Raw genomic sequence first — 57,671 nt, forward strand, 5'->3', positions numbered from 1 at the left:
CTTGACGGCCTGGCGGTCAGCCTTCTCTATGAAAACGGCGTGCTGGTGCGCGCCGCCACGCGTGGCGACGGTACGACGGGTGAAGACATCACCACCAACGTGCGTACCATCCGCGCGATCCCGCTGAAATTACAGGGTGACAACATTCCTGCGCGTCTGGAAGTGCGTGGGGAAGTATTCCTGCCTCAGGCGGGCTTCGAAAAAATCAATGAAGAAGCGCGTCGCACCGGCGGGAAAGTGTTTGCTAACCCGCGTAACGCGGCGGCAGGCTCTCTGCGCCAGCTTGACCCACGCATCACCGCGAAGCGACCGCTTACTTTCTTCTGCTACGGTGTGGGTATTCTGGAGGGAGGTGAGCTGCCGGATACGCACCTCGGGCGTCTGCTGCAGTTTAAAGCCTGGGGCCTGCCGGTGAGCAACCGCGTTCAGCTCTGCGATTCGCCGGAAGCGGTACTGGCGTTCTACCACAAAGTGGAAGAGGACCGCCCGACGCTCGGTTTTGATATTGATGGCGTTGTCATCAAGGTGAATTCGCTGGCGCTGCAGGAGCAGTTGGGCTTTGTGGCGCGCGCGCCGCGCTGGGCGGTGGCGTTTAAATTCCCTGCCCAGGAGCAGATGACCTTCGTTCGCGACGTAGAGTTCCAGGTGGGCCGTACGGGCGCGATTACTCCAGTCGCACGACTGGAGCCGGTGCAGGTCGCGGGCGTGCTGGTGAGTAATGCTACGCTGCATAACGCCGATGAAATCGAACGCCTGGGCCTGCGCATTGGTGACAAAGTGGTGATTCGCCGCGCGGGGGATGTTATCCCGCAGGTGGTCAACGTCGTAGAGTCAGAACGTCCTGACGATACGCGCGAGGTCGTCTTCCCGACCCACTGCCCGGTATGCGGCTCTGACGTTGAGCGTGTGGAAGGCGAAGCGGTGGCCCGCTGTACGGGCGGCCTGATCTGTGGCGCGCAGCGTAAAGAGTCCCTGAAGCACTTCGTCTCCCGTCGGGCGATGGACGTCGACGGCATGGGCGACAAGATTATCGATCAGCTGGTTGAGAAAGAGTATGTCCATACGCCAGCGGACCTCTTCAGGCTGACGGCGGGTAAACTGACCGGCCTGGATCGCATGGGGCCGAAGTCAGCCCAGAACGTGGTTAACGCGCTGGAAGCGGCGAAAGAGACGACCTTCGCCCGTTTCCTTTACGCGCTGGGCATTCGTGAAGTTGGCGAAGCGACGGCGGCAGGTTTAGCCGCGTACTTTGGTACGCTGGAGGCGCTGGAAAAGGCAAGCATCGACGAGCTGCAGAAAGTGCCGGACGTTGGCATCGTCGTCGCCACGCACGTCTTTAACTTCTTTGCTGAAGAGAGCAACCGCGAGGTCATCGGCCAGTTGCTGGAAGAAGGCATTAAATGGCCCGCGCCAGTGGTGGTCAACGCCGAAGAAATTGATAGTCCATTTGCCGGTAAAACCGTGGTGCTAACCGGTAGCCTGAGTCAGCTTTCTCGCGATGATGCGAAAGCGCGTCTGGTGGCGCTGGGGGCCAAAGTGGCGGGCAGTGTGTCGAAGAAAACCGACCTGGTGATCGCCGGTGAAGCGGCGGGTTCGAAGCTGGCGAAAGCCCAGGAGCTCGGCATTGCGGTGATCGACGAAGCGGAAATGATGCGTCTGTTAGGAGAGTAACGTGGAGAAAGAGCAGCTCGTTGAGATTGCCAATACGGAGATGCCGTTCGGTAAATACAAGGGCCGCAGGCTGATTGATTTGCCGGAGGAGTATCTGCTGTGGTTTGCCCGCAAGGATGAATTTCCTGCAGGGCGACTGGGCGAGCTGATGGCTATCACGCTACTGATTAAAACCGAGGGGCTGACCCAGTTGGTGCAGCCCCTGAAACGTCCTTAAGCCTTCGCGGCGCGGGTCTCTTCCTGCGCCAGTTTTTCCGTCTGGCGCTTGTAGCGACGCGCCAGCACCGCACAGACCATCAGCTGGATCTGGTGGAAAATCATCAGCGGCAGCACCATCATCCCGATCACCGAGGTGGGGAACAGAATGTTCGCCATCGGGATACCGTTTGCCAGGCTCTTTTTGGAGCCGCAGAAGACAATGGTGATCTCATCGGCTTTGCTGAAGCCGCACCTGCGTGCCACAAAAACGTTTACCGCGATGACAATTGCCAGCAGAACGAGGCTGACCACCACGATAAACAGCAGCGAGCCGGCGCCTACCTTATGCCAGATCCCGTTCACGACCGCTTCACTGAAGGCGGAATAGACCACCAGCAGAATCGACGACTGGTCGGTTTTGGAGATCCATTTCTTGTGCTTCGCCACAAACGCGCCGGTCCACGGACGCGAGAGATGCCCGAGGACAAACGGCAGCAGCAGCTGCAGGCAGATTTTGCCGACCTGCTCAAGATTACCTTCCGCGCCGTGCATGTTCATCAGCAGGCCCACCAGCAGCGGGGAGACGAAAATCCCTAACAGGCTGGAGGCGGATGCCGAGCAGACCGCGGCCGCAACGTTCCCTCCGGCAAGAGAGGTAAAGGCAATGGCGGACTGCACGGTAGCCGGGAGAATACAGAGATACAGGAAACCGGTGTAGAGCGCCGGGTCGACGTTAACCGGCGCCCACCATGCAAACAGCACCCCAAGGAGCGGGAACAAAATGAACGTGCTGCACATCACCCAGAGGTGCAGTCGCCAGTGGCTACCGCCGGCGATAATTGCTTCGCGGGAGAGTTTTGCGCCGTGCATAAAGAACAGCAGCGCGATAGCGGCCGTCGTTAGTCCCTCAAAAAACGGCACAAAACCGCCGCGAGCGGGGAAGAACGAGGCCAGTAAAACGGTGGCCACCAGGGTGAGCGTAAACGGATCAAGAATACGAAATAGTTTCATAATGACTCCTGAAAACAGATGTCGCTATTGTGCTTTTTTCCATTTGAGAAATAAAATTGATTTATTGCATCCATTCATGAATTAAAAAGATGAATTATTCCCTGCGTCAGCTTCGCATTTTCGTTACCGTCGCCCACGCCCGTAGCTTCAGTCGGGCAGGGGAGATGATTGGCCTGAGCCAGTCGGCGGTCAGCCACAGCGTGAAAGAGCTGGAAAATCAGACCGGCGTTAGGTTGCTTGACCGCACCACGCGCGAAGTGGTGTTAACCGAAGCAGGGCAGCAGCTGGCCCTGCGCCTTGAACGGCTGCTGGATGAGCTGAACAGCACGCTCAGAGACGTGGGGAGGCTGGGGCAGCAGCTGTCGGGCACCGTGCGGGTTGCGGCCAGCCAGACGATATCCGCGCATCTTATCCCGCAGTGTATTGCCGAGGGAAGCCACCGCTATCCGGACATTGATTTTGTCCTGCATGACCGGCCGCAGCAGTGGGTGCTGGAGAGCATCCGTCAGGGAGATGTGGATTTTGGTATTGTTATCGATCCCGGTCAGGTGAGCGATCTGGCGTGCGAAAGCGTACTTTCTGAGCCCTTTTTGCTGCTCTGCCGTGACGACGACCCGCTGGCAACGTTGCCGGAGGTCAGCTGGCAGTCCCTGACGGGCGCGAACCTGGTTTTACAGGATTATGCCTCGGGCAGCCGCCCGCTGATTGATTCCGCGCTGGTGAATCAGGGCGTTAAGGCAACGATCGTACAGGAGATTGGTCACCCGGCGACGCTGTTTCCGATGGTGGAAGCCGGGATTGGCATCAGCGTGTTGCCCGCCCTGGCGCTTCCCCTGCCGCAGGGAAGCCGCCTGGCCGTCAAGCGATTAACGCCGGTTGTCGAGCGAAAGCTGATGCTGGTGCGGCGAAAAAATCGTTCACTCTCGGGGGCGGCGCAGGCTATCTGGGAAGTGGTGCGTATCCAGGCACAACGATTAACCGAAGCCCGCATACGCGACCCACTGTTTAATGCAACAGACGATTAGATGTAGATATCAATCTGATGATTGTCTGACGGGCTGTTCACCCCTTCCACTTTGCCCAGCTTTTGATCCTGCTTCTTCTGAGCTTCTTCGGCCTGCTGGCGCTGCAGCGCTGCGAGCTGCGCCTGCAGCACTTTGATCTGGGTCTGAATCAGTTCCTGCTGCTTCTTCTTCTCATCCGTACTGCCGGGGCTGTTTGCCAGCTCTTTTAACTGCTGTGTCAGCTTTTTGATCTTGTCGGTAATGCGGCTGATTTGCGCCGCGATATCGTTACTGCCGGAAGCGCCGCTCCCGCCGCTGCTGGTTTGAATGGGTTGGGTTGAAGCCTGAATGGTCGTCATACTTTTTCCTCGCGCTATAAAACAGAGGTATCGGCACCGACGGGATTAGCTTGAGCAAAACTGCCATATCTGGCAGGGGGTTGCATTAATACACAATCAGTATTGATGGTGCGATAAAAGTGTATTGGAGATGACCTGCAGGCTGCGGATATAAGACATAAGTCATGCGATCCCTTCTATCGCGATCTTAATCCTCAAGGAGCCTCTATGACCCTCTCGAATAACCCGTGGTACTGTGCTGACATCATTCGTACCGCTAAGCCAAACTTCACCCCTCGCGTGGCGTTTATTCTCGGCTCCGGCCTGGGCGCGCTCGCCGACCAGATAGACGACGCCGTTTCCCTGAGCTACGAAAAGCTGCCTGGCTTCCCGGTAAGCACCGTGCACGGACATGCCGGCGAGCTGGTGCTTGGGCATCTGGCCGGGGTGCCTGTCGCCTGCATGAAGGGGCGAGGGCACTTCTATGAAGGCCGAGGAATGACCGTCATGACCGATGCGATCCGCACCTTTAAGCTGCTGGGGTGCGAGCTACTGTTTAGCACCAATGCGGCGGGCTCACTACGCCCGGAGGTTCAGCCAGGAAGTCTGGTTGCCCTGAGCGACCATATCAACACCATGCCGGGCACGCCGATGATGGGGCTGAACGATGAGCGCTTTGGCGATCGTTTCTTCTCTCTGGCCAATGCTTACGACGCGGATTACCGTGCCGTTCTGCAAACCGTGGCAGCGAAAGAAGGCTTCCCGCTGCACGAAGGAGTGTTTGTCTCTTATCCCGGCCCGAACTTCGAGACGGCGGCCGAGATCCGCATGATGCAGATTATCGGCGGCGATGTGGTGGGGATGTCCGTGGTGCCTGAAGTGATTTCCGCACGCCATTGCGGCCTGAAGGTGGTGGCCGTTTCTGCTATTACCAATCTCGCCGAAGGTCTGGGAGAGGTAAAACTCTCGCATGAGCAAACCCTTGCTGCCGCCGAGCTCTCCCGCCAGAACTTTATCAATCTTATCTGCGGTTTTCTTCGCCATATTGCCTGAGTAAAACAATAAAGTGGCCCGCCAGGGCCACACTGCGATAAGGAATGGGTTATGAACATCACGACTCGCTTAAAGATGATGTCCTTTATGCAATATTTTATCTGGGGGAGCTGGCTGGTTACCCTCGGCGCTTACATGATTAATACCTTACACTTTACCGGCTCTGACGTGGGCATGGTGTACAGCTCCAAAGGACTTGCCGCGATCGTTATGCCTTCGCTGGTGGGGATTATTGCCGACAAGTGGCTGCGGGCAGACCGCGCATACGTCATTTGCCACCTCGTCTGCGCCGTCGCGCTCTGCTATGCCGCGCAGGTCAATGAGCCAGGGCTGATGTTCTGGGTCATGCTGGTGAATGCGATGGCCTTCATGCCCACGATTGCGCTGTCGAACACCATTTCCTACTCCTGTCTTGAACAGGCAGGGCTGGATACGGTGAGCCATTTTCCGCGAGTGCGGGTGTATGGCACCGTGGGCTTTATAGCGGCGATGTGGGCCATAAGCCTCATGGGCGCGGAGTTAAGCAACGTACAGCTCTATATTGCGGCTGGTGCGTCTCTGCTGCTGGCACTCTATTCTCTGACCCTGCCGGCCATTCCGGTTGTGAAGTCGAAAACGTCTCCGTCTCTGGCAAGCAAGCTGGGCCTCAATGCGTTTATCCTGTTTAAACAGCCCCGCATGGCGGTGTTCTTTTTATTTGCCATGCTGCTCGGCGCCGTGCTGCAGATAACCAACACGTTTGGCAGCCCCTTCCTGCATGATTTTGCGCGTAATCCGGCGTATGCAGATAGCTTTATCGTCAAATATCCGTCCATTCTGCTCTCCGTTTCGCAAATGTCAGAAGTGTTCTTCATCCTGACCATTCCGTACTTCCTCGGACGATTTGGCATTAAAGCCGTCATGCTGATGAGCATGGTGGCCTGGATGCTGCGGTTTGGCCTGTTTGCCTTTGGTGACCCGTCCGCAACGGGCTTTGCGCTGCTCATGCTCTCAATGATTGTCTATGGCTGTGCGTTCGACTTCTTCAACATTTCCGGCTCGGTGTTTGTTGAACAGGAGGTCAGCGCCGATATCCGCGCCAGCGCGCAAGGGTTGTTTATGACGACCGTTAACGGTATCGGGGCGTATTTCGGTTCGGTATTGAGTGGTGCGGCGGTTGATTATTTCTCGGTTGAAGGAGTGAAGGACTGGCAGACGATCTGGCTGGTGTTTGCGGCCTATGCTCTGGTGCTCGCGGTGGTCTTTTACTTCAGCTTTAACTATCGCCACGCCAGTAAAAACAGCGAGATGCGCACAGTTGCGCACTAAATTTTCCCTCCGGACGCTGAAAGGCTTTAAGGTAGGCGCATAAGTGTTATCGCCAGGATATGTTTTGATGGAACGCGTCTATCGAACCGATCTCAAGCTGCTGCGCTATTTTCTGGCCGTGGCGGAGGAACTACATTTTGGACGGGCTGCGGCCCGTCTCAACATGTCCCAGCCGCCGTTAAGCCTGCACATTAAAGAGCTGGAAAGTCAGCTGGGCACGTTACTGTTTATTCGCCACTCGCGGAGCGTCGCGTTGACGCATGCCGGTAAAGTGCTGATGGAAGAGTCACGCCGGCTGCTCGCCAGCGCAAACCAGGCTCTGGCTCGCGTCGAGCAAATTGGCCGGGGGGAAGCAGGGCGCATCGAGCTGGGGATTGTCGGAACCGCCATGTGGAGTGAGGTGCGCACGGTGATGCGCGCTTTCCTGAAAGAGCATCCGAACGTTGATGTCGTTTTTCGCGAAAAATCGCCGGTAATGCAGATGGCGCTGCTTGAGCGCCGGGAGCTGGATGTCGGGATCTGGCGAATGGCAACGGAACCTACCGCGGGTTTTACCAGCCTGCGGTTGCGTGAAGCGGCTTTTCTGGTGGCGATGCCGGAAGATCACCGCCTGGTCAGCGAATCATCCGTTGCGCTTACAGAATTGCAGGATGAGTATTTTGTCACGATGCCTTCAGCACATTCTGACTGGGCATTTTTACATCGCGTTTGCCAGCAAGCCGGGTTTTCGCCGATGATCGTGCGTGAAGCCGTTGAGCCGCAAACGGTACTGGCGATGATCAGCATGGGAATGGGGATTACGCTTGCTGCCGACAGCTACGCGCAAATGCAGTGGCCGGGCGTGGTATTCCGCCCGTTACGGGAGCGTATACCGGCAGATTTGTATGTAGTGTATGACGAGAAGCAGGCGACGCCTGCGGTGAAAACGTTAATTGCGGCGTTGAAGATGTAAAGTGCAGATAGCAAAAAAGCGCCTTTAGGGCGCTTTTTTACATTGGTGGGTCGTGCAGGATGACTCGCTTCGCTCGCCCTTCGGGCCGTCGCCGTAAACGGCTCCGGTGCCTCACTGCGTTCGGCTCGAACCTGCTGCAGGTTCGAATCATCCAGATCGCAGATAGCAAAAAAGCGCCTTTAGGGCGCTTTTTTACATTGGTGGGTCGTGCAGGATTCGAACCTGCGACCAATTGATTAAAAGTCAACTGCTCTACCAACTGAGCTAACGACCCGAAATGGTGGGCGATGACGGGCTCGAACCGCCGACCCCCTCCGTGTAAAGGAGATGCTCTACCAACTGAGCTAATCGCCCATTTCGGAACTGCTGCGATAAGGTGAGAATGGTGGGCGATGACGGGCTCGAACCGCCGACCCCCTCCGTGTAAAGGAGATGCTCTACCAACTGAGCTAATCGCCCAATCTCAATTCTTATCTACACTGCGAGTCTACCGAAGTAGATGGTGGGTGATGACGGGCTCGAACCGCCGACCCCCTCCGTGTAAAGGAGATGCTCTACCAACTGAGCTAATCACCCCCGCTGTGTGGAGTCGCATTATAGGGAGAGTTGAAAATGAGTCAACGCATTTTCTAAAGTTTTTATTCGTTCGTCGTAAAATTAAACAAAACGATCGCAAAACGGGCGGTGGCGCATGATTTCTAAACAAAAACAGTAAACTCCGCCACGATAAAGGGATCGACATTGAGGAATCCCCCCACAGTGATAGAATATTGCCCATCGTTTTTTCCCCGGGATTTGCCGATTGCCGGCATCTTTATAACGTAAGGCCATTTCATGAAAATCAAAACTCGCTTCGCGCCGAGCCCGACAGGCTATCTGCACGTTGGTGGTGCTCGTACTGCTCTCTACTCCTGGCTTTTTGCACGCCACAACAAAGGTGAGTTCGTGCTGCGTATAGAAGACACCGATCTTGAGCGCTCCACGCCGGAAGCAATTGAAGCCATTATGGATGGGATGAACTGGCTGAACCTGGAGTGGGATGAAGGCCCGTATTTCCAGACTAAACGTTTTGACCGCTATAACGCTGTTATTGATGAGATGCTGGTCGCGGGCACGGCGTATAAATGCTACTGCTCCAAAGAGCGTCTGGATGCGCTGCGCGAAGAGCAGATGGCGAACGGTGAAAAACCGCGTTATGACGGCCGCTGCCGCCACGACCATAGCGAGCATGCTGCTGATGAACCGTGCGTGGTGCGTTTTGCTAACCCTCAGGATGGCTCGGTGATTTTCGACGACCAGATCCGTGGCCCGATCGAATTCAGCAACCAGGAGCTGGACGATCTGATCATTCGCCGCACCGACGGTTCTCCAACCTATAACTTCTGCGTAGTGGTTGATGACTGGGATATGGAAATTACCCACGTTGTCCGTGGTGAAGACCATATCAACAATACCCCACGCCAGATCAACATCCTGAAAGCGCTGAATGCGCCTGTGCCTGTCTATGCGCACGTCTCCATGATTAACGGCGACGATGGTAAAAAACTGTCTAAACGTCACGGTGCGGTCAGCGTCATGCAGTATCGCGACGACGGTTATCTGCCCGAAGCGCTGCTGAACTATCTGGTGCGCCTGGGCTGGGCCCACGGTGACCAGGAGATCTTCAGCCGTGAAGAGATGATCGAACTGTTCTCCCTGAGCTCTGTGAGTAAATCAGCGAGCGCATTTAATACCGACAAGCTGCTGTGGCTGAACCACCACTACATCAATACCATGCCGCCGGAATATGTGGCGACGTATCTGCAGTGGCACATTGAGCAGGCAAATATTGATACCCGCACCGGCCCTGAGCTGGCGGACCTGGTGAAACTGCTCGGCGAGCGCTGCAAAACGCTGAAAGAAATTGCCGAAAGCTGCCGCTACTTCTATGAAGAGTTTGACGAGTTCGACGCGGACGCCGCGAAGAAGCATCTCCGTCCGGTAGCTCGTCAGCCGCTGGAAGTGGTGCGTGACAAGCTGGCTGCGCTCACCGAGTGGACCGCTGAGAATGTGCATCATGCCATTCAGGCGACCGCAGACGAGCTGGAAGTTGGCATGGGCAAAGTCGGTATGCCGCTACGCGTTGCGGTGACCGGTGCGGGCCAGTCTCCAGCACTGGACGTGACTGTCCATGCCATCGGGAAATCACGCAGCGTGGCGCGCATCAACAAGGCGCTGGATTTTATTGCAGAACGTGAAAATCAGCAGTAATAAAGTCTTATAAGAAAAAACGGCAGGGTATCCTGCCGTTTTTTTTGCTTTTCATTCAGCAATACCCAGACGAGCAAGAAAACCGCGTATGCCTTCGCGCTTCAGTAAGGTATCCAGACGCTTTTGCTCAAGCTCAGTCATACTCTCCAGCGTTTCGATAATGCCCGGACGCAGATTTGAAGTATGTTCACCGTAAGAGGAGGTCACTTCAGCCAGATGATAAACCGCCTGACGGTTACGGATAGCCGGGAGGCTCATAATATGTTCCTTCACGCGCGCATCAACGTGAATGAGCCGGGCCCGACCGCCTTTTACGCCATTGAGCCCTTCGGTTTTCCACCCCTGCTGGCGTATCCAGCGATTTACCGTTTGTCTGGCAACTCCCAAATTTTCCGCCAGCTCTTCTGTGGTCATTTTGCTACGTAGTCTTTTCATATTAATTCTGGTCGCGAATCCCTAAACGTTGCAACAAACCGGTAATCCCTTCCCGCAACAGCAGCGATGTCATCTGCTTCTGCTCTTCCGGCGTCATTTCATTGGCCAGCGTCAGGAGTAGGGTATGAAGCGAACCGTCAGTGCTGATGCCGTCAGGCATAGCGGATGTTTCCGTTGCCCTGCGTGCGCTGCGGATAAAGTCACGCACTTTTTCGTTCACATGCACCAGTCGCGCTTTACCCCCCTGGACGCCGGGCTTAGGTGACGTTATCCAACCCTCTTTACGTACCCATTTATTGATGGTCTGTCGGCTATAGCCAGTGAGGAGGGCTAACTCTTCCGGCGTCATTCGTTCCTTGATCATGCAATTTCCTGAATATTCGTGGGGTTAATTAATGGCTCATTTTATAGCACCGTTTTACATGAAAACGTGACAGGCTTAACTCATGACTGCGAGCAGGCTCGCAAAGTGATTCATTTGCATGATTTTTCGGCGATTGAATAGCTGGAATTGATTTTGCCGTTGACACTCCGCGGCGGAATTCATATTATGCCGCCCGTCAACATGACAGCTTTACGATGGGGCTATAGCTCAGCTGGGAGAGCGCCTGCATGGCATGCAGGAGGTCAGCGGTTCGATCCCGCTTAGCTCCACCAAACTCTGAACCCAACAGAGTGCGGTTAGTAAAGTCACATGTGGGGCTATAGCTCAGCTGGGAGAGCGCTTGCATGGCATGCAAGAGGTCAGCGGTTCGATCCCGCTTAGCTCCACCAAAATTTTAAACCCTCGTCAAAAGACGAGGGTTTTTTTTATCTGTTTGTAAAACCCCTCACCACTTTTTGTTATCAAAAAGAAGGTATTCCTGTACCTGACCTCAATCGACATCAATAAACCAGTCTATAAATAGACTTCAACTTGATTCGTGCAATTAATAAACCTATTATCCATCCGGTCAATAAAATGAACGGATAATAATGTCATCATCTTAATGAATAGAAAAACGTACAATAATGTAAAGATATTTATAATTGCCCTGACAATATGTCTGATTGCGGTACCTTTTTCCCGTTACCTCTCTCCCCGCGCAATGGTAAATGGTCACGATGTTTATTTAGCGTGGCTCCCCCTGAGCGTAATGCTGGCGGTAATACTGTTATTTGGTCGCCGGGCCGTTCTTCCCATTTTGTTAGGTTTTAGTGTCACTAATTTATTTTACGTTAATTTAGTGCCGCTACAATATTCAGTATTACTGTTTTGTCAGACCTTTTCGCTGTTCGCGGCGTGTGGCCTTCTGCGCCTCATGCTGGGCAGGCGCTGGCGCTTCTGCATCCCGAACAAGCACGTCGGGTTACGTATATTCTGGCTCGGTTTTATCGTTCCCGTCGGCATTAAGCTGTCGATGTATTTAGCTGGCTATTTCTTTGATTTCCCGGTAACTATCTCCACCTTCTTCGGCGAAGGAACGGTAATTTATAACGTCGTGGATATTCAAAGCCTGATTTGCGCGGCGCTGATTTTTACCATGATGTTCTATTACCCGTTAAGAATGATAATTAATCCCCGCTATGCCATAACCTTCTGGCGGCGAAGCGTGAAGCCCGTGTTTTTCCACAAGAATTCATTATATATATTTGTCTGGCTGATCCTTTTAGGCTTCGTCCTCGCCGTTTTATGTGGGCCTTTTGAATCACCTGTTATTGCGGGCTATTTAATGCCGCTGATTTTTATTCTTTTTACCTTAGCGATAAGCCGCCTTACCTACGCGCTTATCTCACTGCTGTGGGCTGCTTCAGCGCTTCTGCTGTTGACCTACAACTATAACTTCCTGAACGGGGTGGAAACCGGCCATTCGCTCTCCTTTATTCTGTCCGTGCTGATCTCTTTTGCCATCTGCTTGCTTTACATGTCGCGGATTTACCAGCGCAGCGAGTGGCTGAAGCGGGGGTGGCAGGGCAGGGCGCTCACCGATCCGCTAACCGGTTTACCCAATATTCGTGCCCTGGAAGAGCATCTTGAGATGCATCCGGAGGCCAAGGTTTGCATGTTGCGCATGGAGAACCTGGAATTTTTGAGCCGCCACTACGGGATCCTCATGCGGGTCCATTGCAAACGAACGATCGCCACGTCGCTGCAGCCGCTTCTGCAAAAGAATGAGATGCTCTTCCAGTTACCCGGAAGCGAGCTGGTGGTGGTATTGCTGGGGCCGGAAATTGCAGAGCGTCTCCAGCATATGGTCGATCGGCTGAACAGCCGTAAGATTTTCTGGAACAACACCGGGCTGGATATTGAGTTTGGTGCGTCCTGGGGAATGGTAGAAAACGGTGAAAATTTGCATCACACGCTGGGGCAACTGAGCTGGCTGGCCGAGCAATCTTGCGCAGGGCACAACGTGCTTGCGCTGACGAATAGCCTGGAGGCAGCATCGGGACAAACAACGGAGCGTGTTCTGATGTTAGCGCGTATTAAGCATGCTCTGGAGACAGATCGGTTCCATTTATACGTGCAGCCGATTCAGAAGGCAGACGGTAGCGGCTACTATGAAATTCTGACGCGCATGGAGAGTGAAGGGGAGATCATCACCCCGGATCGCTTTATTCCGTTGGTTGCCCAGTTCAACCTCAGCCACCGGTTTGATATGTGCGTTATGGAAAAATTACTGCAGTGGCTGCGCGATCACCCTGCGACGCAGGCTGGCGCCCGTTTCTCCGTCAATCTGATGCCGCTCACGCTGATGCAACAGGAGGTGGCGACCGAGATTTGTACGCTGTTTGAGCGCTACGGCGTTGCGCCTCAGACCGTGGTGATTGAGATCACTGAAGAGCAGGCCTTCTCAAATTCCGGCTGCAGCATCAGCAATATTCAACAACTGCGGGATTATGGTTTCCGGATTGCCATTGATGATTTTGGCACCGGTTATGCCAACTACGAGCGTCTCAGACGTCTGCAGGCAGATATCATTAAAATTGACGGCTGCTTTGTTAAAGATATTTGCACTGATGATATGGATGCGATGATCGTCCAGTCGATGTGTAATCTGGCGAAAACGAAATCGCTGTGCATTGTCGCGGAATATGTAGAAACACCGGCGCAGCGGGAGATGCTGCTTCGCTTCGGCGTGGATTATCTGCAGGGCTATCTGATAGGCAAACCCAAACCGCTGAAAGAATTGCGGGCATAAAAAAACCGGGAGCGAAGCTCCCGGTTTTTGTTTTAACAGTAAACGTTACAGTACCAGTGCTGCGATAGAAGCAGACAGAACGCTCACCAGGGTGGAGCCGTAAACCAGTTTCAGGCCAAAGCGAGAAACTACGTTACCTTGTTCTTCGTTCAGGCCTTTAATCGCACCGGCGATAATGCCGATGGACGAGAAGTTGGCGAAGGAGACCAGGAATACGGACAGAATACCCACCGCACGTGGAGAGAGCGTGCCGGCAATTTTCTGCAGATCCATCATCGCAACGAATTCGTTTGAAACCAGCTTGGTCGCCATGATACTGCCCACCTGCAGCGCTTCGTGAGCCGGAACACCCATCACCCAGGCAAATGGATAGAAGATGTAGCCCAGAATGCCCTGGAAGGAGATACCCAGCACCGCAGCGAACAGGGCGTTCAGCGCAGCAATCAGCGCAATGAAGCCGATCAGCATGGCGGCAACGATAATCGCCACTTTGAAACCGGCCAGAATGTACTCACCCAGCATTTCGAAGAAGCTCTGACCTTCGTGCAGGTTAGACATCTGGATGTTCTCTTCGCTGGCGTCAACACGGTACGGGTTGATCAGCGACAGAACGATAAAGGTGCTGAACATGTTCAGAACCAGCGCTGCAACAACATATTTTGGCTCCAGCATGGTCATATACGCGCCCACGATAGACATGGAAACGGTAGACATTGCGGTTGCCGCCATGGTGTACATGCGGTTACGGGACATTTTGCCGAGGATATCTTTATACGCGATGAAGTTCTCAGACTGACCGAGGATCAGTGAGCTTACGGCGTTGAAAGATTCCAGCTTACCCATGCCGTTCACTTTGGATAACAGGAAACCAATTCCTCGAATAACGAACGGCAGAACGCGGATGTGCTGCAGAATACCGATGAGCGCGGAGATGAAGACGATTGGGCACAGTACCTTCAGGAAGAAGAACGCCAGACCTTCGTCGTTCATTTTACCGAAGACAAAGTTTGTCCCTTCGTTGGCGAATCCGAGCAGTTTTTCGAACATTTCGGAGAAGCCTTTCACGAAGCCGAGGCCTACGTTGGAGTTCAGGAAGAACCACGCAAGTAAAACTTCAATGACCAGCAGTTGGACAACATAACGAATACGAATTTTTTTGCGGTCTGTGCTGACCAGCAATGCGAGTGCAGTAACGACAACAAGTGCCAGGACAAAATGAAGGACGCGGTCCATATTTGCTCCAAATATGAGGCAGGTTTAATTTTCGTGCACATTCTATGTAACAAGCGAAAAGAAAACGAGATCAAGGACACACTATAGTTACATCCTGTGACGAGTCTCAAAAATAGTGATCCACAATACATTTTTGTTATGTTAGGTAAATGAGTGAAAAGTTAAGTTTGTGTGCTACGCTTCACAAATGACTGCGCATTTTCACATTCTGTGATGTCGCACCACCTGCCCATCTATCGTTCTTAGCTATCAGAGAAATCATTTCAAACCATTCAAATGATCTTGATAATCATTCTCATTTTGATAGCATTAAACATAGCAAAGGCTATATTTCCAGAGGCAGATAATGACAAACAGTCGCGTAGAAGGTAGCAGTGGCAGAGCAGCGCGCAAGTTGCGGTTCGCATTAATGGGGCCTGCGTTCATTGCTGCCATCGGCTATATCGATCCGGGTAATTTTGCGACCAATATTCAGGCCGGGGCCAGCTTCGGCTATAAGCTGCTGTGGGTGGTCGTCTGGGCTAACCTGATGGCGATGCTGATCCAGATGCTCTCTGCAAAGCTGGGGATTGCCACGGGTAAAAACCTGGCGGAGCAAATCCGCGACCACTATCCGCGTCCAGCGGTCTGGCTCTACTGGGTTCAGGCAGAAATCATCGCCATGGCAACCGACCTCGCTGAGTTTATCGGCGCGGCGATCGGCTTTAAGCTAATTCTGGGTGTGTCACTGTTACAAGGGGCGGTACTGACCGGGATTGCTACGTTCCTGATCCTGATGCTGCAGCGTCGAGGGCAAAAGCCGCTGGAGAAGGTCATTGGTGGTCTGCTGCTGTTTGTCGCTGCGGCGTACATCGTTGAGCTGATTTTCTCACAGCCGAACCTGGCGCAGCTCGCGACAGGCATGGTGATCCCAGGCCTGCCCACCTCGGAAGCGGTGTTCCTGGCCGCCGGGGTGTTGGGGGCGACCATCATGCCGCATGTCATTTATTTACACTCCTCGCTGACCCAACATCTTCATGGTGGGACGCGCAAAGAGCGTTATTCGGCAACCAAATGGGATGTGGCAATCGCCATGACCATCGCGGGTTTTGTGAATCTGGCGATGATGGCCACCGCCGCCGCCGCTTTCCATTTTAACGGCCATACCGGTATTGCCGATCTCGATCAGGCCTATCTCACGCTGGAGCCGTTACTGAGCCATGCTGCTGCAACGATATTTGGGCTGAGCCTGGTCGCTGCCGGCCTCTCTTCCACGGTGGTAGGTACGCTGGCAGGGCAGGTGGTGATGCAGGGTTTTGTGCGCTTCCATATTCCACTGTGGGTGCGTCGTTTTGTCACCATGTTGCCGTCATTTGTTGTGATTCTGATGGGGCTCGATCCAACGCGAATTCTGGTGATGAGCCAGGTGCTGCTGAGCTTTGGTATTGCGCTGGCGCTGGTGCCGCTGCTGATTTTCACCAGCAATAAAACGTTGATGGGCGATTTGGTTAACACGACGCTGGTGAAACGAACCGGTTGGGCGATTGTGGTGGTAGTCGTAGCGCTAAACTTATGGTTGTTGATTGGCACAGCGCTGGGGCTATAAAAGAAAAAGGAGCCGGGAGGCTCCTTTTTGCATTAATGACGACCGTGGCCGTGACCACCGTGTCCTTTTCCGCCGTGACCCCAGCCGCCGCGGCGGTCGTCACGATCGTTCCAGCCTTCGCGGTAGCCGCGTTCATAGGCGTTATTTTTATACCAGCCGCGATGCAGGCCGTTATCATGCCTGCGCCAGCGGTCACCACGCCATTCATAATGACGGTTCCAGTAGTCACGGTCGCGCCAGTAGCCACCGTCCCAGTATCTGCCGTAGTCGTCACGATCGCCAATTTGTAATTTTACTGATGGCAACAGGGTGATTTCGCCCGCAGTGGCGATGAGCGGGGCTGAAGCCAGTAATACCGCTGCAAGAATCAGTGACCTGAACATACTCTTTCTCCTTCACGATCGGGGCCTTCGTGGGGCCTGTTAACGCAATATTACGAGTTGGTAAAGCCTCGTTTCATCGCCTCAACTCCGAATTGCTGGGAGAGAGCACTTTTTGCTAAAAGTGGTTTTATTTTGAGCTGTTCAGGATTTCGTTAATACGCGTCAGCTCTTCTGCGGAAAAATGGCGGTTTTTCAGCATGCCCACGGCGTCATCGATCTGAGCCGCTTTGCTTGCCCCAATCAGCACCGAGGTCACTTCCTCATGGCGTAACACCCAGGCCAGCGCCATCTGGGAGAGTTTCTGGCCGCGGCTTTCCGCCAGGGCGTTTAGCTTGCGTACCTTCTCCAGCTTCTCTTCGGTGATCTGATCCGGGTTAAGGAATTGACTGCCGCTTGCCGCACGGGAATCGGCGGGAATACCGTTAAGATACCGGTTGGTCAACTGTCCGCCTGCCAGCGGCGAGAAGGGAATACAGCCGACCCCTTTTTCCTGCAGAACATCCAGCAAACCCTGTTCCGGCGCACGTTCGAACATCGAGTATTTCGGCTGGTGAATCAGGCAGGGCGTGCCCAGATCGTTCAGGATATCAATCGCTCTACGCGCCAGTTCGGCGGGGTAGTTGGATAACCCGACATACAGAGCTTTGCCCTGGCGCACCAGATGGTCAAGCGCTTTCATGGTTTCCTGCAACGGCGTTTCAGGATCGGGACGGTGATGATAGAAGATATCGACATACTCCAGCCCCATGCGCTTCAGGCTTTGATCCAGGCTTGCCAGCAGATATTTGCGCGATCCCCAGTCGCCGTAAGGGCCGTCCCACATGGTATATCCCGCTTTCGTGGAGACGATTAGCTCGTCGCGCCAGGGCAGGAAATCCTCCTGCAAAATACGGCCGAAATTACGCTCGGCGGACCCCGGCGGGGGACCATAGTTATTGGCAAGGTCGAAATGCGTAATACCCACATCGAACGCGCGCTGTAAAAGTTGACGGCTGTTTTCGAGAAGCGTGGCGTCACCAAAATTGTGCCACAGCCCGAGCGAGACGGCAGGTAACCTGAGCCCGCTACGCCCGCAGCGGCGATACTCCATTGTCTGGTAACGACTTTTGTCCGGCTGATAACCCATTTTATGACCCCTCGCGCTGAAGAGAAAAAGCAGTGTATACGTTTACATTAACGTGAAAAAAAGCAGCATAGCGCAGCCTTTTTTGTAAAGCATTCTTTCCATACCCTTCTTACCGCCAATTCTGGACAGCCATCACGCTTATTTAATACTCAAGGTGAGGTCAACATCAGAAGGATACCTGTTTATGCGTACCCCGTACTGCGTCGCCGATTACCTGCTGGACCGTCTTACAGATTGTGGAGCCGATCATCTGTTTGGCGTGCCGGGCGACTATAACCTGCAGTTTCTCGACCACGTGATAGACAGCCCGGATATCTGCTGGGTGGGCTGTGCCAACGAATTAAACGCCTCTTATGCCGCTGACGGATATGCCCGCTGTAAGGGCTTCGCGGCGCTGCTGACGACGTTTGGCGTAGGAGAGTTAAGTGCCATGAACGGCATTGCGGGCAGCTATGCCGAGCACGTTCCGGTACTGCATATCGTTGGGGCGCCGGGCACGGCTTCTCAGCAAAGAGGGGAGCTGCTGCACCATACTCTGGGCGATGGTGAGTTCCGTCATTTTTACCATATGAGCGAACCGATCACCGTTGCACAGGCGATCCTGACCGAACAAAACGCCTGTTATGAAATTGACCGGGTACTGACGACCATGCTCCGGGAACGTCGCCCCGGCTACCTGATGTTACCTGCCGATGTGGCAAAAAAAGCCGCCACGCCGCCTGTAAACGCTCTCACGCTTCGGCATGCCCATGCCGATAGCGCCTGCCTGAAAGCGTTCCGGGATGCCGCGGAGAATAAACTGGCTGCCAGCAAACGTACCGCGCTGTTAGCGGATTTCCTTGTTCTGCGCCATGGGCTGAAGCATGCGCTACAGAAGTGGGTGAAGGACGTACCGATGGCACACGCCACCATGCTGATGGGCAAAGGCATATTCGACGAACGTCACGCCGGCTTTTACGGCACTTACAGCGGTTCGGCAAGCGCCGGCCCGGTAAAAGAGGCGATAGAGGGGGCGGACACGGTGCTGTGCATCGGCACGCGATTTACCGATACCCTGACGGCTGGCTTCACCCACCAGTTAACCCCGTCGCAAACGATAGAGGTTCAGCCTCATGCTTCACGCGTCGGTGATATCTGGTTTACCGGCATCCCAATGCTTCAGGCAATTGAAACGCTGGTGGAGCTGTGCAAACAGCATGTTCACGAGAAGCCAGCTCCCTTGTCCCATAGCGCGATGAACTTCCCTCAACCGGAGGGATCGCTTACCCAGGAGAATTTCTGGAAAACGCTGCAAACGTTTATTCGCCCGGGAGATATCATCCTTGCCGATCAGGGGACCTCGGCCTTCGGCGCGATTGACCTGCGTTTGCCTGCCGATGTGAATTTTATCGTCCAGCCGCTGTGGGGCTCGATCGGCTACACCCTTGCCGCGGCGTTCGGCGCGCAAACGGCTTGCCCGAACCGGCGCGTGATTGTGCTGACGGGTGATGGCGCGGCGCAGCTGACCATTCAGGAGCTCGGGTCAATGTTGCGTGATAAACAACACCCCATCATCCTGGTGCTCAACAACGAAGGATACACGGTTGAAAGGGCAATTCACGGGCCGGAACAGCGTTACAACGACATTGCGCTATGGAACTGGACGCAAATCCCGCAGGCCTTGAGCCTCGATCCTCAGGCTCAGTGCTGGCGGGTCAGTGAAGCGGAGCAACTGGCGGACGTGCTGGAGAAAGTGGCGCACCACGAGCGGCTCTCGCTGATTGAGGTGATGCTGCCAAAAGCGGACATCCCGCCGCTGCTGGGAGCGATCACCAAAGCGCTGGAAGCGCGCAATAGCGCCTGATTACTTGTCGTTTCGCCAGGCCATCATCATCGGTTTGCCCGCCAGCAGGAGCCAGGCGGGCAACATCACGATGCAGAGCAGCGGGAAAAGCGTTGAATCCGGCACCACGACCGCCGCCATAAACAGGCTTAGCCACGCATCACGCGTCACCACCAGTACCAGCCCCAGAATAGAGCAGGAGACGGTAATCGCCGCTGGAACCGCATCGACATGCTCGTGCAGCATCAGCCCCAGTGCCACACCGACAAACACCGCCGGGAAGATGCGTCCACCGCGGAAACCGCAGGCTGCAGCTACGACCAGCGCCGCCAGCTTGATGACGGCAAACAGCAGGTAATCGGAAACGCTAAATACCTGGCTGAAGGCGAGCTGCTGCATCTCATCCAGACCTTTGAACAGCGTCACCGTCCCGCCAATCGAGCCTAATATTCCGAGGATTAATCCCCCTGTACCCAGAATCAGCACCGGATGTTTGAGCTTATGCACCAGCCGGTGCAGGCGCGGAAGACACCATACCGCCACCATCCCCAGCGCGATGGCTATTGCGACGACGATGGCGCCGCTGAAAATATCCGCTATCTGCATCTCTCCGTAGTGGGGCAGAGAGAGGGAAAAATGGGGATGGAAAAACAGGCTGGTCGTCAGCGCGCCGGCGGCTGCAGCCATCAGCGGAGCAAAAAGTTTATCCCAGAGTGGGGCATCATCATTGCTGGTGAGCGTCTGTGAAAAAATCAGAGCGGCAGCAACAGGCGTGCCGAAAAGCGCTCCGATGGTGCCAGCGGAGGCGAGGATGGTCCAGTCCAGCGCGCCGACGCGCGGTAGAATGCGTGAGCCAAGGTAAACCGCCAGACCTATATTCACCGCCATAATAGGATGCTCGGGGCCCAGACTGACGCCGCCCGCCAGGCCCACGATCAACGCGACGATCAGCCCCGGCAGTGCAGAGGGCTGAATCGGAGCGCCAATCAGCGGTTCCAGCGCCGGGTCCGGTCCGGCATGACCGGGACTGAAACGGATCACCAGGCCCACCGCAATGCCGGTTAACGTCAGCATTACAATGATCCACGCCGAAGAATCAGCGGTGACTCCAAGTTTTGCCGGAAGCGCCGTCCATAACAGGGTTTGCAGCACCGACGCGACTTTCATCACGACAATAAGTACCAGGCTTGAGGCCACGCCGATGATCAGCGCAGGAATGGCCAGCAACAGCATGGTTCTGGCTCGCGGGTGGAGCATGATGATTTCCTTGTACAAAAGGTATTACGTTACTTTGCACATTAAGCCTTCTGGCAATAGTGCAAAAGGTGCTGAAACGGTAAAGTTATTCTGTGACGAAGATCGATAATCCACGGGCATTCACCTTCCGGTCGTTGTTGTTATCACGCCTTGAATTTACAGTGTCCCAAAGATTTATTCTGACTTTAGCGGAGCAGTAGAAGAATGACAAAGTATGCTTTGGTAGGCGATGTGGGCGGCACGAACGCGCGTCTCGCATTATGCGATGTAAGTAGCGGCGAAATTTCCCGGGCGAAAACCTACTCAGGGCTGGATTACCCAAGCCTTGAGGCCGTTGTTCGCGTCTATCTGGAAGAGCATCAGGCGAGCGTCGAAGACGGTTGCATCGCCATTGCCTGCCCGATAACCGGCGACTGGGTCGCAATGACCAACCATACCTGGGCCTTCTCCATCGCAGAGATGAAAAAAAACCTCGGGTTTGCGCATCTGGAAATCATCAACGACTTCACCGCGGTGTCCATGGCGATCCCGATGCTAAAGCCGGAGCACCTGATCCAGTTTGGCGGTGCTGAGCCGGTCGAGGGCAAGCCGATTGCGGTTTACGGTGCCGGTACCGGCCTGGGCGTGTCGCACCTGGTGCATGTTGCTCAGCGCTGGGTGAGCCTGCCGGGTGAAGGCGGCCACGTAGACTTTGCGCCAAACAGCCAAGAAGAGGGCATTATCCTCGAAGAGTTACGCGCGGAGATCGGCCACGTTTCCGCCGAGCGCGTCCTTTCAGGGCCGGGGCTGGTGAACCTGTACCGGGCGATTGTGAAATCGGATGGTCGTCTGCCGGAAAATCTGCAGCCGAAGGACGTCACCGAACGCGCGCTGGCGGACAGCTGCATTGACTGCCGCCGCGCTCTGTCGCTGTTCTGCGTGATCATGGGACGTTTCGGCGGCAACCTGGCGCTGACGCTGGGCACTTTCGGTGGGGTCTATATTGCGGGCGGGATTGTGCCGCGCTTCCTCGACTTCTTTAAAGCCTCCGGCTTCCGCGGCGGGTTTGAAGATAAAGGGCGCTTCAGAAGCTACGTACAGGACATTCCTGTTTATCTCATCGTGCATGATAACCCAGGCCTGCTGGGTTCGGGTGCCCATCTGCGTCAGGTTCTCGGTCAAATCCTCTGACGCATCATAACCCTCTCCCGCGGGAGAGGGCTCTTTCGTTACAGGTGCATCAGCTGGCGGAACTCTTTCACTTTGCTGCGGCTCACCGGCACCTGAAAATCCAGATCTTTGAGACGCAAAATATAGGTGTTGTTAAACCACGGTTCGATCTCGCGGATCTTATTTAAATTGACGCAGAACGAACGGTGGCAGCGGAAAAAGTGGGCCGCTGGCAGCTTGCTGCAAAACTCGGTGATGTTCATCGCCATGACATACGATTCCCGCCGCGTATAGACAAACGTCATCTTTTCGTGCGCTTCGGCGTAGTAGATATCGTTGACCGGGGTCACGATGATGCGCTCATCTTTGACCAGATTAATGGTGTCGTTTTCGCGTACCGCGGGGCTGGCGCTGGCGGGGGCGGTCTGCTGCTGCCATGCGGCCTCCAGCTTTTGCAGCATGCTGACAATCCGCGACTCCTGGTAAGGTTTCAGAATATAGTCAAACGCCTCCAGCTCGAAAGCTTCTACGGCGTGCTCTTTCCAGGCGGTAACGAACACAATAAACGGCTTATGGGCAAACTGATTGATGTTTTGCGCCAGCAGTACGCCATCCAGCGAGGGAATATTGATATCGAGAAAAATCGCGTCGACCCGGTTGTGCTGCAAAAACTTCAGCACGTCCAGACCGTCATCAAACGTACCCACAATCTCCATCTGGCTGTGGGTTTTGATAAGCCAGCTGAGCTCCTGTTGAGCCAGGAATTCATCTTCTACGATGATAACTTTCATATTACTCGCCCTGAGGTAACAGTGATGTCGCCGCATGAACAGGGGAGCGTTCATTCGGGACGTAAAAAGCGATTTCAGTGCCTGGTTCAAGACGGTGAATATGCAGCCCGTCGCCGTAGAGAAGCTTGACCCTGTGGTGTACGTTCAATAGCCCGATTTTATTCCCTGGCATTTCGTTAGACTCCACGCGCTCAATGACTTTTGGGTCAATCCCGTGGCCGGTATCGCGTACGGCAATACGCACCCGGTTTCCGCTTTCAGTGATGCTGATGGTGACCACCCCTTTGCCTTTACAGGGCTGAATACCGTGAACAATCGCGTTTTCGACCAGCGGCTGGATCAGCAGGCTCGGGATCACGCAGTTGACCTCTTCATCAATATCAAAAATCACCGTGAGCTTGTCGCCGAAGCGCGCCTGCTCAATCGCAATGTAGTCTTTGATCTGATACAGCTCTTTTTTGATGTCGATCTGCTCGTCATCTTTTAGTTCGATGTTGTAGCGCAGATAGCGCGACAGGTTAAAAATCAGCTGGCGCGCGGTGTCCGGATTCAAACGAATGGAAGAGGAGATGGCATTCAGCGCGTTAAACAGGAAATGGGGATTAATTTTGCTCTGAAGCGCGCGCAGCTCTGCCTTATTTGCCATCTCGCGCAGCTGTTCTGCCCGGGAGACCTCAAGCTGGGTAGAAATAATCTGCGACAGGCCAATGGCCATCTCCTGCAGCGTGGAGGTGATCTGATGCGCGTGGCAGTAATAAATTTTCAGCGTGCCCGTCACAACGCCTTTCTCCCACAGCGGGATCACCAGCATCGAGTGAATCTCCGGCGTTCGGTGAGCTTCATCATTGTTTTTAATAATGATTTTGCCGTAGTTAATCGCCTGTCTGGTGGTCGGACTAATGGTGTCATCACTGTCGCGATAGTTGTGTTCCCCAACGCCAACGTAGGCCAGCACGTGGTCGATATTGGTGATGGCGACGGCGTCAGCGTGAATGTCGTGGCGGATAATCTCGCAAACCTGGCGCAGCGACTCCGCGTTAACGTGACGAAAGAGCGGCAGCGTTTTGTTGGCGATGTCCAGCGCCAGCTTGGCCTGACGGGCGGCGCTGGCCTCTTTCTCCCCTTCAACGCTCTGCACCAGCAGCACGATAAAACCGATGCAGACGCTGCCCAGGATCATGGGAATACCTATTTTTGAAACGATATCCAGCCCCAGCGCGGTGGTGGGGGCCCAGACGACGACCAGAATCATGGTCAGCGTTTCGCACACCATGCCCGCGACAATCCCGGCGCGCCAGCGCTGTTTTTTCGGGATCTTGCGGCTTATCCAGCCGGATAGCACCCCGGCGATAATGCTGGTGATAAAGCACGGCACTGCCGTTACGCCACCGATATCAATCAGGTAGCGATGGGTCCCGGCTATCACGCCGGTGATGATACCCACCCACGGGCCAAACAAAATTCCGCCGGACATGACGGCGATAATGCGCACGTTAACCAGCGAACCCTCTACCGGCACCCCGGACCAGGTGCTGAACAGGGCGAACAGCGAAAAGATGGCGGTTACGGCCAACAGCTCTTTCGGCGAGTGTGCGGATTTATGCAACAGCTCGCGAAACAGGCGAATGCGAATAAGGAAGAACAGGCAAATCAGCATTAATGCCGCACGGTCAAAAACCGCCAGCAGCATAGTGAATATCTCGTGCACGGAGCAGACCTGGGAAAACGGGAAAAAACCATGATAAAAAACCTGGGGCGTATTGACCAGCTATCCGTCGGGTTTATCAAATGAGGAAAAACCATAATTTACAAAGGGGATTGCATGGTAAGGATTGATGCGACCCGATTTGTTCTCAGCACCATATCGGCAGGTAACTGTTTTGATATCATTGTGTTAAATAACGGCTAACAGAAAGCCGATATCAGAACCATGCTTTCAATTTCAGGCGTTGCCGTATTCCGGTTTTCACGCGCGCGCTTTTTTTTCATTTCCCCCTCGACAGCATGATTTTTTTCAGGTTATTTTCTAAGCACGCCACATCGGTGGCAGCGTCGCTCGGACGGTCCGGGCGCTAACGTTAATCTGAGGAATCTATGGCTGAATTCAGTCCTGAACGCCGTTTTACGCGTATCGATCGTCTCCCCCCTTATGTTTTCAATATCACCGCTGAACTGAAGATGGCTGCGCGTCGGCGCGGCGAAGATATTATCGATTTCAGCATGGGTAACCCTGACGGCCCTACGCCGCCGCATATCGTTGAAAAGCTTTGCACGGTTGCCCAGCGCCCGGATACGCACGGCTACTCAACCTCTCGCGGTATTCCCAGGTTACGTCGCGCGATCTCGCGCTGGTATCAGGATCGCTATCAGGTCGATATTGATCCTGAAAGTGAAGCGATTGTCACCATCGGCTCGAAAGAGGGGCTGGCACACCTGATGCTGGCCACGCTGGATCATGGCGATACGGTGTTGGTGCCTAATCCAAGCTATCCGATCCATATCTACGGCGCGGTGATTGCCGGGGCGCAGGTCCGCTCCGTGCCGCTGGTGGAAGGTGTCGATTTCTTTAACGAGCTGGAACGTGCCATTCGCGAAAGCTATCCGAAACCTAAAATGATGATCCTGGGTTTCCCGTCGAACCCAACGGCCCAGTGCGTAGAGCTTGATTTCTTCGAGAAAGTTGTCGCGCTGGCCAAGCGTTATGACGTGCTGGTGGTTCACGATTTAGCTTACGCTGACATCGTCTATGACGGCTGGGAAGCCCCGTCGATTATGCAGGTTCCCGGGGCGCGTGATGTGGCGGTGGAGTTCTTTACCCTGTCGAAAAGCTACAACATGGCGGGCTGGCGTATTGGCTTTATGGTGGGTAACAAAACGCTGGTAAGTGCACTGGCGCGAATCAAGAGTTACCACGACTACGGTACCTTCACGCCGCTGCAGGTCGCCGCTATCGCTGCCCTGGAAGGCGACCAGCAGTGCGTTCACGAGATTGCCGCCCAGTATAAGCGCCGCCGCGACGTGCTGGTAAAAGGGCTGCATGAGGCCGGCTGGATGGTGGAAATGCCGAAAGCGTCCATGTACGTCTGGGCGAAAATTCCTGAACCGTACGCGGCGATGGGATCGCTGGAGTTTGCTAAAAAACTACTGCAGGATGCGAAGGTGTGTGTGTCACCGGGCATTGGCTTTGGTGATTACGGCGACACCCATGTGCGATTTGCCCTGATTGAAAACAGCGACCGTATTCGTCAGGCGGTGAGGGGCATCAAAAGTATGTTCCGGGCCGACGGTCTTCTCACCTCAAAGAGCGTCGCAGAACACCCCGCATCGTCATGACATAAAAAAACAGGAGCCAAATGGCTCCTGTTTTTTTGACTGCATGTTCTTCACTAGATCATCAGGGCAAAGGTTCCGGCCCAGACTAAAACGATCACCGAAATGCCCATAAAGAAATATTTCACGTTTCATCGCTCCGCGTATCTTGTGGTACGCACTTAAAAACAGAGTCCAACTGATTATAGAGAGCTGAAATCCGGCCAAATCAGAAATGAGAATTATCCCGTTATGCCGCCGACTCCAGCTCAGAATTCTGTGCTTTCCTGTAGCCAGACGGCGCTAATGTACGCCTAAAAATGAGGGGTGGCAAGAGGGATTTTTTTAAATAATTTCCGTTACTTACGAGTGTCGTGGAACGGCGACAGTTTGATTTCACGACGCAATAAATTCACTTTGAGCGACGCTATGAAAGGCGGTTTAGTCGTGGGATGACAGGTGATTGAAAAGGTTAGTTTCTTAGCGAAACTAACCTTACTGGAAGGCTTAAATATAGAGCGAGGCTTCGCCGAGAGGGCGCGTTTTGAAACGGCGATGCATCCAGAGGTACTGCTCAGGCGCGCGCATAATTTCTGTTTCGATGACCTTATTGATAAACGCTGCCGCTTCACACTCGTTTTCCGGATAGTTAGCCATTTCTGGGGAGATGTGCAGACGGTAGCCTGACTTATCCGCTTTTCTCACCATTGTCACGGTCAGCATGGAGGCACCTGACAAACGCGAAATGACAAAAGTACCGTTGGTCGTCGCCACGTCTTTTACGGCAAAGAAGGGAGCAAAGCTGCTGCCTTTACGTCCGTAATCCTGATCGGGTGCAAACCAGACGGCTTCACCTTTCTTCAGAGCACCAACCATACCGCGCAGGTTATTACGGCTGATCATCGCTTTGTTGGAACGCATACGGCCGCGCGTTTGCACCCACTCCATCAACGCACTGTTGTGCGGTCTGTAGGTTGCCATCATGGGCTGACAAAGCCCCATCACGCGGCCGCCCAGCTCCAGCGACATAAAGTGAACGCCAACGACCATCACGCCGCGTTTTTGCATCTGCGCGCGTTTAAGGTTATCCAGTCCTTCCACGTCAAACCACTTGCGCACGCGCTCATCCGGCCAGAACCAGGCCATGCCGGTTTCAAGCAACGCCATGCCGATAGACTTGAAGTTTTCAGCGATGAGTTTCTCGCGCTCTTCAGCATTGTACTGAGGGAAGCAAAGCTCAAGATTTTTACGCGCGATGGATTCGCGACGCTTCAGGAAATAGCGGGAGGCGCTACCCAGTTTAGATCCCAGCAAACGCAGCGCAGGGTAGGGGAGTTGAACCAGCAGCCAGAGAACGCCAAGACCAAACCATGTAAACCAGTAACGTGGGTGTAAAAACGCACGCTGAAATTTGGATTGAGACAAAATAGTAAAACCTATATGAAGCCTGTAAAGGTAGCGCAGAGTTTGCGATACGACGTGCCGATAAGACCGTTCTTCAAGGTGATGGTTGCAGGCTTTACCGAACTTTACGGCGTTGCCTGGCCACTGCTGATTTGGGCGGGCGGCGTAATGTAGCACCGTTATACGTTATGTGCTATTACTCGTTTTTGATTAAAAAAGCGACAGTCAGGGAGGTGCTTGATTTTACAGTTTTTATATTCTCTGCTGTGAAAGCGTCAGTCTGCATGTGTTGGCGATGGAAACATCTCAAAATGGGGGGCTGAATGAATAAAAAGCGTCGCGGGTTAAGTTGTGGCAGGTCACTTAGTTAAGAAAATTATTTAACACTCCAGGTAAATTAATAAGAAAATTCCCTGCGAAATTTCTTAGGTGTTATTCATGCAATCAATAAAATCGTGTGTTTTCATTATTTCTTAACGTCTTCATTTTATCGAGTCACAATAACGCTTGCCTGTGTGTTTATTATTTTTGACTTCATTGTTATGATGCAGGTCAAGACAGGGCGTTTTTGTGAGGGTTTATCTGCCTGCGATCGTTTATTCGATATGAATATTCGTTTTATAGTCCAGAAGTAGCGTCTTTTTCTGAGTTGACTAGCCATTCCGCAATAATATTTTAGTGGAAAATTCTTAAGAAATTTCTTGATTCGGGTAAATGATCTGTGCATTTGATTTTACGCCGATCATTATTCTATTATTGCGCATCAAGAACGATACCGTGAAGTTTTCATAGCAAAACAAAGAGGGACGATGAGATGGCTGACAGTTTTCAGAATGAGGTGCCTAAGGCACGTATTAACCTGAAGCTTGACCTGCATACTGGCGGAGCAAGTAAGAAAATGGAATTGCCCTTGAAATTGCTTGTTACGGGTGATTTCAGCAACGGGCAGGAATCTGCGTCAATATCCGATCGTGAAAAAGTTAATATTAACAAAAATAATTTTGACAGTGTCCTTTCCGAATATTCCCCAAAAGTTAATCTGACCGTTAAAAATACGCTCTCTGACGATGGTGGTGAAGACAACATTCAGCTGACTTTTCAGAGCATGAAAGATTTCACGCCGGAGCAGGTTGCTGCCCAGATACCGCAGTTGAAGGCGATGCTGGCGATGCGCAACTTGCTTCGCGATCTGAAGGCCAACCTGTTGGATAACCAGACTTTCCGAAAAGAGCTGGAAAAAATCGTTCTTGACCAGTCGCTTAGCGCTGAGTTGCGAAATGAGCTATCAGCTCTGGCACCAAAAAAACCTTAACCATCAAGCTGTTTTAACGGATTAATCAAGGAATGCTCATGTCTGTACAAAATAATATTGCTGGCGGTGAAAGCGTGGTGCTGGAACGTCCTGTTGCGGGTGGGGTTTACGCTTCCCTGTTTGAGAAAATCAATCTGAGCCCTGTCTCTGAGCTGAGCGCGCTGGATATCTGGCAAGATGCCCAGGCGATGTCAGATGCGACCGCGGATGAGCGTCTGACTGCAGGTATGCAGGTCTTTCTGGAATGTCTGACCAAAGCAGGCTCGAAGGTCGAAAAACTGGATAAGAGCCTGATTGATCATCATATCGCTGAGCTCGATTATCAGATCAGCCGCCAGCTGGACGCTGTCATGCACCATGATGAGTTTCAGGCGGTTGAAAGCCTGTGGCGCGGTGTGAAGTCGCTGGTGGATAAAACTGATTTTCGCCAGAACGTGAAAATTGAGTTGCTGAGCATGTCTAAAGAAGACCTGCGTCAGGACTTTGAAGACTGTCCAGAAGTCATCCAGAGTGGTCTGTATAAACACACCTACATAGACGAATATGACACCCCGGGCGGCGAGCCCATTGCGGCGCTGATTTCCGCTTACGAGTTCGACGCTTCAGCGCAGGATGTCGCTCTCCTGCGCAACATTTCCAAGGTCTCTGCTGCGGCACATATGCCGTTTATCGGCTCGGCAGGCCCGAAATTCTTCCTCAAGGAGTCCATGGAAGACGTCGCGGCGATTAAAGATATTGGTAACTATTTTGACCGCGCGGAGTACATCAAGTGGAAATCGTTCCGCGATACTGACGATGCCCGCTACATCGGCCTGGTGATGCCGCGCGTACTAGGACGCTTACCATATGGTCCGGATACCGTTCCGGTTCGCAGCTTCAATTATGTCGAAGAGGTCAAAGGTCCGGATCACGACAAATATCTGTGGACCAACGCATCGTTTGCCTTCGCGTCCAACATGGTGCGCAGCTTTATCAATAATGGCTGGTGTGTACAGATTCGTGGGCCACAGGCTGGCGGTGCGGTTCAGGACCTGCCGATCCATCTGTACGATCTCGGTACCGGCAATCAGGTGAAAATCCCAAGCGAGGTGATGATCCCGGAAACCCGTGAATTCGAATTCGCGAATCTGGGCTTCATTCCTTTGTCCTACTACAAAAACCGCGACTACGCCTGCTTCTTCTCGGCTAACTCCACGCAGAAACCGGCACTGTATGACACCGCAGATGCAACGGCGAACAGCCGCATCAACGCCCGTCTTCCGTACATCTTCCTGCTCTCGCGTATCGCTCACTACCTGAAGCTGATTCAGCGTGAAAACATCGGTACTACCAAGGATCGCCGACTGCTGGAGCTGGAGCTGAATACCTGGGTCCGCAGCCTGGTGACCGAAATGACCGACCCGGGCGACGAGCTGCAGGCGTCTCATCCACTGCGTGATGCGAAAGTGGTGGTGGAAGATATTGAGGACAACCCGGGCTTCTTCCGCGTGAAATTGTACGCTATTCCGCACTTCCAGGTAGAAGGCATGGACGTGAACCTGTCGCTGGTTTCCCAGATGCCGAAAGCGAAATCGTAAAAACGGGCAGGAAGCCGATGAAAACGGAACAACCGTTATGGGGCAGAGGCATAATGGTCTCTCCCCAGCACTTTCAGCAACAGGCCGCGTATGCGGCCTGGTCTGCCGAATGTATTGCCCGGCTGGGGCTTACCTCGCCGTGGGGGGTCATTGACGCCACTTTCGAACCGGAATCTCTCAGGCTTGGACGTCTGCAGGCCCGTCATCTGCATGTCCGTTTTCAGGACGGTACGCTGATTGATACAGACAATGCTGATGCTTTGCCGCCGGTGCTGTCGCTTGAAAGCGAATCGCAGGCGGTGACGGTCGTGCTGGCTCTTCCGCTGCTGCGGGCAAACGGCGGCAACTGCCTGAAACCCGATGAAGTGGCCGAGCGCCCGGTGAGATATCGCCAGCGCTGGCGGGATGTGCGCAATACTTTTGGGGAAGATACCCGCCAGATTGCGGTGATGCAGCCGGAACTGACTTTGCGTTTTGCCCACCAGAACAACAGTGATTACCTGACCTGTCCGATCGCCCGACTGCAGCAAGACTCGCAGGGCATATGGCAACTCGATGAGACGTTTCTCCCCCCGCTGTTGACCCTGCAGGGCAGCCGCTGGCTGGTTACCCAGCTTGAACAATTGATGACCCAGCTGCGGGCGCGCCTGAGCCGTCTGATGGCAATGCGGCGTGAAAGCAATGAGCGTATGGCGGACTTTGCCGTGGCAGATGTATCGCTGTTCTGGCTGCTCAACGCGCTAAACAGCGCTGAGCCCGTGCTTGGCCAGTTCCAGCGTAACCCGCAAAGTCCGCCGGAACGTCTGTATCCGGAACTTTCTCGCCTGGCGGGGAGCCTGCTGACCTTCTCTCTGGAGCATCAGGTGAGCGCCATACCGGTCTGGCATCATGAGCAACTCAACGCGGTGTTTCCGCCGCTGTTTGATTTGCTTGGCGATTTGCTTGAGGCCAGCCTGCCGTCCCGCGTGGTGTCTTTGGCACTTGATTATGATCCGCGACTGCACTTCTGGCAGGCTCGGCTGCATGATCCACGACTGCGCGAAGGGGCTGATTACTATCTTTCTGTGCGTTCACCGATCCCGGTGGCGCAACTGCAGGAACAGTTTCCGCGCCAGTGTAAGGTGGGCAGTCCTGACCATGTGCGTGGGATCGTCAACTCTTCCCGCGTGGGCGTGCCGTTGACGCCGCTGCGCCATGTGCCAGCCGCCATTCCACTGCGCCTGGAAAATCAGTATTTCAGTCTCGATCTCTCCCATCCTCTTGCAGCGGACATGCTCCAGAGTGGGACATGCATGTTTTACGTCCCGGGCATGCTTGGCGAGCCAGAACTTGAACTCTTCGCGGTGCTGAGAACATGAGTGAGCGTAAACGCGGCACCGCCGTGTCTGTTGATATTGATGCTTTGCTGCAGAACACCTGGCTTCAGGTCATTAGCCTCCGCCATGGCCCGCAGTTTCAGGAAGGTGAAGGTCGGCTCTTATGGGAACGCTGTATCGCTGATGTGGAGCGAGTTCAGCGTGAACTGAAAGCGAGCGAGCTGGATGAGACCAGCTGTGAGCATATCCTCACTGCACAATGTGCATTGCTTGATGAGGCGGTCAAAGGTCGCGGTGTGGAGGATGATGCCTGTGTTCAGTGGTATGACATACCGCTGCAGGGGCATTTTCTCGGCACGATGGATGCCGGTGACACCCTGTGTGACAGGATGCGCGATGTGCTGCGTGATCCAGCACCGGACAATGCCGTACTGACCTGCTTCCAGCGGGTAATGATGCTCGGTTTTCTGGGCAATTTTCGTGCGCTAAACGACCCGGAACGCCAGAAGCTGGTCAGCGCACTCAGTGAACATGTTACGCCGTTCAGCTGCCCACAAAATCACCCTGTGCTGGCAGAGAGCCGTGCCGGGCGAGGAATGGGGGGATGGCTGGGATCATGGCCCGTGCGTATTGCCCTGTGCGTGGTTGTTCTCGCCGCGCTCTGGTGGGGGCTGGATCGCTGGCTCGATCAGATGCTGCTGTCCCTGTTGCCGGGAGCCATAAAATGAGTCCTGCACAACAGCGTGGACTGGCATTGTGGGCTGCCCTGCTGAGTGCTGCGGTCTGTCTTGGTTTCCTGCCGGTATCCCGGCTGGTTTCAGTGCTCGTTCTAATGGCAATGTTCGGGCTTATCATCGCGTTCTGGTATATCGCCAGACCTCGTGCTGAGCACAACGCCACCCTGCATCTGGATGACCTTCCGGAAGCCACTTACCGTCAACCCGTGGTGCTGGTCTGTGGCGATCTGCCGCTGGCATGTATGCAACAGTCACCGGTACTGACCGTCACGCAGGGATGCTGGATCCGCGTTGAGGGCCATCAGGATCTGGAACAGGTTGCCCGTCAGGTACTGCAGCAGCGCCCGGACTGGGGGCGTCAGCTGTCGGTGATGGTCTGTGTCTGCCCGCAAAAGCATGCTGACAGCGAGGGGCTTACCAGCCGACTGCTGGCTTTGCGCTGGCAAATTAGCCAATTACGCAAAGAAATCGGACATTCTGTACCACTGATTCTGAATGGTCAGATTGGTAGTGAGATGTCGGCTGACATGCTCTGGCAGGCCGCTCTTCCGGGTGAAGGAAGGACCGTCTGGCGTGAGTCGAACGCGCCTTGTTCTATCGCAGCGTGGGTCAATACCGGCGGTGCGCCTGCGATGCAGCAGCAGGTGCTGATGAACAGCCTGACGAGCTGGTTCCATCAGCATGTCCAGGCGGTATTTATGGACGAAAACCCTGATGTTCCTGCCATCGCACCTGCAGCGGTGCTGTGGGGAATGGGGCCAATTCTTGCAGGAAGCCTCGCCTCATCGGCCTGGACGGCGTGGTTGTCGCGCCATACCGCTTTGCAGCAGGTGAGCGGCTGGCAGCCGGTAGGGACGGACAGCACGGTTTTCTCACCCTTCCCGGATTTCATCCTGCCGCTGCTGCCGGAGGGACGCGGGCTCACGCCACGAGCCCGCACCTGGCGCTGTGCCCTTGGTCTTTTCACCCTGGCGGCCATCGCCGCGCTGCTCAGCAGTGGCTGGAACAATCGCCAGTTGCTGCATCGCGTGGGCTTCGATATTGCCCGTTACGACAGCCTCTCCATGGATGACTACGGTCCGAAGGCTCGCGCCGTTGCGGTCCTCCGCGAGGATGCGGCGCTGCTGGATGACTATGCACGTAACGGCGTACCGACCCGGCTGGGGCTGGGGCTTTATCAGGGGGAACATTTACGGATGCCGGTACTGGACGCGATCCGCTCGTATGTGCCGCCACCTCCGCCACCCAAACCGCAGCCGAAGCCCAAACCGGTACCGAAAATTGTGCGCCTCGACAGCATGTCATTGTTCGATTCCGGCAAGTTCGTGCTGAAAGCGGGCTCCACCAAAATGCTGGTGAATTCACTGGTAGGTATTAAAGCAAAACCGGGCTGGCTGATTGTCGTGTCCGGCCATACCGATAACACCGGCAATCCGCAGCTAAACCAGACGTTATCTCTGAAACGTGCCGAGGCGGTACGCAACTGGATGCGTGACACCGGCGACGTGCCGGAAAGCTGTTTTGCGGTGCAGGGCTATGGTGAAAGTCGCCCTGTCGCAACCAATGACACTCCGGAAGGCCGTGCGCTCAACCGTCGTGTCGAAATCAGTCTGGTACCGCAGGCGAACGCCTGTCAGATACCCGGCAAACACCCGGCGCCATCGCAGGATGATGGCGCATCACAATTAAATGGAGAGTAATTCCATGGCAATTCCTGTTTATCTTTGGCTGAAAGACGACGGCGGCGCGGACATCAAAGGGTCTGTAGACGTTCAGGACCGCGAAGGCAGCATCGAAGTGGTCGCACAGGAGCATAACCTGTACATCCCAACCGATAACAACACCGGCAAGCTGACCGGCACGCGTATCCACACGCCGTTCCTGTTCACTAAAGAAATCGATTCCTCCAGCCCGTATCTGTACAAGGCGGTGACCACCGGTCAGACCCTGAAATCTGCTGAATTCAAGTGGTACAAAATCAACGATGCGGGCCAGGAAGTGGAGTACTTCAACACCAAACTGGAAAACGTGAAGGTGGTGAAAGTGAATCCTGAAATGTATGACATCAAGGATCCTTCCAAAGAGAAGCACAACCACCTTGAACGCATTGAACTGCGTTACGAAAAAATCACCTGGACCTACAAAGACGGCAACATCATTCATTCCGATTCCTGGAACGAACGCGCCACGGCGTAATCCTGATGCGGGCAGGTTTTCCTGTCCGCAGTTTTTTGCTGAGTGCCTGAGATGCGGGTATTCAGCAAAGAAAAAACAATCTGCCTGCCTGACCTTATGCGCTTTGGTGAACAGCGAGGGGCGGTAGCGTGTCCAGGAACCGACAAAGAGAGAATCTCATGGAAAATCCAGCCATCCTGTTACGTCGTCTGAACCCTTACTGTGCCCGAGCGATGGAAGGCGCAGCTTCGCTCTGCCAGACCCGCGCGCATGCCGAAATTCTGCCGGAGCACTGGCTGCTGAAGCTACTGGAGCAGGGCGAAGGTGACCTGACGGTGCTGGCGCGTCGCTACGAATGGGATATGGACAGCATCTGGCAGGATTTGCTCGGCTGGCTCGATAAACAGCCTCGTTCTGTTCGCCACCGGCCTCAGCTGTCTGACGACATTCAGGCTCTGATGCAGCAGGCCTGGCTACACGCATCACTCAACGAAGAGGAGCAGATTCGCAGCGTCCATCTGCTGATGGCCCTGGTGGAAAAACCGAAGCTGGCACGCTGTAACGGCCTTTGGCCGTTGTTAACGCTTGGTCAAAGCCAACTGGAGCGCCTGCGGCCTTTGTTGGATGCGCAATCGGATGAGCGTCTGGAAATACAGCATGAAGCTGAACTGGCGCAGAGCCTCGGTGGCGAGGTGGAGTTTGTCGGGCGTCCGGCTGGAGTGGAAATGAAAGAGGGAGAACTGAGCCCTGCGCTACAGAACGCGCTGGACAAATTCACCCTTGATGTCACCGCAAAGGCAAAGGAAGGGAAGATCGATCCGGTGTTCGGCCGCGATACGGAAATCCGCCAGATGGTCGATATCCTCTCCCGTCGCCGCAAAAATAACCCGATCCTGGTCGGTGAGCCGGGCGTGGGGAAAACCGCACTGGTTGAAGGACTGGCGTTGCGTATCGCCGAGGGTAATGTACCGGAATCCCTTAAAACGGTCAGTTTACGTACCCTTGACCTGGGCCTGCTGCAGGCGGGGGCGGGCGTGAAAGGCGAGTTCGAACAGCGGCTGAAAAACGTCATTGATGCGGTGCAGCAGTCACCGTCCCCGGTTCTGCTGTTTATCGACGAAGCCCACACCATCATCGGCGCCGGCAACCAGGCGGGAGGCGCTGATGCGGCCAACCTGCTGAAACCGGCGCTGGCGCGCGGCGAACTGCGTACCATTGCGGCCACCACCTGGTCTGAATACAAACAATACTTCGAGCGCGACGCCGCGCTGGAGCGTCGTTTCCAGATGATAAAAGTGGATGAACCAGACGATGACGCCGCCTGCCTGATGCTCCGTGGTCTTAAATCCCGCTACGCCGAACACCACAATGTGCATATCACCGACGATGCGGTTCGTGCGGCAGTTACCCTTTCACGCCGCTATCTGACCGGACGCCAGCTTCCTGATAAAGCGGTCGATCTGCTGGACACCGCCGCCGCCCGCGTCCGTATGGGTCTCGACACCTTACCGGAACAGCTAACCCGCCTTCGCGCGAGTATCTCTGCGCTCGACATGGAGAAGCAGGCGCTGCTCGAAGATATCGCCATTGGCAATCAGTGTCATGCCGGGCGTCTGAGCGAAATTGAGCAGGAAGAGGTGCGCCAGATAGTGACGCTCGACGAACTGGAAACCCAGTACGGTCAGGAATTGAAGCTGACCGGTCAGTTGCTCGAAAGCCGTAAGGATATCTCACGTCAGAGCGAAACTCAGCAGCTGCATCGGGAGCTTAACGAGATGCAGCACAGCAACCCGCTACTCTCCCTGGATGTGGACGTGCGCACCGTTGCCAACGTTATTGCTGACTGGACAGGCGTGCCGTTGTCATCACTGATGAAGGATGAACAGACCGAGCTGCTGGCCCTCGAAAATGAAATCGGTAAGCGTGTGGTTGGGCAGGATGTGGCGCTCGAAGCCATTGCTCAGCGTCTGCGTGCGGCAAAAACCGGCCTCACGTCCGAGAACGGCCCGCAGGGCGTATTCCTGCTGGTGGGGCCGAGCGGGGTGGGTAAAACCGAAACCGCGCTGGCGCTGGCCGATGTCATGTATGGCGGTGAGAAGTCGCTTATTACCATCAACCTCTCCGAGTACCAGGAGCCGCACACGGTTTCCCAACTGAAGGGCTCGCCGCCGGGCTACGTGGGCTACGGCCAGGGCGGTATCCTCACCGAAGCGGTGCGCAAACGTCCGTACAGCGTGGTGCTGCTTGATGAGGTGGAAAAAGCGCACCGCGACGTGATGAACCTGTTTTATCAGGTATTTGACCGGGGCTTTATGCGCGACGGCGAAGGGCGTGAGATTGACTTTCGCAACACCGTTATCCTGATGACCTCCAACCTCGGCAGCGACCATCTGATGCAGCTGCTGGAGGAAAACCCGGAAGCCACCGAAGCAGACCTGCACGAACTGCTGCGTCCGATCCTGCGCGATCATTTTCAGCCCGCGTTGCTCGCCCGCTTCCAGACGGTGATTTACCGTCCGCTGGCTGAAGCTGCCATGCGTACCATCGTGGAAATGAAACTGTCACAGGTCAGCAAGCGCTTGCATCGTCACTACGGCCTGGCCACGCAGATTGATGAGAGCCTGTATGACGCCCTGACCTCAGCCTGCCTGCTTCCGGACACCGGCGCACGCAACGTCGATAGCCTGCTGAATCAACAGATTCTGCCGGTGCTGAGCCAGCAGCTGCTGAGCTGCATGGCCGCAAAACAGAAGCCGCACTCGTTACGCCTTAGCTGGGAAGATGAAGAAGGGATCGGCCTTGAGTTTGACTGGAATCAGGGAGGCAACGCATGAGTACTAACCCCCCGCTCAGATACAGCCACAACCATCACCTGCTCGTGGTGAAGGGGTGTGACGCCGAACCCGACGTGCTGGCCTTTTCAGGCGACGAAGCCCTGAGCAGACCGTTCAGCTACCGTATTGAGTTCACCAGCCGTGACCACGGCATCAGCAAAGAGATGATGCTGATGAAGCCCGGCTCGCTGACGCTGCAGGCCCCGGTTGACCAGGGTTACGGCATCAAAATCCAGCAGCCGCTGCGGGTGATTCAGGGAATGGTGACCGGTTTTGAACGCCTTGGCACCTCAAAAGATGAAACGCATTACGCCCTGACGCTCCGGCCGCGCCTGGCGCTGCTCGACCGTTCGCACCAGAATGCGATTTACCAGGATATGTCGGTCCCGCAAATCGTGGAAAAAATCCTGCGCGAGCGTCACGGCATGCGCGGCCAGGATTTTCTGTTCTCGCTCAAGAAAGAGTACCCGCGCCGCGAGCAGGTGATGCAGTACGGCGAGGACGACCTGCACTTCATCACCCGCTTGCTGGGTGAGGTCGGCATCTGGTTCCGCTTCACCACCGACACGCGGCTGAACATCGACGTGGTGGAGTTCTACGACGGTCAGCAGGGGTACGAGAAAGGCCTGACCCTGCCGTCGGTGCCGCCGTCAGGCCAGCATTCGCAGGGTGTGGACTCGGTGTGGGGGATGGAATGTCATCACAGCGTGGTGCAGAAGCAGGTCAGCACCCGGGACTACAACTACCGTCAGGCCACGGAGGATATGAATACGCTGGTTGACGTCACCCGGGGGGATGCGACCACGTACGGGGAAGCGTACCACTATGCCGACAATTATCTGACGCCGGGCAGCGCGTATGAGCGTCATCCGGCGCCCGAATCCGGTGCGTTTTATGCCCGCATCCGGCATGAGCGCTACCTGAACGGCCAGACGCAGACCCGGGCCTTCACCAGTAGCCCGGCGCTCTGTCCGGGAATGCTGCTGAAAGTCACCGGCGGGTATGAAGTGGCGGAGGTGTTTGCGCATGGCGTGGTCATCACGGCGATGCAGACCCACGCGCGGCGGGATGAAGATTTTAGCCTTCGTTTTGACGGCATACCGGACAGCCCGGATTTCAGCTTCCGCCCCGAGCCGGGGGCTCGCCCGGTGATGGCCGGGACGCTGCCGGCCCGCGTCACCAGTACCATCGAGAATGACACCTACGGCCATATTGATAAGGACGGCCGCTACCGCGTCAGCATGCTGTTCGACCGGGACAGCTGGGAGACGGGGTTCGAGAGCCTGTGGGTCCGCCAGTCACGCCCCTATGCCGGGGACACCTACGGCCTGCACCTGCCGCTGCTGGCGGGCACCGAGGTGGCGATTGGCTTTGAGGACGGCAACCCGGACCGGCCGTACATCTCAGGCGTGCTGCACGATTCGGCCCATGGCGACCACGTCACCATCCGCAACTACAAACGCAACGTCCTGCGCACGCCAGCGAACAACAAAATCCGCCTTGATGACGAGCGCGGAAAAGAGCATATCAAGGTCAGCACGGAGTACGGTGGCAAGAGCCAGCTGAATCTGGGTCACCTGGTCGACAGCGAAAAACAGCAGCGTGGTGAGGGGTTTGAGCTCAGGACGGACAGCTGGGGCGCCATCCGTGCGCAGAAAGGGATATTTATCAGTACTGATGGGCAGACAAAGGCGCAGGGGCCGATGCTGGGCATGCAGCCAGCCATTAGTCTGCTTAAAGGGGCGCTGAATCAGGTAACTGGATGGGGAACTATTACGCAGACTCACCACAATATTACGCCTGACCCTGAGCCATTAAAAGTATTGGTTTCAGGTGCCAGTGAGTGTAAAGAGCCTGCGCTGCTGCTGTCTTCACCGAAAGGTATTGCCGCCGTTACGCCGGAAACAGCCCTGATGTACAGCGGGAAAGGGTTGTACCTGCAGAGCCTGGGGGAAGTCAATATTACCGCAGCACAGTGTTATTCGGTGAACGCGAGCCAGGCAGTCTCACTGCTGGCCCAACAGGAAGGAATGCGGCTGGTATCCGCCAAAGGTTCACTGGAGATTGAGTCACATAGTGATGCGCTATCGCTGACTTCCCTGAAAGATGTCACCGTTCAGTCAACACAGGGACACCTGCAGTTGACGGCTAAAAATGGTATTACTCTGGGCTGTGGCGGGGCTTATATTCGTCTTACGCCACAGGGAGAGGTGCATATTCACGGGCCGGGATTAATCAGTCTTAAAGGCCTGCACGATTTGCAGGGGCCCGCCAGCGAGGATTTTCCTCTGCCAGAACTGCCAGCATCAGTATGCAAAGAGTGCCTTAAAAAAGCTCAGCAACTGGCGCAGGGTTTTGTACCCAGGGAGGCATAAATGACTGTGCAATGGATTGAAGAGGTCGCTGTTACCTGCCGGACTTCCGGAACTGATTATCTTGATATTATCGTTGATCAGGCTGGGCTGGATTTCAGCGTTATTCCGGCGCTGAATGCACTGTCGGTGGAGTGGCAGTCTCTTTATCACGGGCTTCCGGAAGCGTTTATCGTCGATGATGCTCCGCTGGTTGCACGCATTAGCCTTGATGACCTCCAGCAATTGCAGTGGCTGAAGGACATGAGTCAGCAGGTTGCCGTTCAGGCTCCGTTGCTGCTGTTGTGTTCACATTGGTCTTTTTCTGCGCTGACTGGCTGGCTCATACAGTGCATGGATATTCTGCAGGAGGGACGGAGCGGAATTTTACGGTTTTACGATACGCGGATTTTCCCTGTGCTTTTTACACACGTTCTCAGTGAGGAACAGCAAAAGTCTTTGTTGCGCCCTGTGCTGTTCTGGGCATGGCAGGATATGGATGGTAATGCCAGAGGTATAAAAGGTAGCGGTACGCCCCAGATCCGCGACGAAAAACCTAACAAAATCGACCTCAGCGATCGCCAGCTTGAGCATCTGATGTGTGTATGTGATGTCGTGACCCTTCTGTCGCACCGTGCGCCGCCAGCGGGTAGGTATGCATCACAACAGGTACTTTTTTCTGATTGTTACCAGGGCATGGTGGAGGCAACCAACCAAGGCATTATTCTGGATGAAGCACGCGAGGCCTGGGTCATGAAAAAGTGGCTTCCCATACAAGTAAGGGACTGATGGTGAAAAGAAATCGTTTTATCCGCCGTCACATCCTCCCTTTGTAGATGTTTTTTCATACAAGGAAAGCCAGATGAAACATCCATTCTTAAGCCCGCTGCTGGCGGGCCTGCTGCTCTTAACCGGGTGCTATCAGCCTGCCGCTCAGGCCGGAGGTGGTGGTGGTGGCACCATTGACGCCATCAACCACACCAAATGGGCAATTAACCACTTCAGCGTGGATAACCAGTCGGGTATTGACATTATTGGCCCGTTCCAGGGAGGCGGTGGCGGCTGCTGCTACAGCGTGCCCGCCCGCTGGACGCCGGGTATGACGGTGCGTATTGACTGGGAAACCGGGCAGGGTTCATCAGCTGGTTTCCCCGGATTTGCTGATGAGGATAAGTATCTTGCCTGGAAAAAAGGCATAGATGCCCAAAAACGGCAGCACAGCAAAACCGTCCCGGTTCCCGACTATAACGGCCAGGATGTCTGCGGCATCACGGTGCACTTTTTGCCCTGTGATGACGTGAAGGTCACGACCAGTTGCTGGTCACCGAGAAATGCCAATTACCCGATAAAAGAGCCCATCAGGATGAAGGAGCCAAAAGTATGTCCAAAATAACGGAAACCGATTTAGCCTGGGTACCGCCGCCGTTTTCTCTTTAGTCCCGCCTCTGTAAGGAAAGCCAGATGAAACATTCACTATTAAGCCCGCTGCTGGCGGGCCTGCTGCTGTTAACCGGTTGCTCGCAGCCTGCTGCTCAGGCCGGAGGCGGTGGTGGTGGCACCATTGACGCCATCAACCACACCAAATGGGCGATAAACCACTTCAGCGTGGATAACCAGTCGGGTATCGACATTATTGGCCCGTTTCAGGGGGGCGGTGGCGGCTGCTGCTACAGCGTGCCCGCCCGCTGGACGCCGGGTATGACGGTGCGTATTGACTGGGAAACAGGGGTGGGGGATATGGATGGATTTCCCGGTTATCAGGACCGAGCAAAATATCTAGCATGGGCTAAGAAAATGAGAGCTCAGAATCGTCAGCACAGCAAAACCGTCCCGGTTCCCGACTATAACGGCCAGGATGTCTGCGGCATCACGGTGCACTTTCTGCCCTGTGATGACGTGAAGGTGACGACCAGTTGCTACACCTACGGCAGTCCGTCCTACCCGATAAAAGAGCCCATCAGGATGAAGGAGCCCAAAGTATGTCCGAAATAAAGGAAACCGATTTAGCCTGGGTGCCGCCGCCGTTTTCTCTTTAGTCCCGCCTCTGTAAGGAAAGTCAGATGAAACATTCATTATTAAGCTCGCTGCTGGCGGGCCTGCTGCTGTTAACTGGGTGCTCTCAGCCTGCCGCCCAGGCTGGAGGCGGTGGTGGTGGCACCATTGACGCCATCAACCACACCAAATGGGCGATAAACCACTTCAGCGTGGATAACCAGTCGGGTATCGACATTATTGGCCCGTTCCAGGGCGGCGGTGGCGGCTGCTGCTACAGTGTGCCCGCCCGGTGGAAGCCGGGTATGACGGTGCGTATTGACTGGGAAACCGGGCAGGGTTCCTCCGCTGGTTTCCCGGGATATGAAGATGAGAAGAAATTTTTAGAGTGGGCAAGGAATATTAAAGCTCAGAACCGGCTGCACAGCAAAACCGTCCCGGTTCCCGACTATAACGGCCAGGATGTCTGCGGCATCACGGTGCACTTTCTGCCCTGTGATGACGTGAAGGTGACGACCAGTTGCTACACCTACGGCAGTCCGTCCTACCCGATAAAAGAGCCCATCAGGATGAAGGAGCCCAGAGTATGTCCGAAATAAAGGAAACCGATTTAGCCTGGGTACCGCCGCCGTTTTCTCTTTAGTCCCGCCTCTGTAAGGAAAGCCAGATGAAACATTCACCGTTAAGCCCGCTGCTGGCGGGCCTGCTGCTCTTAACCGGGTGCTCTCAGCCTGCCGCTCAGGCCGGAGGTGGTGGAACCATTGACGCCATCAACCACACCAAATGGGCGATTAACCACTTCAGTGTCGATAACCAGTCGGGTATCGACATTATTGGCCCGTTCCAGGGGGGCGGTGGCGGTTGCTGCTACAGCGTGCCCGCCCGGTGGACGCCGGGTATGACGGTGCGTATTGACTGGGAAAGTGGGGAAGCATCAACAGAAGGTTTCCCAGGGTACGAAAAATGGGACAAGTATCTGGAATGGGAAAAAAAATCAAAGCCAGTCATCGGCAGCACAGCAAAACCGTCCCGGTTCCTGACTATAACGGCCAGGATGTCTGCGGCATCACGGTGCACTTTCTGCCCTGTGATGACGTGAAGGTGACGACCAGTTGCTACACCTACGGCAGTCCGTCCTACCCGATAAAAGAGCCCATCAGGATGAAGGAGCCCAAAGTATGTCCGAAATAAAGGAAACCGATTTAGCCTGGGTGCCGCCGCCGTTCCCGGCCCAGGGACGCCTGCCAACGCAGGCGCTGCAGGTCGGGCAGAGCTGCCATCAGCAGAACAGCGCCGAGCGGCTCTACCGCCAGGAATTGTGTCTGGCGGCCGGACGACGCGTGGAGCCGCCGTGCTGCAAGACGCTGCATATCAGTCTGTTTTTCGACGGTACGGGGAATAACCTGAACAATGACCTGCTGCTGTCTGACCCGAAGCATCCGACCAATATAGCGCGGCTGTTTCGTGCCACCATCGGAGATGGCACTGCTGGTGGCGTGTCGGATGCGAGCAAGGTACCGCTGGATGCGGCAAGCGACAGCGGCGGAAAGTACTTCAAATTTTATATTCCCGGCGTGGGCACCCCGTTCCCGGAAGTGAACGACCCGGACTATTCCACCATGGGACTGGTGGGCGCATCCAGGGGTGAAGAACGGATTAACTGGGCCTTGCTGCGCATTATTGATGTGCTGATGCGAATAAGTAAGGACCCGGAAAACAACAGCATAAAACTGTCCGAGGGTGCCAGCCGTAAATCCATAGACAAAATGGGTACCAGCTGGAACCGGCTGTGGTTTGGCGGCAGCCACAACCGTTATGAAGAGTTCAGCCGTTTACTGAATGCGTTAGCCCCGCAGCTGAAACCGCTACTCACGCAGCCAGAGCCGGGTAAGCCTAAGGTGTTAGGCATCAAACTGTACGTTTACGGGTTTTCCCGCGGTGCTGCCGCTGCGCGTACGTTTGTACGCTGGCTGAGCGAGCTGCTTCCCCCACCAGAGGCGGAAGGCGAAAATCCCCCGCAGTGCCTGCAGATTGGCGAGATGCAGTTGCCTATCAGCGTGGAGTTTCTTGGGCTGCTGGATACTGTGGCTTCCGTCGGGGTGGCGCACGTGGTGCCGATTGCCGAGGGGCATATGTCCTGGGCTGACGGCACGATGGAGCTGCCGGACGATAAAACCTATGGTGGGCTGATTAAAAAATGCGTGCATCTGGTGTCCGGGCATGAGCAACGCCTCTGCTTTCCGCTGGACTCGGTGCGACGGAGTGACGGCAAATATCCGCCCTATGCCACTGAGGTGGTTTACCCGGGGATGCACTCGGATCTGGGGGGCGGTTATCCGCCGGGGGACCAGGGGAAGGCTAATGGTGAGGATGACAGCTTATTGCTGTCTCAAATCGCCTTGCATGATATGTATGCTTCAGCATTTTCCGCCGGCGCACCACTTAAAGTACCAAAATCAGTCTTACCTAAAGAATTGTCTCAGGATCAATGGAGGGGGATGCCCTTTGATTTGGGCGAACAGTTTGTGATAGATGCACCATTAGTCAATCGCTTCAACGCCTGGCGCGAACTTACCCTGAATCTCACTAACCCAGAAAAAATCACGCCCGAAGAGGCCTCCCAATACGAACCACCGCGTGCCAGCGGCAGTCTGGAAACCGTCGTTGAAAACCAGATTGCGTGGATCACCGCCTGGCGTATCGAACGCTATGCCAGAGGTTCGATGCTGAAAACGCCATTCTACCAGCGCGCCACGAATACCGAAGCGCTGCCTGCCGCGCGCAAGGCGGCAGAAGATGCAAGAGATGAGAAGCAGAGAAAGGTGCTTGAAAAGCGTCAGGATCAGTTAGCAAAGCAGCCCGCCGACAAGATGGATGAGCTTGTGCTCTGGCCGGGCATCAAGGATTTTGACCCGGATATGGCGCAGACCCAGCTGTTTGAAGCGGCGAAGGAGTTTGGTAAGGATTACCTCGACGGCTACCGTATTCCGGAGAACCTGGCGCAGGCGGTGCTGGATACCGTGCTGCAGCCGATGATTTTCGTTCTTAATACCGATGATGAACCCCAGGAATACCGGCGAATAAAGGCTGGCGGAGACGCCCGGGTGGCTGTCCTTTTCCCGGCAGCCGGTGAGGCCAGTAATGCGGAACGGCCCGCCGGGCTGGTCAGGGCACTATTCGACGACCAGGTGCACGACTCGCGAGCCTGGTTTATGCACGCGGCGCTGGGTACGCGCGAGATGTGGGGCGGCTACTTCCGCTACCGGATGATTTATTTCAGCGACAAATGTAATAAGTCCCTGTCGCCGCTGGTGATCGCCGGGGACCTTATCGGGTTTGCCACCCTGACCACGGGTGTTGTGCTGAGCTTCAGACAAAAGACTCTGACCGGAAAGCTGGCGGGGCTGGCCGCGACAGGCGCCGTACGATCGCTGCAGGTTGAGGTGCTGGACAGGATCACCCGTGAACCCGTGCCGGAACTGCCGGGCGGAGAACAGCTGCGGGCATTTACCCGGGAGCCGGGAGTGATGGTTGCACAGCGAAAAGCGCTGGTGGCTGAACAACAGCTGGCGCGGGCGCAGGCAGCGATCCCGGCCAGCTGGCTTGAGGATGTCCTGACGGCGACTGGATAAAACTAAGTAAGGAGAGCCGATGAGTAAAGTCATCCGTAAAGGAGACAGCCTGCGGGAATATGGCGGCAAGGTATTAGGAGGACACTATCAGTGTTTTGGTCAGGGATTTGCCTGTAAGGGGGATCCGGTTCGTTGTAACAAACACGGTATGACGACCATCGCGGAAGGTAGCACATTGACAACGGTTGATGGGCAGCCCGTCGCGTTGCATGGTCACCACTGTGCCTGCGGCTGTACGCTGGTCAGTTCGTTTCCAGACTGCGGTATTGACCAGTGAGGTCCGTTCCTGATTATCCGGCGTACAAAACGGCGCATCCGCCTGCTACCGCAAGGTGGCTGTCGGCCACGGCTCTGCTGGTGTTGATCGGCGGCGGTGCTGGCGGACTGCTGCCCTCTGCCGAGGGTAAAAGCTCGCTGGTAGCTACCGGTATTCTGGTGGCATTGCTGCTGTCGGGCACTGGCTGGCTTGTGCGGCTTCTGTACTACCGCGTCAGCGTGCATAACGCCGCTTTCTACTATCAGCTGGTGGCATATGAACAGCAGCAGTGGTGGGCGGCGCACCGACAGCCGCTCTGGTTAAAAGAAGGGCTGTTGCTGGGGCCTGCAGGTACGCGCTCAGTTGACTGGCTGCGAGTGCTTAACCGTGAACAACGCCCTCCGGAGGAAAAAAAAGAGGGCGGTGGCAGTGCACTGAGACTGCCACAAATTTCAGTTATGGATCCCACCGTTCGTGAAAAGCGGCTGGCAGAACTGCTGGTTATTGAGTGGCAAAAGCAGCGTAGTGAAGAAAACCGCACTCCACCGCTGCGTTGCTACTGGCAGGGTGCCGACATCGCCTGGCAGGCATTTCGCGCACAGATGGCGATCGCTTTTCCGGACATTGCACTGCCAGCCCGACCTGAGCCCTGGCAAGGGGAAGCCAGCCTGGCTGAAATAGCGGGTGAGCTTGCCGTTGCTAAACCTGATGACACGATACTGATCGCCGGGTGTCAGGTCATCGCGCCGCAGTCAGGCACAGAACGTCCCGCCGGAGAATCTGCGGCACTGTGGCTGGCCGGACTTAATGGCCCGGTACAACTGACGCGTGGTGAAACTTTTTCACCAGAACAAGGCGACATATTGCTCACCGTGTTCGCCCGTGCACTGGAACAGAGCGAGATGAAAGACCCACCGGAGGCCTGTACGCTGTTTTCCCTACCCGGCCTTGAGGAGCTGGCGAGTACCGGATGGGATGTCAGCCAGCATCAGCAGGATGCCAACTGGGGGGAAGTTGGCGATATGGAAACTCTGATTGTTTTATCCCTGGCGGCAATCTATGCCGCGCACCACCAACAACCGTGCGGCTGGATTGCCCGCGACCCGATGAACACTCTCGCAACTGGAATAGTAAAACCTGATGGACAACGTCAATAAGCCTGCTGCCATTTCTGTGGCAGCCACGGCAACTGTCTGTATTGCTGTGACCACTTTACTGGTACTACTGGGCGGAGTGGCATGGTGGCTGTGGGCGACCGAACGGTCAACGGAATGGGACACGCTGCGTCCGCTTATTGTCTCTGGCTTTATTGTCTGGGGAGTTGCGCTCAGCATGCTGGTACTGGGGTTTATGGCCTTCCGGTTATTGATTAAGGATAAGGTTAGCCCGTCGTCATCCCGCAAACGTGCGTCTGCAAAGGTTACGGGCCACGAAGTGACTTACCGACTGCTGAAGACACACCTCCGATCGCGCTATAACCTCTTCTGGCGCTACAAGATTCGCCTGTTGTTGATTACCGGTGATGACGCCGCGATTGAACAGCTTGTTCCAGGCCTGCAACAGCAGCAGTGGCTTGAAGGCAACCGTACCGTACTGATTTACGGCGGAAGCCTGGCCTCTGAGCCTGACCGAGAGAAATACACCGCGCTGCGTAAACTGCGCCGCGGGCGCCCGCTGGACGGGATTGTTCGCGTATTGCCGCAGTCACTTACTCTGACCCCACAAATCAGCGATAACGATTTACGTGGTCTGGAAAAAATCAGCGAACTGCTGCGTTATTCCGCGCCGGTCTGGTTATGGCAACTGCGTGACAGTAAATGGTCGCAGGCTAAGCGCATTGAACAGCCGGTCGGGGCCAGTTTCCCGCTGGGAGCCAAAGCCGACGACATTACCCGCCAGCTTGAACTGATGCTGCCGACCCTGCGGACGCAGGGGGTGAGTCAGGTCGCAGAAAACAACCGCCACGATTTTCTGCTGCGTCTGGGCCAGCATCTCAAAGACGGCGGTATTGCCCGCTGGGTTCAGCAACTGATGCCATGGCTCTCCGACGCTCAGCAACGCGTTCCGCTGCGTGGCCTGATGTTCAGCCTGCCGGAGAATAAAACTGCCGATACCACAGCGAGGGCAGCCAGTGCGGCATCTGCCGACGCGCAGAAATATGTTCCGGAGTCACAACGCCATGCTCTGGCTTTGCCGGAGACATGGCAGGGTATCGTTGACGACTGCACTCGCGTTCGTGGCCGCCGTGTCGGCATGGCATGGGAACGGACGCTCGCCTGGACGCTGTCGGCCATCATCGGTCTTTGGGGGGCGGGGCTGTTGGTCTCGTTTATGCTGAACTATGGACAAATTACCTCTGTAGCAGGAAAAGCCCGCAATCTGGTTGAACATCCTTCCGTATCCGACTATCAACTGACGGCACTTCATGACCTGCGAAATGACGCCGGCCGCATGTTGCACAATATTCAGGAGGGCACGCCCTGGTATCAGCGCTTCGGCCTCGACCATAATCAGCAGCTGCTCACTGCAATGCTGCCCTGGTACGGCGTGGCGAACAACCGGCTAATACGCGACCCGGCAAATGCTGCCCTGGCGCAAAAGCTAACAGCCCTGGTCAATTCAGCGCCAAACAGCGACCAGCGGGCCCAGCTGGCGAAACCGGGCTATGACCAGCTGAAAGCCTGGCTAATGATGGCCCGTCCGGATAAAGCCGACGGTGCATTTTACGCGCAAGCGATGAAAACCGTACAGCCGACGCGTATGGGGATCTCCACCAGTCTGTGGCAAAGCCTGTCGCCGGATTTATGGGCCTTCTACATCTCTGAACTGCCAAAGCAGCCACAGTGGAAAATCACCCCTGAGGCGCAGCTGGTCAGCCAGAGCCGTCAGGTGCTATTGCAGCAGATTGGCCGCCGCAACGCAGAAAGCACGCTGTATGAAAACATGCTCAAATCCGTACGCCGTAACTTTGCCGATGTGTCTCTGGAGGACATGACCAGCGGTACCGATGCCCGTCGCCTGTTCACCACCGAGGAAGTGGTGCCGGGCATGTTCACCCGTCAGGCATGGGAAGGGGGGATTCAGCAGGCCATTGAGAAGGCGGCAACGTCGCGCAAGGATGAAATCGACTGGGTGCTGAGTGAATCCCGCAAAGCCGTATCGGCGGACCTCTCCCCGGAGGCGCTCAAAGCGCGCCTGACAGAGCGTTATTTCACTGACTTTGCCGGCAGCTGGCTGAGCTTCCTTAACAGCCTGCGCTGGAACCCGGCAAACAATATTGCGGACGTTACCGACCAGCTGACGCTGATGAGCGATGTCCGCCAGTCTCCGCTGATTGCCCTGATGAACACCCTCGCCTGGCAGGGGCAGGCCGGTGAGCAAAGCGAAGGCCTTTCAGACTCAATCATCAAATCGGCTAAAGACCTCGTAGGCGGAAAAGACAAACCCGCGATTGACCAGTCAGCGTCAGGCCCACAGGGACCACTGGATGAAACCTTCGGCCCGCTGCTTCAGCTTCTGGGTAAAAACAACGGCAGTAACGTCATGTCGGCTGACAACTCTCTGAGCCTGCAGACCTATCTGACTCGTATCACCCGCGTGCGTCTGCGCCTGCAGCAGGTGGCCAGCGCCTCAGACCCGCAGGAGATGATGCAGACCCTGGCGCAAACCGTTTTCCAGGGCAAAAGCGTGGACCTGACCGACACCCAGCAGTACGGCAGCCTCATTTCGGCAAGCCTTGGCGAAGAGTGGAGCGGATTTGGCAGCACGATGTTTGTGCAGCCGTTGACCCAGGCCTGGGAGACCGTGCTCCAGCCGTCGGCAGCAAGTCTGAATGACAAATGGAGTCGCTCAGTTGTGGCTAACTGGCACACGGCATTTGACGGGCGCTTCCCGTTCGCCGCGAGCAAGAGCGATGCCTCCTTGCCAATGCTGGCCGAATTTATACGTAAGGACAGCGGGCGTATTGAACGCTTCCTGACGACTGAACTCAGCGGTGTGTTGCACAAAGAGGGCAGTCAGTGGGTACCGGATAAGGTTAACAGCCAGGGGCTGAACTTTAACCCAACGTTCCTGCGGGCGATTAATCAACTGAGCGAGCTGTCAGACATTCTGTTTACCGATGGCAGTCAGGGTATTAGTTTCGAGCTGCAGGCACGCCCGGCACCGCAGGTAGTGGAAACTCAGTTGTCCATTGATGGGCAAAAGCTGCACTACTTTAACCAGATGGCCGACTGGCAGTCCTTCCGCTGGCCGGGAGACACTTACAAACCAGGGACAATGCTGACCTGGACCACGGTCAACGCTGGTGCGCGTCTGTTTGGGGATTACAGCGGGACGTGGGGCTTTATTCGCTGGCTGGATCAGGGCAAGCGGCAGCAGCTTGACCGTAGTCAGTGGATGGTGAGTTTCACCGCCTCCGATGGCCGCACCCTGCAGTGGGTAATGCGCTCACAGCTGGGCAGCGGGCCGCTGGCATTACTGGCACTGCACGGCTTCACGCTGCCGGATCAGATCTTCAGTGTCGACAGCGCGGCCACGGCTCAGGCGCTGATGGTCAACACGGAAAACAGTGACATGGACGGAATTGAATAATGAGCAGTCTGCAGAATCTGGTTGCCGCCTGTCAGGCGGACGAAACACAATTGCGAAAGCAGGCGCAGGCCCGCGCGGAATGCTGGCAGCCCTGGCTTGCCCCGGTCAGCGATACCAGTCCTGCTGGAGAAGATCCGGGATATGACGATGATTTCCAGCGTATCAGAGAGGAGGTGAATAAACTCTCAGGAATTGATACCGGGCTGATTTGTACGCTTGCCGAAAAGCTGCTGACTACCACCGCCAAAGATATCCGTGTTGCCACCTATTATTGCTGGGCGCGATTGCACCAGGATGGAGAAACCGGCTTTGCCGAAGGGCTTGAACTGCTTGTGGGGTTGCTGCAGCGCTATGGAACGAAGCTTCATCCGCAGCGCGAGCGAAGCCGTAAACCTGCGCTTGAGTGGCTGGCAGGCTCTCGTCTGCTCGATAGCCTCTCCCTCTGGCCGGAAGTGGCGTGCAGCGATGCTCAGCGCACTGCGGGGGCGCTGCTGCTCATCTGCGACAGTCTGGAGACAGAGCCGGAAACGTCGCGGCCGGAACTGAATGCGCTGTACAGCGCGCTGGAATCCCGCCTGATGAAGGCCGGTGGCGTGGATGCTTTGGTTCCTCAGAATGCCAGTAACACGTCTCAGCCCCAGGCCTCATCCCACGCGACAGAACATGATGTGCCTGTCCTGAGCCGCATTTCGTCCGGTCAGGATTTATTGACTCAGGCCCGTACCCTGGCAGGGTATTTGCGTGAACAACCGGATGGATGGCTTCCCGCACACCGGCTAATGAAAAGCCTGCGACATGACACGCTGAGTGCTATTCCAGCGCCGGATGCCGAAGGGAAAACGCGCATCGAGCCGCCGCGGGCTGACCAGCGGGCCATGCTCAAACGCCTGTACCTGCAGCAGAGTTGGCTGGAGATACTGGAGCACGCGGACAGTACCTTCTCGCGCGGCGCCAACCACCTCTGGCTGGATTTGCAGTGGTATATCCATCAGGCCCTGATGAAGTTGGGCCAGGAAGTGCTGGCCGATATCATCATCGCCGACCTGAAAGGGCTGCTGCGTCGCCTCACCGGGCTTGAAACGCTGGCCTTTAATGACGGAACGCCGTTTGCCGATGAGGTCACGCTGAACTGGATAAATCAGAGCGTGCTGGACGATGTGTCGGGCTGGCGTGATGAGAGAGTCAGTACTGCCAGTGGGACGGACAACGATATTCTGGCCCTTGAGCCGGAAGCGCTTGAGAGAGCGGACACGGAAGGGCTGGATGCCGCACTTCACTGGCTGCAGACCCGCCCGGGCAATGACACTACAAAAGACAAATGGCTGCTGCGCCTGCTGATGGCTCGCGTGGCAGAGCAGAAGGGCAAAAATGAACTGGCCCTGCATCTGCTTGGGGAACTCGATGGTGCTGCACAGTCCATCACCCTCACGCAGTGGACCCCAGCGCTGCTGTTTGAAGTCAAATCGCGCCGTCTTCGACTGCTGCGCATGAAAGCCACCCGCAGCGAAACCGATAAGTCACGGCTTCAGCCTGAGATGGAACAACTTCTGGCTGGCCTGATTGCGCTCGATCCGGCAAGCAGTGCGGTGCTTTGCGGGTAAAACACCTGGCCTACCTTTAAAATTCATATATTCAGGTTTTTATGGACGATTTAACCCTGCGTTATTTTGACGCTGAAATGCGCTACCTGCTTGAAGCCGGAGAAGAATTTGCCCGCGCTCACCCCGAGCAGGCGGCAATGCTCAATCTTGATAAAGCCGGCGCGCGCGACCCGTACGTGGAACGCCTTTTTGAAGGCTTTGCCTTCATGATGGGGCGGCTTCGCGAAAAGCTCGATGACGACCTGCCTGAACTGACAGAAGGGCTGGTCAGCCTGCTGTGGCCGCATTACCTGCGCACCATCCCGTCGATGTCGGTGGTGGAGTTCACACCCGACTGGCGTGAGATGAAAGAGCAGATGCGCATCGTCAAAGGTTTCGAAGTGAACTCGCGGCCGATCGGTGAGAAGGGCACGCGCTGCCGGTACACCACAACTAAAGAGATCACCCTTCTGCCGCTGTCGCTGGAGCACGCCCGCCTGTCGACTGACCCGAACGGGCGTTCGGTCATCAGCCTGAGGTTTAACTGCAGCCATCTTGCCGACTGGAGTCGTGTCGATCTCAGCCAGATCCCGCTCTACTTCAACGCTGATGCACCGCTGGCCTGCGCCATGCACGAAGCCTTTACCATGAACACTGCGTGCCTCTGGCTGCGGATGCCCGGGGACGTGGACAGAAGACCGCTCGACGGGTATTTCAGCGCGCTGGGATTTGGCGATGATGACGACCTGTGGCCGAAGGGCAGCAGCAGCTTTAGCGGCTATCAACTGCTGCTGGAGTACTTTACCTTCCGCGAGAAATTCATGTTCACCGGCCTGCGTGGTCTGGAGAGCGTCGTCTTCCCGGCTGAGCTTCCCTGGTTTGAAATTGACGTGGTGCTGGCGGAGCGCTGGGAGCATGATTTCAGCTTCACCGAAAAGCATCTTCGGCTGAACTGCGTGCCCGTGATCAATCTGTTCCCACTCGAATCCGATCCGCTGACGCTAAATTCATTGCAGACTGAATACCTGCTGCGGCCGATGCGCGTGCAGGATGGTCATACCGAGATTTACGCGGTCGATTCGGTGATGTCATCCAGCCAGCATACCTACGTGCCGTTCTCGAGCTTCCGCCATAAAGGTGGAATGATGCGCCATGAAGCGCCGGAATATTATTATCACACCCGCGTGCGGCGCGGTCCGTCAGGGCTACACAATACCTGGCTTATCCTGGGTGGCGAAGCCTTTGACAACCACACCGTCCCGGAAGATGAAAGTCTGTCCCTGACGCTCACCGGCACCAACGGCCAGCTACCGCGACGGGCGCTGCAAAGTACCGTGCTCGATACGGTGATGAAAACCACCTCGGCCAGCATCGTCGTGCGCAACCTGTGCGCGCCAACGCTGCCCTGTTATCCACCGGCACAGGATCGTTTCCACTGGCGCGTGCTGAGCCATCTCGGCAGCGGGTTTCTGTCGATGATGGATAATGCCGACGTGCTGCGGGGTACCCTGGCGCTGTACGAGTGGACGGACAGTGAGATGAACCGCCGTCGCCTGGAAGCCATCATCGACGTGAAGCACGGTGAAACCGAACGATTTGAGCAGGGCTACCTGGTCCGCGGCGTCCAGATTGAAGTGACGCTGGACAGCCACGGTTTTGCCGGACGCGGCGACATCTGCCTGTTCGGCGAGATGCTGAGCCGCTTCTTCGCGCTCTACACTGACATCTACCTGTTTAACCGCCTGATTATTATCCTGCAACCGACCGGAGAGCGCCTGGAATGGCAAGAGAAACACAACCGCCGCATTCCCGGCTGACGCCACGGCTGGAGGCCGATCTTCACCGCATTAACTTTTACCGTTTATGTCAGCTGCTGGAGAAGCGTAATCCTGGAAGGCCGCTGATGGGCTCAACCAGTCATCCCGCCGATGACCCGGTACGTTTTGCGCCGCATCCGGGGATGGGGTTTCCGGTCAGCGAACTGAAGTCCGTTGAATATGACGAAGACAATGGCGGTAAGCCTCCGGTTATCCGCACAACCTTTATGGGCATGTACGGCGTCGACTCACCCTTACCGACGGCCTATCTCGATGACATCACCCAGCGCCGGGAAGGGCATGAGGCGCTGCAGGGCTTTCTGGATATTTTCAGCCATCGCATCCTGACGCAGTTTTACCGCATCTGGCGTAAATACTCCTACCCGGCCACGTTTGAGCCCGGCGGAACCGACAGCATTTCACAGTCGTTATTGGGTCTGGTGGGGCTGGGAATACCGGGTACGGCAAATCATATTGCCACGCCAGTGTCGCGTTTTCTGGCACTGCTGGGAGTGCTGCAGCAGCCGGGCAAAACCCAGGAAGGGATGCAGGCACTGGTGAGTCTGCTGGCTCCCGATACATCCGTGCAGGTGAGTCCGTATTGTCTCCGATCTGTAGAGATCGACAGGCCGCTGGGTTTTTACGGTGACGAAGATTTTCTGCTGGATGGTAATACGCCGCTGGGTGACGAAGCGATGGATGCCGGTAGCCAACTGCTGGTTGCTCTCGCAACGGATAATGAACGGGAAGCGCAGGGCTGGAAGCCGGATGGCCAGTTGTACCAGGATTTTCTGGTTATGCTGCGGGTGTATCTGGGCTGGCGGTTCAAGGCCAGAATCACCCTGACCACTTCAGTCCGACTGCTGGCCGTACCACCGCTGGGTGAAAACCCTTTCTGGCTGGGAATGAACGGCGTGCTGGGCGCCGAAGATAATAGCCATCCTGATGATATTCCTGAAACCTTTACGACAGAGCTGGGCTATTACAGCGGGCTGGAGCCCGCGAAACCACAACAAGGAAACCGACGTGTTACGTACAAGTTTAACTAAGACCACGCGCTGGTTGATGCCTCTGATGGCGCTCGCTCTGACAGGTTGCGGCGTGATGCAGAGCGTCACCGACGGTACTAAATCGGCGTTTAATTCTGTGTTCTATAAAAAAATTAAAATCCTGCACCTGGATTTCACCGCGCGTGAGGCGCTGAACACCGACTCTCGCGAAAATAACTCGCTTTCTGAGCCTGTCGTGGTCCGGGTTTACCAGCTCAAAGACCGCAAAATCTTTGATAAGACGGTTTACCAGCAGCTGCTGGAGGTCGATGCCAGCATTCTGAAAGACGACATGCTGGCCAGTCGTAATGTCGTGGTGAAACCGGGCGGTGATGCAAGCCTTGATATGCCGATGGAAGAAGAGGCGCAGTTTGTCGCGGTAGTGGGGCTGTTCCGCCATCCGGACATGACCAACGACACCTGGAAGCTGGTTATCAAGCGCAGCGATCTGGATCCGGATAAACCGCGCATTCTGGAAGCCGGCGAGAACCATCTGACGCTGCAACCGCTTAAGGATGACTGATGCCCCAGGGACATAACACGCCTTCGCTGTATGAGATGCTGACCGGAAATTTTACCGGCGGCCTCGATCTGCATCAGGTCACTGAAGAAAATCAGGTCATCCTCTCGGTGCTGGATAACATGCAGCGCGTTCTTAACTGTCGCGCCGGCACGCTGGCGCATCTGCCCGACTACGGGTTGCCTGATATGACGAAAATCCTGCAGGGTATGCCGGGAACGGCTCATGAACTCATGAGCACCCTCTCGACTGTCCTGCTTAAATATGAACCCCGACTGAAAAAAATAGACGTGGTTCTGCTGGAGCAGAGCGTACCCGGCGAACTGCGCTATGCCATTGACGCTGAGCTCAAAGGGATTGGGCTGGTGCGCTACGGCACCGAGTTTATGCCCGAAGGGCGGGTTCTGTTGCGGCATCTCAGGCAACAGCAGTATCTCGACACGTCAACCCGTATATAAGGTCAGAAAACACCATGTCATTAAAATCACGGTTCCTGAAGGAGCTGCACTCCCGGCAACCCGCTCCGGTTTCTCCTGGCAGTAAGAGTCAGATTGATATTGCAGAGTTTCGCCTGCGAATGGCGCAGCTTCAGACGCAGATGGATGAGTGGCTGACGGGGACCGGACTCAACGTAGAGCCACTGACTATATCCGTTCCGGACCTGCTGGTGGAGGGCGGGGCTTTTGATATTTCCGGTATCGTTCTGCGTTATGACAGTCGGGCGGTAAAGTTTATGCCGATTTTTCTGTATGGACAGGGCGTGGCTGGCTGTGTCGAAATAACATTCTGTTCCGGGGAAAAGGTTATTTCTCAAGGTCGCCTGTTCATGCGGGTGGGGAGTGTGAGTGACTGGACCTTTACTTTCCCTGATACGCCATCCCGGTCAGGACAATTATTCGATGAAGGTGTTTTTTTTGGCCTGATTTTAGCGCTGTTGTCATAGCGATAACATTCATTCCTTTTATTCGTCATTGCATTTTTAATCGCAAAATAGCCTTACACCTCAACTGACGAAATTAACCAATACGGATATGCAGGCTCTCCAGGATGACCACACATATAACGTTAAAAACCGGCGGCGACCCGCGTACGCTGCCAGATTACGCCGCCCTCCGCGATGAAATCAGCAAGCTGACGCATCCTGCTCGCCCGGATGTGAACTGGCAATATGTCGAAAAACTCTGCCTCTCTCTGTTTGAACAGAACGGCGTGGAGTTGCAGACTGCGGCCTGGTACACCCTTGCCCGTACTCACCTGTCTGGATTAGCTGGCCTGAACGAAGGGCTGGCAATTCTGGAGGCCCTGATTAGCCACCAGTGGGACTTTTTCTGGCCGAAAGCACTACACGCGCGTCTGGAAATCCTTAATGGTCTGAGCCAGCGCCTGCAGCAGCGCATGCGTATGCTTCCATTCAACAACAGCCATCTTAGTGAGCTTTATAGTGCTGAAGCGTTGCTTATCAGCCTGAGCGCAGTGCTCCAGCGCCTTGAGCTCAAACACCTTAGCCAGTTCGATACGTTACGAACGTTGATACGTTCAAGTGCTGAACGGCTGGAAAGCAGTAATGACGCATCAGATTTGAATGCGATGATAATGCCCGGTCGCGAATTCCCTCAGGAGAGGGCAGAACCGATTGACGAAGTGAAATGGGTCTACGTTGTGCAGCAGGAAAATCAGCCGGATAAAGAGGAGCGTCCGACAGCGCACGGGTCTGTCAGAGCATGGAAACCCTTTGTCGCCGGGATGTGTTCTATGCTGGTGGTTAGCCTCGCCGTGGCGTGGGGTGGGGGCTTTCTGTCGAGACCCGATCCATTAACGGCTCAGGTCGTCGCTTCTCTCGCACCATTACCTGAAGCGCTAACGCCTGTTCAGCAAGACGCATTAACGCAGCGAGGCACTTTACCGTCCACGTTTATCTCAGATACGCAGCAGCAGCTTGCAAGACTGGATAAACTGCCTCCTGACTGGAATATTTCCTACAGCCTGCAGCTGTTAGAGCAGCTCCAGACATTGCGGCCTGAAGAGGCTAAGGCGCTGATAATACAGTGGCAAAAAAAGTTTAACGCGACGGCGTTGCCGGTAGACGCAATGAACAGCTGGCATCAGGGGATGATGACGCTTCAGCAACTGAGTGATCGGCTGAGTAGTCTGGATGAGCAAAAGGGAAAATATATAACCGTAAGTGAGCTTAAATCCGTGGTTTTTTCAACTATGCAGTCATTTAACCATGCGATACCGGCTGAAGAGCAACTCAGGCGCCTGTCGCAGAATCCTGCAGGAATTGCGCTCCCTGAAGCTGAAAAGACCCAGCTTGAGCTGCATCTAAAGCAACTGGCAGTGCGTTATGCTCAAATAAAGCAGGATGCTTCCGCTCAATGAGTTTTTGCAGCGAACGGGCTAATTTGGGCGAAAAACAGAGGTAGGTCAAAGTGTCCCCTGCAGGAATCGAACCTGCAACTAGCCCTTAGGAGG

The 57,671-nt window shown here is 55.3% G+C and carries 48 protein-coding genes, 7 tRNA genes, 1 other RNA gene and 1 pseudogene (2 of these 57 cut by a window edge); 39 read left to right on the forward strand and 18 right to left on the reverse strand.

Annotated elements, in window-relative coordinates; all coding sequences use genetic code 11:
* Together ligA and URZ40_RS05960 are read left to right on the forward strand one after the other, a co-directional pair.
* Window positions 1-1,671, forward strand: the 3' portion of a protein-coding gene (ligA, locus tag URZ40_RS05955; RefSeq protein ID WP_320720022.1) for an NAD-dependent DNA ligase LigA. Its footprint begins 345 nt before the window's first position; only the last 1,671 of its 2,016 coding nucleotides appear in the window; its start codon lies off the left edge, out of view; it ends in the stop codon at window positions 1,669-1,671.
* 1 nt (window position 1,672) lies between these two features.
* Entirely contained in the window at window positions 1,673-1,888 is a 216-nt protein-coding gene (locus URZ40_RS05960; protein ID WP_003861328.1) for a DUF3820 family protein, read from the forward strand.
* Here URZ40_RS05960 and URZ40_RS05965 read toward each other — a convergent pair.
* Entirely contained in the window at window positions 1,885-2,880 is a 996-nt protein-coding gene (locus URZ40_RS05965; RefSeq protein ID WP_320720024.1) for a bile acid:sodium symporter family protein, read from the reverse strand. The genes URZ40_RS05960 and URZ40_RS05965 overlap by 4 nt on opposite strands.
* Window positions 2,881-2,969: 89 nt before the next feature.
* On the opposite strand from URZ40_RS05965, the gene URZ40_RS05970 reads away from it, so the two are divergent.
* Window positions 2,970-3,905, forward strand: a complete 936-nt coding sequence (locus tag URZ40_RS05970) for a LysR family transcriptional regulator (RefSeq protein ID WP_320720025.1) — start codon at window positions 2,970-2,972, stop codon at window positions 3,903-3,905.
* Here the strand turns inward: URZ40_RS05970 and URZ40_RS05975 are convergent.
* Window positions 3,902-4,243, reverse strand: a complete 342-nt coding sequence (locus URZ40_RS05975) for a FlxA-like family protein (protein ID WP_163330543.1) — start codon at window positions 4,241-4,243, stop codon at window positions 3,902-3,904. The genes URZ40_RS05970 and URZ40_RS05975 overlap by 4 nt on opposite strands.
* Before the next feature lie 207 nt (window positions 4,244-4,450).
* On the opposite strand from URZ40_RS05975, the gene xapA reads away from it, so the two are divergent.
* The 3 genes from xapA (at window position 4,451) to URZ40_RS05990 (ending at window position 7,535) form a co-directional block, all read left to right on the forward strand.
* Window positions 4,451-5,275: a xanthosine phosphorylase gene (gene xapA / locus URZ40_RS05980; protein ID WP_320720026.1), complete on the forward strand. Its 825-nt coding sequence runs from the start codon at window positions 4,451-4,453 to the stop codon at window positions 5,273-5,275.
* 51 nt (window positions 5,276-5,326) lie between these two features.
* Window positions 5,327-6,583 carry a nucleoside permease gene (locus URZ40_RS05985; protein ID WP_166711913.1) on the forward strand — a complete coding sequence of 419 codons (1,257 nt, stop codon included), beginning with the start codon at window positions 5,327-5,329 and terminating at the stop codon, window positions 6,581-6,583.
* Between the two features lie 67 nt (window positions 6,584-6,650).
* Window positions 6,651-7,535 carry a LysR family transcriptional regulator gene (locus URZ40_RS05990; RefSeq protein ID WP_116343114.1) on the forward strand — a complete coding sequence of 295 codons (885 nt, stop codon included), beginning with the start codon at window positions 6,651-6,653 and terminating at the stop codon, window positions 7,533-7,535.
* Between the two features lie 43 nt (window positions 7,536-7,578).
* Here the strand turns inward: URZ40_RS05990 and URZ40_RS05995 are convergent.
* The 5 genes from URZ40_RS05995 to URZ40_RS06015 all read right to left on the reverse strand — a co-directional run bounded on the left by URZ40_RS05995 (window position 7,579) and on the right by URZ40_RS06015 (window position 8,111).
* Window positions 7,579-7,707: non-coding RNA, RtT sRNA (locus tag URZ40_RS05995), on the reverse strand.
* A 26-nt stretch (window positions 7,708-7,733) separates the two neighbouring features.
* A tRNA-Lys gene (locus tag URZ40_RS06000) sits at window positions 7,734-7,809 on the reverse strand.
* 4 nt (window positions 7,810-7,813) lie between these two features.
* Window positions 7,814-7,889 (reverse strand) — tRNA-Val (locus URZ40_RS06005).
* A 29-nt stretch (window positions 7,890-7,918) separates the two neighbouring features.
* Window positions 7,919-7,994 (reverse strand) — tRNA-Val (locus URZ40_RS06010).
* Window positions 7,995-8,035: 41 nt separating this feature from the next.
* Window positions 8,036-8,111 (reverse strand) — tRNA-Val (locus URZ40_RS06015).
* Window positions 8,112-8,369: 258 nt separating this feature from the next.
* Between URZ40_RS06015 and gltX the strand changes: the two genes are divergently transcribed.
* Window positions 8,370-9,785, forward strand: coding sequence for a glutamate--tRNA ligase (gltX, locus tag URZ40_RS06020; RefSeq protein ID WP_116338437.1), 1,416 nt, complete (start codon window positions 8,370-8,372; stop codon window positions 9,783-9,785).
* A gap of 51 nt (window positions 9,786-9,836) precedes the next feature.
* On the opposite strand, the gene URZ40_RS06025 is transcribed toward gltX, so the two are convergent.
* Both URZ40_RS06025 and URZ40_RS06030 read right to left on the reverse strand, forming a co-directional pair.
* Window positions 9,837-10,220, reverse strand: a complete 384-nt coding sequence (locus tag URZ40_RS06025) for a YfeC-like transcriptional regulator (protein WP_233002531.1) — start codon at window positions 10,218-10,220, stop codon at window positions 9,837-9,839.
* A 1-nt stretch (window position 10,221) separates the two neighbouring features.
* Window positions 10,222-10,584 carry a YfeC-like transcriptional regulator gene (locus URZ40_RS06030; protein WP_028013988.1) on the reverse strand — a complete coding sequence of 121 codons (363 nt, stop codon included), beginning with the start codon at window positions 10,582-10,584 and terminating at the stop codon, window positions 10,222-10,224.
* Window positions 10,585-10,801: 217 nt separating this feature from the next.
* Between URZ40_RS06030 and URZ40_RS06035 the strand changes: the two genes are divergently transcribed.
* From URZ40_RS06035 to URZ40_RS06045, 3 genes are all read left to right on the forward strand, one after another.
* Window positions 10,802-10,877: transfer RNA gene (locus URZ40_RS06035), tRNA-Ala, on the forward strand.
* 41 nt (window positions 10,878-10,918) lie between these two features.
* Window positions 10,919-10,994 (forward strand) — tRNA-Ala (locus URZ40_RS06040).
* A gap of 215 nt (window positions 10,995-11,209) precedes the next feature.
* The gene (locus URZ40_RS06045) at window positions 11,210-13,399 is read left to right on the forward strand and encodes an EAL domain-containing protein (protein ID WP_320720028.1); all 2,190 of its coding nucleotides are present in this window, start codon (window positions 11,210-11,212) and stop codon (window positions 13,397-13,399) included.
* A gap of 45 nt (window positions 13,400-13,444) precedes the next feature.
* Here the strand turns inward: URZ40_RS06045 and URZ40_RS06050 are convergent, their stop codons facing one another.
* The gene (locus URZ40_RS06050; protein ID WP_116338443.1) at window positions 13,445-14,632 is read right to left on the reverse strand and encodes a NupC/NupG family nucleoside CNT transporter; all 1,188 of its coding nucleotides are present in this window, start codon (window positions 14,630-14,632) and stop codon (window positions 13,445-13,447) included.
* Between the two features lie 346 nt (window positions 14,633-14,978).
* Between URZ40_RS06050 and URZ40_RS06055 the strand changes: the two genes are divergently transcribed.
* On the forward strand, window positions 14,979-16,217 hold the full coding sequence (locus URZ40_RS06055) for an Nramp family divalent metal transporter (RefSeq protein WP_320720029.1): 1,239 nt from the start codon (window positions 14,979-14,981) through the stop codon (window positions 16,215-16,217).
* A gap of 32 nt (window positions 16,218-16,249) precedes the next feature.
* Here the strand turns inward: URZ40_RS06055 and URZ40_RS06060 are convergent, their stop codons facing one another.
* Together URZ40_RS06060 and mgrA are read right to left on the reverse strand one after the other, a co-directional pair.
* Window positions 16,250-16,600 carry a DUF2502 domain-containing protein gene (locus URZ40_RS06060; RefSeq protein WP_116338447.1) on the reverse strand — a complete coding sequence of 117 codons (351 nt, stop codon included), beginning with the start codon at window positions 16,598-16,600 and terminating at the stop codon, window positions 16,250-16,252.
* Between the two features lie 127 nt (window positions 16,601-16,727).
* The gene (gene mgrA, locus URZ40_RS06065; protein WP_192983635.1) at window positions 16,728-17,726 is read right to left on the reverse strand and encodes an L-glyceraldehyde 3-phosphate reductase; all 999 of its coding nucleotides are present in this window, start codon (window positions 17,724-17,726) and stop codon (window positions 16,728-16,730) included.
* A gap of 184 nt (window positions 17,727-17,910) precedes the next feature.
* Here mgrA and ipdC point away from each other — a divergent pair, with 184 nt between their 5' ends.
* A complete protein-coding gene (gene ipdC / locus URZ40_RS06070; protein ID WP_163330973.1) occupies window positions 17,911-19,569 on the forward strand; it encodes an indolepyruvate decarboxylase in 1,659 nt (552 codons plus the stop codon).
* Here the strand turns inward: ipdC and URZ40_RS06075 are convergent, their stop codons facing one another.
* The gene (locus tag URZ40_RS06075; RefSeq protein WP_116338453.1) at window positions 19,570-20,805 is read right to left on the reverse strand and encodes an ion channel protein; all 1,236 of its coding nucleotides are present in this window, start codon (window positions 20,803-20,805) and stop codon (window positions 19,570-19,572) included. It lies immediately after the preceding gene.
* Between the two features lie 204 nt (window positions 20,806-21,009).
* On the opposite strand from URZ40_RS06075, the gene glk reads away from it, so the two are divergent.
* Window positions 21,010-21,975, forward strand: a complete 966-nt coding sequence (gene glk / locus URZ40_RS06080; protein WP_320720032.1) for a glucokinase — start codon at window positions 21,010-21,012, stop codon at window positions 21,973-21,975.
* A gap of 38 nt (window positions 21,976-22,013) precedes the next feature.
* Here the strand turns inward: glk and URZ40_RS06085 are convergent, their stop codons facing one another.
* Together URZ40_RS06085 and URZ40_RS06090 are read right to left on the reverse strand one after the other, a co-directional pair.
* Window positions 22,014-22,745, reverse strand: a complete 732-nt coding sequence (locus tag URZ40_RS06085) for a LytTR family DNA-binding domain-containing protein (protein ID WP_116338457.1) — start codon at window positions 22,743-22,745, stop codon at window positions 22,014-22,016.
* Window position 22,746: 1 nt separating this feature from the next.
* A complete protein-coding gene (locus URZ40_RS06090) occupies window positions 22,747-24,453 on the reverse strand; it encodes a sensor histidine kinase (protein ID WP_116338459.1) in 1,707 nt (568 codons plus the stop codon).
* Window positions 24,454-24,839: 386 nt separating this feature from the next.
* On the opposite strand from URZ40_RS06090, the gene alaC reads away from it, so the two are divergent.
* Window positions 24,840-26,078, forward strand: a complete 1,239-nt coding sequence (gene alaC, locus URZ40_RS06095) for an alanine transaminase (RefSeq protein WP_320720034.1) — start codon at window positions 24,840-24,842, stop codon at window positions 26,076-26,078.
* Between the two features lie 53 nt (window positions 26,079-26,131).
* Here the strand turns inward: alaC and ypdK are convergent, their stop codons facing one another.
* Window positions 26,132-26,203, reverse strand: a complete 72-nt coding sequence (gene ypdK, locus URZ40_RS06100; protein WP_099458937.1) for a membrane protein YpdK — start codon at window positions 26,201-26,203, stop codon at window positions 26,132-26,134.
* 358 nt (window positions 26,204-26,561) lie between these two features.
* Complete coding sequence (gene lpxP, locus URZ40_RS06105) at window positions 26,562-27,482, reverse strand: kdo(2)-lipid IV(A) palmitoleoyltransferase (RefSeq protein ID WP_163330978.1); 921 nt, start codon at window positions 27,480-27,482, stop codon at window positions 26,562-26,564.
* A 12-nt stretch (window positions 27,483-27,494) separates the two neighbouring features.
* Between lpxP and URZ40_RS06110 the strand changes: the two genes are divergently transcribed.
* The 25 genes and pseudogenes from URZ40_RS06110 (at window position 27,495) to URZ40_RS06230 (ending at window position 57,578) form a co-directional block, all read left to right on the forward strand.
* Complete coding sequence (locus tag URZ40_RS06110) at window positions 27,495-27,632, forward strand: hypothetical protein (RefSeq protein ID WP_159427010.1); 138 nt, start codon at window positions 27,495-27,497, stop codon at window positions 27,630-27,632.
* Between the two features lie 640 nt (window positions 27,633-28,272).
* On the forward strand, window positions 28,273-28,770 hold the full coding sequence (gene tssB, locus URZ40_RS06115) for a type VI secretion system contractile sheath small subunit (RefSeq protein WP_320720035.1): 498 nt from the start codon (window positions 28,273-28,275) through the stop codon (window positions 28,768-28,770).
* 32 nt (window positions 28,771-28,802) lie between these two features.
* Window positions 28,803-30,347, forward strand: a complete 1,545-nt coding sequence (tssC, locus tag URZ40_RS06120; RefSeq protein WP_116338464.1) for a type VI secretion system contractile sheath large subunit — start codon at window positions 28,803-28,805, stop codon at window positions 30,345-30,347.
* A 17-nt stretch (window positions 30,348-30,364) separates the two neighbouring features.
* Window positions 30,365-31,705, forward strand: a complete 1,341-nt coding sequence (gene tssK, locus URZ40_RS06125; RefSeq protein ID WP_320720036.1) for a type VI secretion system baseplate subunit TssK — start codon at window positions 30,365-30,367, stop codon at window positions 31,703-31,705.
* Entirely contained in the window at window positions 31,702-32,391 is a 690-nt protein-coding gene (tssL, locus tag URZ40_RS06130) for a type VI secretion system protein TssL, short form (protein ID WP_316380584.1), read from the forward strand. Before tssK ends, tssL begins: the two co-directional genes overlap by 4 nt.
* Window positions 32,388-34,100, forward strand: coding sequence for an OmpA family protein (locus URZ40_RS06135; RefSeq protein ID WP_320720037.1), 1,713 nt, complete (start codon window positions 32,388-32,390; stop codon window positions 34,098-34,100). The genes tssL and URZ40_RS06135 overlap by 4 nt, the downstream gene beginning before the upstream one ends.
* A 4-nt stretch (window positions 34,101-34,104) precedes the next feature.
* Complete coding sequence (gene hcp / locus URZ40_RS06140; RefSeq protein ID WP_024558534.1) at window positions 34,105-34,596, forward strand: type VI secretion system effector Hcp; 492 nt, start codon at window positions 34,105-34,107, stop codon at window positions 34,594-34,596.
* 158 nt (window positions 34,597-34,754) lie between these two features.
* Window positions 34,755-37,409 (forward strand): type VI secretion system ATPase TssH, encoded by a 2,655-nt coding sequence (gene tssH / locus URZ40_RS06145; protein ID WP_320720038.1) that lies wholly within the window; start codon window positions 34,755-34,757, stop codon window positions 37,407-37,409.
* Window positions 37,406-39,784, forward strand: coding sequence for a type VI secretion system tip protein VgrG (locus tag URZ40_RS06150; RefSeq protein ID WP_320720040.1), 2,379 nt, complete (start codon window positions 37,406-37,408; stop codon window positions 39,782-39,784). The genes tssH and URZ40_RS06150 overlap by 4 nt, the downstream gene beginning before the upstream one ends.
* Window positions 39,785-40,549 carry a DUF4123 domain-containing protein gene (locus URZ40_RS06155; RefSeq protein ID WP_320720041.1) on the forward strand — a complete coding sequence of 255 codons (765 nt, stop codon included), beginning with the start codon at window positions 39,785-39,787 and terminating at the stop codon, window positions 40,547-40,549.
* Between the two features lie 73 nt (window positions 40,550-40,622).
* The gene (gene tli1 / locus URZ40_RS06160) at window positions 40,623-41,153 is read left to right on the forward strand and encodes a T6SS immunity phospholipase A1-binding lipoprotein Tli1-KP (RefSeq protein WP_320720043.1); all 531 of its coding nucleotides are present in this window, start codon (window positions 40,623-40,625) and stop codon (window positions 41,151-41,153) included.
* 68 nt (window positions 41,154-41,221) lie between these two features.
* On the forward strand, window positions 41,222-41,752 hold the full coding sequence (gene tli1, locus URZ40_RS06165; RefSeq protein WP_320720044.1) for a T6SS immunity phospholipase A1-binding lipoprotein Tli1-KP: 531 nt from the start codon (window positions 41,222-41,224) through the stop codon (window positions 41,750-41,752).
* 68 nt (window positions 41,753-41,820) lie between these two features.
* Entirely contained in the window at window positions 41,821-42,351 is a 531-nt protein-coding gene (locus tag URZ40_RS06170; RefSeq protein WP_320720045.1) for a DUF3304 domain-containing protein, read from the forward strand.
* Window positions 42,352-42,419: 68 nt separating this feature from the next.
* A pseudogene (locus URZ40_RS06175) lies at window positions 42,420-42,943 on the forward strand (DUF3304 domain-containing protein).
* The gene (locus tag URZ40_RS06180) at window positions 42,931-45,384 is read left to right on the forward strand and encodes a DUF2235 domain-containing protein (RefSeq protein WP_320720046.1); all 2,454 of its coding nucleotides are present in this window, start codon (window positions 42,931-42,933) and stop codon (window positions 45,382-45,384) included. Before URZ40_RS06175 ends, URZ40_RS06180 begins: the two are co-directional and overlap by 13 nt.
* 19 nt (window positions 45,385-45,403) lie before the next feature.
* Window positions 45,404-45,661, forward strand: coding sequence for a PAAR domain-containing protein (locus tag URZ40_RS06185; protein ID WP_109241453.1), 258 nt, complete (start codon window positions 45,404-45,406; stop codon window positions 45,659-45,661).
* A complete protein-coding gene (locus URZ40_RS06190; protein ID WP_320720047.1) occupies window positions 45,658-46,797 on the forward strand; it encodes a hypothetical protein in 1,140 nt (379 codons plus the stop codon). Before URZ40_RS06185 ends, URZ40_RS06190 begins: the two co-directional genes overlap by 4 nt.
* Window positions 46,781-50,233: an ImcF-related family protein gene (locus tag URZ40_RS06195; protein WP_316380573.1), complete on the forward strand. Its 3,453-nt coding sequence runs from the start codon at window positions 46,781-46,783 to the stop codon at window positions 50,231-50,233. The genes URZ40_RS06190 and URZ40_RS06195 overlap by 17 nt, the downstream gene beginning before the upstream one ends.
* A complete protein-coding gene (gene tssA, locus URZ40_RS06200) occupies window positions 50,233-51,834 on the forward strand; it encodes a type VI secretion system protein TssA (RefSeq protein ID WP_320720049.1) in 1,602 nt (533 codons plus the stop codon). Before URZ40_RS06195 ends, tssA begins: the two co-directional genes overlap by 1 nt.
* Before the next feature lie 41 nt (window positions 51,835-51,875).
* A complete protein-coding gene (gene tssF / locus URZ40_RS06205) occupies window positions 51,876-53,630 on the forward strand; it encodes a type VI secretion system baseplate subunit TssF (protein WP_316380571.1) in 1,755 nt (584 codons plus the stop codon).
* Window positions 53,594-54,679, forward strand: coding sequence for a type VI secretion system baseplate subunit TssG (tssG, locus tag URZ40_RS06210; RefSeq protein WP_316380570.1), 1,086 nt, complete (start codon window positions 53,594-53,596; stop codon window positions 54,677-54,679). Before tssF ends, tssG begins: the two co-directional genes overlap by 37 nt.
* Window positions 54,657-55,202: a type VI secretion system lipoprotein TssJ gene (gene tssJ / locus URZ40_RS06215; RefSeq protein ID WP_316380569.1), complete on the forward strand. Its 546-nt coding sequence runs from the start codon at window positions 54,657-54,659 to the stop codon at window positions 55,200-55,202. The genes tssG and tssJ overlap by 23 nt, the downstream gene beginning before the upstream one ends.
* Window positions 55,202-55,657 (forward strand): type VI secretion system baseplate subunit TssE, encoded by a 456-nt coding sequence (gene tssE, locus URZ40_RS06220; RefSeq protein ID WP_316380568.1) that lies wholly within the window; start codon window positions 55,202-55,204, stop codon window positions 55,655-55,657. Before tssJ ends, tssE begins: the two co-directional genes overlap by 1 nt.
* Window positions 55,658-55,671: 14 nt before the next feature.
* On the forward strand, window positions 55,672-56,142 hold the full coding sequence (locus tag URZ40_RS06225) for a hypothetical protein (protein WP_320720050.1): 471 nt from the start codon (window positions 55,672-55,674) through the stop codon (window positions 56,140-56,142).
* 104 nt (window positions 56,143-56,246) lie between these two features.
* Window positions 56,247-57,578 carry a VasL domain-containing protein gene (locus URZ40_RS06230; protein WP_320720051.1) on the forward strand — a complete coding sequence of 444 codons (1,332 nt, stop codon included), beginning with the start codon at window positions 56,247-56,249 and terminating at the stop codon, window positions 57,576-57,578.
* Window positions 57,579-57,629: 51 nt separating this feature from the next.
* On the opposite strand, the gene URZ40_RS06235 is transcribed toward URZ40_RS06230, so the two are convergent.
* Window positions 57,630-57,671, reverse strand: a tRNA-Arg gene (locus URZ40_RS06235) (it continues 30 nt past the right edge of the window).

This window comes from Enterobacter sp. 296B2, assembly GCF_034106185.1.
GTDB lineage: Bacteria > Pseudomonadota > Gammaproteobacteria > Enterobacterales > Enterobacteriaceae > Enterobacter > Enterobacter cloacae_N.

Excerpts from the sequence above, each read along its gene's own strand:
- tssH (WP_320720038.1), top strand. The coding sequence starts at position 34,755 with ATGGAAAATCCAGCCATCCTGTTACGTCGTCTGAACCCTTACTGTGCC.
- tssC (WP_116338464.1), top strand. The coding sequence starts at position 28,803 with ATGCTCATGTCTGTACAAAATAATATTGCTGGCGGTGAAAGCGTGGTG.
- mgrA (WP_192983635.1), bottom strand. The coding sequence starts at position 17,726 with ATGGGTTATCAGCCGGACAAAAGTCGTTACCAGACAATGGAGTATCGC.
- URZ40_RS06060 (WP_116338447.1), bottom strand. The coding sequence starts at position 16,600 with ATGTTCAGGTCACTGATTCTTGCAGCGGTATTACTGGCTTCAGCCCCG.
- tssA (WP_320720049.1), top strand. The coding sequence starts at position 50,233 with ATGAGCAGTCTGCAGAATCTGGTTGCCGCCTGTCAGGCGGACGAAACA.
- URZ40_RS06170 (WP_320720045.1), top strand. The coding sequence starts at position 41,821 with ATGAAACATTCATTATTAAGCTCGCTGCTGGCGGGCCTGCTGCTGTTA.
- URZ40_RS06180 (WP_320720046.1), top strand. The coding sequence starts at position 42,931 with ATGTCCGAAATAAAGGAAACCGATTTAGCCTGGGTGCCGCCGCCGTTC.
- URZ40_RS05970 (WP_320720025.1), top strand. The coding sequence starts at position 2,970 with ATGAATTATTCCCTGCGTCAGCTTCGCATTTTCGTTACCGTCGCCCAC.
- ipdC (WP_163330973.1), top strand. The coding sequence starts at position 17,911 with ATGCGTACCCCGTACTGCGTCGCCGATTACCTGCTGGACCGTCTTACA.
- xapA (WP_320720026.1), top strand. The coding sequence starts at position 4,451 with ATGACCCTCTCGAATAACCCGTGGTACTGTGCTGACATCATTCGTACC.
- tssB (WP_320720035.1), top strand. The coding sequence starts at position 28,273 with ATGGCTGACAGTTTTCAGAATGAGGTGCCTAAGGCACGTATTAACCTG.
- URZ40_RS05965 (WP_320720024.1), bottom strand. The coding sequence starts at position 2,880 with ATGAAACTATTTCGTATTCTTGATCCGTTTACGCTCACCCTGGTGGCC.
- tssK (WP_320720036.1), top strand. The coding sequence starts at position 30,365 with ATGAAAACGGAACAACCGTTATGGGGCAGAGGCATAATGGTCTCTCCC.
- tli1 (WP_320720044.1), top strand. The coding sequence starts at position 41,222 with ATGAAACATTCACTATTAAGCCCGCTGCTGGCGGGCCTGCTGCTGTTA.
- URZ40_RS06225 (WP_320720050.1), top strand. The coding sequence starts at position 55,672 with ATGTCATTAAAATCACGGTTCCTGAAGGAGCTGCACTCCCGGCAACCC.
- tssG (WP_316380570.1), top strand. The coding sequence starts at position 53,594 with ATGGCAAGAGAAACACAACCGCCGCATTCCCGGCTGACGCCACGGCTG.
- hcp (WP_024558534.1), top strand. The coding sequence starts at position 34,105 with ATGGCAATTCCTGTTTATCTTTGGCTGAAAGACGACGGCGGCGCGGAC.
- glk (WP_320720032.1), top strand. The coding sequence starts at position 21,010 with ATGACAAAGTATGCTTTGGTAGGCGATGTGGGCGGCACGAACGCGCGT.
- URZ40_RS06055 (WP_320720029.1), top strand. The coding sequence starts at position 14,979 with ATGACAAACAGTCGCGTAGAAGGTAGCAGTGGCAGAGCAGCGCGCAAG.
- URZ40_RS05990 (WP_116343114.1), top strand. The coding sequence starts at position 6,651 with ATGGAACGCGTCTATCGAACCGATCTCAAGCTGCTGCGCTATTTTCTG.
- URZ40_RS06050 (WP_116338443.1), bottom strand. The coding sequence starts at position 14,632 with ATGGACCGCGTCCTTCATTTTGTCCTGGCACTTGTTGTCGTTACTGCA.
- URZ40_RS06230 (WP_320720051.1), top strand. The coding sequence starts at position 56,247 with ATGACCACACATATAACGTTAAAAACCGGCGGCGACCCGCGTACGCTG.
- URZ40_RS06150 (WP_320720040.1), top strand. The coding sequence starts at position 37,406 with ATGAGTACTAACCCCCCGCTCAGATACAGCCACAACCATCACCTGCTC.
- URZ40_RS06075 (WP_116338453.1), bottom strand. The coding sequence starts at position 20,805 with ATGCTCCACCCGCGAGCCAGAACCATGCTGTTGCTGGCCATTCCTGCG.
- URZ40_RS06025 (WP_233002531.1), bottom strand. The coding sequence starts at position 10,220 with ATGAAAAGACTACGTAGCAAAATGACCACAGAAGAGCTGGCGGAAAAT.
- URZ40_RS05985 (WP_166711913.1), top strand. The coding sequence starts at position 5,327 with ATGAACATCACGACTCGCTTAAAGATGATGTCCTTTATGCAATATTTT.
- URZ40_RS06135 (WP_320720037.1), top strand. The coding sequence starts at position 32,388 with ATGAGTCCTGCACAACAGCGTGGACTGGCATTGTGGGCTGCCCTGCTG.
- URZ40_RS06195 (WP_316380573.1), top strand. The coding sequence starts at position 46,781 with ATGGACAACGTCAATAAGCCTGCTGCCATTTCTGTGGCAGCCACGGCA.
- tssL (WP_316380584.1), top strand. The coding sequence starts at position 31,702 with ATGAGTGAGCGTAAACGCGGCACCGCCGTGTCTGTTGATATTGATGCT.
- URZ40_RS06045 (WP_320720028.1), top strand. The coding sequence starts at position 11,210 with ATGAATAGAAAAACGTACAATAATGTAAAGATATTTATAATTGCCCTG.
- URZ40_RS06085 (WP_116338457.1), bottom strand. The coding sequence starts at position 22,745 with ATGAAAGTTATCATCGTAGAAGATGAATTCCTGGCTCAACAGGAGCTC.
- URZ40_RS06185 (WP_109241453.1), top strand. The coding sequence starts at position 45,404 with ATGAGTAAAGTCATCCGTAAAGGAGACAGCCTGCGGGAATATGGCGGC.
- tssF (WP_316380571.1), top strand. The coding sequence starts at position 51,876 with ATGGACGATTTAACCCTGCGTTATTTTGACGCTGAAATGCGCTACCTG.
- URZ40_RS06030 (WP_028013988.1), bottom strand. The coding sequence starts at position 10,584 with ATGATCAAGGAACGAATGACGCCGGAAGAGTTAGCCCTCCTCACTGGC.
- URZ40_RS05975 (WP_163330543.1), bottom strand. The coding sequence starts at position 4,243 with ATGACGACCATTCAGGCTTCAACCCAACCCATTCAAACCAGCAGCGGC.
- tli1 (WP_320720043.1), top strand. The coding sequence starts at position 40,623 with ATGAAACATCCATTCTTAAGCCCGCTGCTGGCGGGCCTGCTGCTCTTA.
- alaC (WP_320720034.1), top strand. The coding sequence starts at position 24,840 with ATGGCTGAATTCAGTCCTGAACGCCGTTTTACGCGTATCGATCGTCTC.
- tssE (WP_316380568.1), top strand. The coding sequence starts at position 55,202 with ATGCCCCAGGGACATAACACGCCTTCGCTGTATGAGATGCTGACCGGA.
- URZ40_RS06110 (WP_159427010.1), top strand. The coding sequence starts at position 27,495 with ATGAAGCCTGTAAAGGTAGCGCAGAGTTTGCGATACGACGTGCCGATA.
- URZ40_RS06155 (WP_320720041.1), top strand. The coding sequence starts at position 39,785 with ATGACTGTGCAATGGATTGAAGAGGTCGCTGTTACCTGCCGGACTTCC.
- gltX (WP_116338437.1), top strand. The coding sequence starts at position 8,370 with ATGAAAATCAAAACTCGCTTCGCGCCGAGCCCGACAGGCTATCTGCAC.